This window comes from Kitasatospora sp. NPDC048407, from assembly GCF_043200475.1.
Lineage (GTDB): Bacteria > Actinomycetota > Actinomycetes > Streptomycetales > Streptomycetaceae > Kitasatospora.
In genome coordinates this window covers 1-43800 of the sequence record NZ_JBICXW010000038.1, presented here as the reverse complement: position 1 = coordinate 43800, position 43800 = coordinate 1, and the positions used below count along the sequence as shown (strand labels likewise).

Sequence of the window (43800 nt, the reverse complement as noted above, 5' to 3'; positions counted from 1 at the left end):
AGGGTGTGCCAGTGCAGGCTGTGCGGGTTGTGCAGGGGGAGGTCGTTCTTGAGGACGCCGCCGATCAGGTACTCGGCGAGTGTGGCGCCGTCGAGTTGTTCGCACAGGTCGCGGACCGGTTCGACCAGGGCCGGGCCGACGAGGGCGGGGGCGGCGACCCGGTCGAGGAGCCAGGCGCGGGCCGGGGGAAGGTCGAGGGTCTTGGCGAGCAGGTCGGTGTAGTGGTGCACGCGCACGCCGTGGTCGCGCAGCACCTGGGCGAAGGCGTCGTGCTCCTCCCGGGCGCGCTTGGCCCACAGGATGTCGTCGAACAGCAGCTCGTCGACGTTGCCCGGGGTCAGCCGGGCCAGCTCCAGGCCCGGTCGGTGCAGGATCACCTGGTGCAGGCGGCCGGCCTCGGAATCGACACGAAGGGTGGACATGAGGGTTCTCCCGGGGGTTCGGTGCGGGTGACGCGCGGTCAGGGCGCGGCGCAGGACGGTGGGCAGGCCGGGCGGCCGGGCGGTGAGGGCCGCCTACGGCAGCAACGGCGCCTCGGCAGGGCCGGTCTTGGCGGCCGGGCCGGGCAGGGCGGCGGGGTCGGCCTCGGCGGCGGTGCCTTGGGTCGGGTGCGGGCGCTTCACCCAGATGTAGGCGGGGATGCCGAGCAGGATGGTGAACAGGCCGTAGTAGACGGTCTGGTAGCCGCTGCCCTGGATCGACCAGTAGGAGAAGGCGAGGGCGAGCACCGTGATGGTGATGTCCTTGATCAGCCGCCGCCGGTCGAGCTGCTTGCGGTCGTGCTGCACCAGCCAGTAGAGCTGGGCGGCCGCCGAGATCAGGTACGGGATCACCGCGGTCAGCACGCTCAGCAGCACGATCTCGGTGAACACCTTGGTGAAGCGGGTGTAGCTGACCACGGTCAGGAGCGAGGCGAGCACGGTAGCCGAGATGATGCCGAAGGCCGGCACCTCGCCGCGCCCCTTGGTGCCGGCGAACACGGGCGGGAAGAGGCCGTCGCGGGCCGCCGCCATCGGCATCTCCGCGCAGATCATCGTCCAGCCGTTGAGCGCGCCGACCCCGGAGATGATCGCCGCGGCGGCGACCAGGTTGCCGGCCCAGTGGCCGCCCGCGATGTTGTTCATGGCGTCGGTGAACGGTGCGCTGGAGGAGGCGAGTTGGTCGTGCGGCACGGTGCCAAAGACGGCCAGGGTGCCGAGCAGGTAGATCGCGGCGCAGGCCAGCGTGCCGTATATCGTCGCCCTGGGCACGTTGCGCCGCGGGTCGCGCACCCGGCCGGCCGCCACCGAGGCGGTCTCCAGGCCGATGTAGCTGAACAGCGCGATCGCCCCGGCCGCCGAGATCGCGCCCAGCGCCGAACCGCCACTGGCGTTGAAGGCCCCGAAGTTGCCGGACTTCACGAACAGCAGCCCGGCGGTGGCCATGAACGCCAGCGGCAGGAACTTCAGCACCGTGGTGACCACCTGGAAGGCGCCGATGTTGCGCACCCCGGTCAGGTTGACGATCGCCGGCACCCACAGGCCGATCAGCGCGATCGCTGTCGACGTCCAGGTGTGGTGGCCCTTGTTGACGAACACCTCGACGTAGCCGACCCAGGCGACTGCGATCGCCGCATTGCCGGCCCAGGCGGTGATCCAGTAGGACCAGGCGGTCAGGAAGCCGGCGAACTCGCCGAACGCCTCCCGGGCGTAGACATACGGACCGCCACTGCCCGGCACCCGCTCGGTCAGCCGCCCGAAGGTGACGGCCAGCGCCAGCGCCCCGATGGTCACCAGCACGAACGCGACCAGCGCGATCGGCCCGTAGGGCGCGAGGGCCGACGGCAGGGCGAAGACCCCGGTCCCGATGATGCTACCGACCACCAGCGCAGTCGCCGCAGGCAGCCCGAAGGTCTTGTTCCCCTGCGCGGGTGGCTCGGCTGCTGGTCTTGCACGGTCGGGCGCGGACATGATCTGACTCCTTGGGCGATGGGCTGGGAGGACGGGACGGGACGCGGTGAGGGTTTGTCGTCCGCCGATAAAGATCTTCGATCGGCGAGGCGAAGCGACCCAGGGACCTACGGGCCCTGATCGTGCCGCCACCGGTCCCAGCCGCAACGGCCTGAGGGCCCCGGTTCCCGACCGGCAGCTGCTGTGACAGGTCTCGAACCGAAGGGCCGCCACCTGCTGGTTCGCCCGTGCCACACCCCGTCGAGGGCCTGTCCCACCTGCGCGCTCAGCCGGTCCGGGGCCCGTGGCCCTTGCTGCGGACCCGTCGGTCCCTGTCAGGCGGGTGCCGGGGGCGCGAGAGCAGCGGGGCGGTCGGCAACCACAGGACGCCGCTTCACCCCGGCACTTGAGAGGGAGGAGGCCGCGGACCACCCGGGCGTCCGCGAGATCGTGGCAGGCCTGGACGCGCGCCAACCGGACGATGCGGCCGGACTGACGTCATCACCCGCGCCCTCATCACCGCGGCCGCCGTCGCGCTCTCGTTCCACAACGCCCGACCCTGGCTGTTCCGCCTCGATGCAGCCAGCCGCGGCGCCACCTGCACGTCGTCTCCCAATACGCGCTGGGGACCGCCGATTCCGACAGCCGGGCAGTACCTCTCTCGGCCGCTGCCGCGGTATGCAACGTCCCGCAGCCGTCATCCAGCTGGGACGGAACCGGTCGTTCGACGGCTGCCCCGTCCCGAGGCCCCAACCTGGTCGCCGGCGTCCGCCTTGGCGGACAGCCCCGGGCCGCCTGCGGCAATCGGCAGGCGTCACCGCGTGGCGACTCACATCCCGGCTACGTCACCCCGAGGCGAGTGGGGCAGTCCCGTCATCTCAGACGATCTTCAGCTATGACAGGCCATCGGGGTAGATTGTTCTGTCCGCTGCGGGAGCGGGCACGGCACATGGAGATGACATGGCGGACAACGTGGCAGGTCAGACGAAGGCCCCGGTGAAGGTGTTCCTGTTGGATGACCACGAAGTGGTCCGCCGCGGCGTCCACGACCTGCTGGACGCCGAGCCCGATCTGACCGTGGTCGGCGAGGCCGGCACCGTCGCGCAGGCGCTGGCCCGGGTGCCGGCGCTCCGCCCCGATGTGGCGATCCTCGACATGCGGTTGCCGGACGGCAACGGGGTGACGGTCTGCCGGGAGCTGCGTTCCCAAATGCCTGAGCTGGCCTGCCTGATCCTGACGTCGTTCGATGACGAGGAGGGCCTGCTCGACTCGATCCTGGCCGGCGCCTCGGGCTATGTTCTGAAGCAGGTCAGCGGCACCGACCTGGTCTCCGCCGTGCGCACCGTCGCCTCCGGGCAGTCCATGCTGGACCCGGGCGCCGCCACCCGACTGATGGCCCGGCTGCGCGCCGACGCCGCCCCCGAGCCGTCCAACGTGCCCCAACTCACCGACCGCGAACGGGAGATCCTCGCGCTGATCGGCGAGGGCCTGACCAACCGGCAGATCGGCCAGCGCCTCTACCTCGCCGAGAAGACCGTGAAGAACCACATCTCCCGGCTACTGGCCAAGCTCGGCGTCGAGCGGCGCGTCCAGGCCGCCATCATTGCCACCCAGACCCTCGCCGGCCCCGGCCACCACCACAATGCGGGCCGCCCGGCCTAGTGAACCACGCCCGTGCGACGGCTGGCGGCGCGAGCTGGGCGACCTGGGCGACCGGCACATCGTCAGCGAGTGCCGGTCGCGTCAGGGACTTCCGGTCAGTTGTGACTGCCGCTGAGGGGGACGATCCATTCGAGAACGGTGCCGGCCGGCTGATTCGCGACGAGGGTGAAGGTGCCGCCCAGTTCCTCGGCACGCGAGCGCAGGTTGGCCAGTCCGCTGCGGCGCGTGACGGCCGGGTCGATGCCCTGGCCGTTGTCGCTCACTCGCAGGCACAGATCCGCGGCGGTGACTTCCACACTGACGTCGACAGCGGTGGCGTGGGCGTGCCGGGCCGCGTTGGAAAGGGCCTCGCCCAGCACGGCCAGCAGTTGGTCGGCGAACTCGGTGGACACGTCGGTGTCCAGGAGGCCGGTCATCCGCAGCGCCGGGGCGAAGCCGAGCGCCTCGGTGGCCCGCTCGATGGTTGCCACCAGTCGCGAGCGCAGACCCTTGCCGTCCCTGTCCTGCTTCTGCTCGCGCAGGGCGTAGATCATGGAGCGGATGACCCGGATGGTGTCGTCCAGGTCGTCTCTGACCCGCCGGACCCGCTTGTGCACCTGCGGCCGGTCGGCAAGCAGGCCCAGGGTGGACTCCAGTGTCAAGGCGCCGCCGAACAGCCGCTGGATGACGAGGTCGTGCATGTCGCGGGCAATACGGTCGCGATCCCCCTGTACCTCGCGTTCGGCACGGGCGGCGGCCAGCTCGGCCTGGGCGGCGAGCTGCGCGGTGATGTCCCGTGCCACGGTGGAGAAGCCGATCAACGTGCCGTCGGCGCCGGACATCGCCGAGACGGTGACGGCCACATCGACCTCGGTGCCGTCCGATCGGCGCCACCGGGTCTCGTGCGGCTCCGCGCGTCCACCGGCGCGGATCTCCGCCACTGCGGCGTGGAGAGCGTCCATCGCCCCAGCGGGCAGGAGTACGCCCGCCGACTGCCCGACGATCTGCTGCTCGGTATGGCCGAACAGGCGTTGAGCGCCCGGGTTCCAGGTCTGGACGAGGTGGGTGGGCGCAGGATCGACGCAGATCATGGCGTCGTTCGAAGATGTCACGATGGCCGCGAGCCGGGACGCCGCGCGCTGGGCCGCCTCGAGTTCGGTGTGCAGCGCGATCAGGCCCCGGTTGGTGTCGTCGAGCTCCTGGCGCAGGTCGGCGATCAGCTCCGCGCCGTCGGCGGGCTGGGGGTCGCGGAGCTCTCCGATGGCCAACTGTCCTCCGTCGTCTGTCATATGCCGGGAATCATCATCATGGCATGCCGCTGCGATCGCGGACTACGAGCACGGTGGCGTCGTCAGAGGGCCGTGCGTGGTCGCGGTGCACGACGGCGGCGATGATCGCCGGGTGGTGCTCCAGCAGGCGGGGGTGGTCTTCCAGGTTCCAGCCGGAGCGGATCCCGTCGGACGTCAGCACCAGGGTCGAGCCGGGTTCCCAGCGGCAGTGCTGGAGGTGTGTGCGCGGAACGGGGAGATGGGTACCGAGGGTGCCCGGGCGGTCCAGTAGATGGACCGAGCGGTGACCGTTGGTGATGATCCGTCCGGTGATGTTGCCGACCGCCGCGTAGCTGAGCTCGCCGTTCGCAGGGTCGATGACGCACGCGCCCAGGACACCGCCCCGGGTGGCGCGCATCGCCTGGTGGGCTCGCCGGATGAAGTCGTCGAGGGCGGTGACCGGGCCGTGCTCGAACGTGGTGATCGCGGCGCTGGCCGCCAAGGCAGCACCGGCGCCGTGGCCGAGGCCGTCGACGACCAGGGCGGTCAGCCGCTCGCCAGGCGTGACCGACCACGCGTCTCCGGACTCGCCGTCACCGCCCAGCGGGACATTGACTCCGCCGAAACGCCAATGCCCTGCCGTGCCTGAGGGGTTGGCGCCCAGCCGGGCGTAGACGACCGTGCCTCCCCGGGTGGAGTACCAGTCGAACTCGGCGGAGTTGCGCCGCACGACGCCCAACCCGGCGTTCAGACCGCCACGACGATTCGAGGACGGCACCAGGTCCACCGGGGGAGTGAGGGACGCCGCTGTCATTCCCGGGCCGCGGTCGACAGAGATGAGCTCGATCCCGTTCGCGGTCTTGCGGGCCAGCACGTATCCCCCGGGGTGGGCGTGCCTCACGAGGTTGGTGCCGAGCTCGGTTGCCACCAACTCGGCCACGCCCGTAGGAAGGCCGTGCTGGCCGACTGCCATCCGGGCGACCGCCCGGCGCAGGGCACCCACGTCCTCCTCCGCCTCGATTGCATGGAGGCGGTGTTCGTTCTCGCTCATTGCCGCACCCCTGTTACCGCTGCCACTTCACGATCACCACGGTCGTGCCCGAGTCGGCGTCCGATGTGAGGGTCAGGTCGTCCACCAGCCGTCGCGACCCCGGCAGGCCCAGGCCCAGGCTGCCCTTGGTGCTGAAGCCGTCGGTCATCGCCGCCTCGATGTCGGCGATGCCCGGACCGTCGTCGGCGAAGGTGACTCGCACTCCCCGGCGCCCCTGCTCGTACACCTGCTCGGCACGGATCCGGCCGCGGCCCCCGGTGGCGTAGTTGAGGATGTTACGAGCCAGCTCGCTTCCGGCCGTGATCAGTTTGGTCGCGTCGACCAGGCCCAGACCCACCGCCTCGGCCTCGGCACGCAGGACCTTGCGGACCCGGATCAGATCGGCCTCATGGGCGATCGCGAAGACGGCCGGCTCCGCGTCCGTCGTGGTGTTCCAGGTCACGGCCGGACCGCGCCGTTCTCGCCGCGGCGCAGCCGCTGCAGCAGTGCCAGGCCCTGCTCGGCGTTGAGCGCCGTGTCCAAATGGCCCATCGGGACACCCAGTTCCACCAGTGTGATGGCCACCGCGGGCTGAATTCCCACGATCGCGGCTTGGGCTCCCAGTAGCCGGATCATCGCCACGATTCGCGCCAGCACCCGTGCGATGAACGAATCGACCATGGTCAGCCGGCTCACATCGATCAACATCCCGGACGCACCGGTGCGCGCGACCTCCCGGGTGAGCTGCTCCTCGATCTGGACCACGGTCGTGTCGTCCAGGTCGCCCTGCAACGCCACCAGCAGCGTGTCACCGATCCGCATCACCGGTACGACGTCGTCGCTCACAGCGAACCCCCCATGGACAGCGCCCGGGTGGCGGTCTCGGCGGTCCCGGCCCGCTCGGCCAGCAGCGCCAGCGCCAGTTGCAACGCGTCCTGCAACGTGTTGCGCGACCGCAGGCGACCCATGTCGATGCCCAGGTGCACCATGGACTGCGCGGTCTCCGGCCGCACCCCGCTCAGAATGCTCACCGCCCCCATCAGCGCAGCCGCCTGGACGGTCTTCAGCAGATGCTGAGCCACCTGGGTGTCGATGGTGGGCACCCCGCTGATGTCCAGGATCGCCACCTCCGCCTGAGTCTGGGCGATCTTCTCCAGCAGGCCCTCGGTCAGCCGGGTGGCTCGCAGGGTGTCCAAGGTCCCGATGATCGGCAACGCGAGTACCTTGTCCCACACCTGGATCACCGGCGTGGACAGCTCCAGGATCTCGTCGCGTTGGCGCTGCAGCCGCTGCTCGGTCTCCCTGCGCTCGGTGACATCGCGGATCGCTGCGGCGACCAGCAGACCATCGGCCGTCTCGAGCGGGCTCAGGCTGATCTCGAGGGGGAACTCCGTGCCGTCCCTGCGCATTCCGGACAGCTGGAGTCCCGCGCCCATCGGCCGCAGCCGGGGGCCGGTGAGGAAGCCGTTGCGGTGGCCCACGTGGCGGTCGCGGTACCGCGGCGGTACCAGCACCTCTATCTCCCGGCCGACCAGTTCCCCGCGATCGAAGCCGAACAGCGTCTCGGTCTGCCGGTTGACCAGTACGATGCGCCCGTCCGGGCCGACGATCACCATGGCGTCCGGGGCCGACTCCAGCAGACCGTGGAACAGCGACTCGGCCCGCGCACTTTCAGTGACATCCCGCAGGGCCAGGACGAAGCCGGTCACCGCGCCCTCTTCGCCCAGAACCGGCGTCAGAGCGACCCTGGCCAGGAAACGCTCGCCCCCCTTGCGGATCCGCCAGCCTTCGAAACTCCACCGGCGCTCTTTTCGCGCCGCGGCCAGTTCCTGCTCCAGCAGTCCGGCGTCGCGGTCCTCCGCGGTGTGCAGCACCGACACCGACCGCCCCACCATCTCGGCGCCGGTGTAACCCGTCATCGACGCGGCAGCGCGGCTCCAGCGAACCACCTGCCCACTTGGGCTGATCTTGATCAAAGCCTGATCGGTGACCGCGTCCAGCATGGACTCGAGCTCACGCACAGTCGCCTGGGGCTCCTGCTCACCTATCGATGGCGTCGTCGTCATAGCCGGCCCCATCTCCCCTCTCATACGGCCCGGGTCGGGCATCCACGGGCGACGTTGCGGTTCCGTCCGCGCTGATGCTACCGGGCGGACCCAGCATGCCGACGACCGACCACCGCGTCCCTGCTCGGCAGTCGGCCGCTGCTCCAACGGGCACCGGGTCGCACCGGGTCACCGGGCCGTGAGGTGGCGGACGAGCAGCTCAACGCCCTCCGGGTCGAGGGTGGCGACCCGCCAGGCCGGCGATCAGGTCGGTGGCGGTGCGGGCCGTCTCCTGCCGGTGGCTGGGAGCTCGGCGGGGAGGGTCGACGTGCGACGGGCAGTCACCCCCGTTCCCCCGCCGGGGCGCTCTCACCGGTCCCCGGCCGGAACGGGCCATCGGTGGCGAAGGCGTGGGCGGCGAAGCGTTCGCCCATGCGGCGGTAGGCGGCGGCGGAGGGGTGCAGGCCGTCGGGGAGGTCGGCCGTCTCGGTGGGGCCGAGCAGGTCGCGGCCGTCGAGGTGGTGCAGGTGAGGGTCGTGTGCCTGACGGAGTGCGACGATCCTTGCCAGCTCGTCGCGGACCACCTGCAACGACAGTGCCCCGCAGGCCAGTTCGGCCGGGTCGCCCAGTGCGGTGACCTTTCCGTCGCGGCCCGTCGTGGTCGGGCCGGGGTGGGTCTCGAGTGCGGGGCAGCTGACCGGGGAGATCACCAGCAGCGGGGTGTCGGGGTGCCCGTCCCGGATGGTGTCGAGGAATCCGTGGACGGCCGGGCCGAACGTCCGTAGCCGGAAGGTGGCCAGGCCCACGATGTTGATGCCCGTTTTGATGCTGATCAGGTCGGCGGGCAGGTCGCGGATGGTCCGGGCGACGTAGGGGTCCAGCATGTCGTTGCCGGGCTGGCTGAGGTTGGTGACCTCCACGCCCCCGAGCGCCGCCGCCACCACGGGCCAGGTGCCGGTGGGGCCGTCGGCCTCGAGGCAGTGGCTGATGGAACTTCCGTGGTGCACCCACCGGCGACGACCGTCGGGCAGCGGCGCCAGGACCTCGCCGTCGGCCCGCAGCGCCACCAGTTCGGTGGGGGTCTGCTGCGGCAGCCAGAGTTCGACGTTCTTCATCCCGGCCGGCAGCCCGGCGAAGCGCGCCGTCCCAGGTTCTCCCGGGATCAGCCGCGGCGCTGCCCCAGGGGCCGCCATCCGCCACACGTTCCCCAACGGTGCTCGTCGGCGACCCAACAGCACACCGTCCACCGTCAGTTCGAGCATCCCGGTCGGCCGCGGGCGGGGGTCGCTGTCGAGCTGCCCGGTGGAGGTGAGGACCACGAACTCCAGCACCCGCGCATCGGTGCGGAACACCAGCCGCACCCCCGACGGCATCAGCGTGCCCCCGTAGACCGACGGGTCCTGGTACTGCTCCTTCGTCCAGGCCGGCAACCGTCGCGGCATCACCCCCGCCGCCGTCGCCTCCAGGTCCAGCGCGCCCCGTACCTCCACCGGCCCGCCCGCCAGCGGGTACTCCCGCATCGTCACTGCCACCCCTCCTCGCCTCGGCCCCGTCCGGCCGGGCGGGTGCCCGGCCGGAGCCATCTGGCCCCTCCCCGAACCTAGCGACCCGAGTTGGAGATTTCGTGCTGATGGGACGGGAGTACTGGTCCAATGATCGGGGCCCGCGGGGATGATCCCCGGTGCGACCCGCAGCGGCCGCCCCCGTCCGGCTGCTCCCCCGGGGCCCGGCCGAAGCGTGGGACCGCGGCCGTCGTCGAGCGCCGCACGTGCAGTGTGCTGCCCGGTACCCGCCGGCCCCTCGGTTCATCCGTGCGGCGGAACACCCGAAACCGGTGCTCCTGAAGCTCGTTGTCCTACGGATCCATCACCACCCGAACCGGGACAAACGGGAGAGCACCCTCATGAAGACCGCTTTCCGCGGCACCCTGCTGGCCTCCGCCCCACTGCTCGCCACGCTGCCGCTGATCGTCGACACCTCCGCCCGCGCCTACTCCGCCACACCCACCACCGATGCCACGTGCGTCCTCCGCGGCCACGGGGTCTTCACCGGCGCCGTCGATGCCGGCGGCACCAACCTTCCGGTCCCCGACACACTGGCGATGACGGGGACCGTGACCTGCGTGGATCCCGCCGGCGCGCCCGTGGCCTCCGGCACCTTCGAACGGACCGTCACCATGCCGGCCACGGAGTGCACCGGCGACGAGCACGGGGACACCTCCACCACGACCGTCCACTGGAGCGACAAGACCACCTCCACCTTCAAGTTCGACAAGACCGACGTCGTGAAGGTGAACGGCACCGCCTCACTGGTCGTCAGCGGCGAAGTCACCGGCGACAGCGCGGAGTTCGCGGGCGACACCCTCAAGGCGGTGGGCACCAGCTACGGCGCCGGCTGCGGCACCCCGGCCGGCGAAACCGCGCTCGACTCGACGCTCGTGCTCCGCCTCACCCACTGAACCGACTCCTGAACGACCCCTCGACGCCCGCACCACGAAGGACGACCCGACATGCTCCCGGCCCAACTCACCAGCCCCAAGGCCCGCGTCTACGCGATGCTCGACACCGACGGCGACGGAACCGCCTCCCGGCACGACTACTTCGTCCGCATCGAACGAGCCCGCCGGGCCACCGGCCGGACGCCGGACGACCCCCTGGTCCTCGCCGCCCTCGCGGCGGGCGAACGCGCCTGGGCCGCGATGGACGCCAACGGCGACGGCGTCATGACCTTCGCCGAGTACGACGCCTGGGTGGACGCGGACAAGTTCGACCACGTCTGCCGCCACGCCCTCGCCGCCCTGTTCGACCTCGCCGACGCGGACCAGGACGGCGCCCTGCGACGCTCCGAGTTCACGGCGCTCCGCGAGGCCCTCGGCAACCGGCCCGACCACGCCGACGCCGCCTTCGACGCCCTGGACACCGACGCGGACGGCCTGGTCGGCCGCGACGAGTACCTGGCCTCGATCCGCGCCTACGTCACCGGCGACGGCTCCCCCATGGGCGACTCCCTGTACTGACCGCCCTCCCCCGGCACGTTCGGCGCCGGCGGACGACCACGGAAGGCAGCCGCCGGAGCGCGGCGGGCTGGTCGACCCGGTCCGGGCGGAGGGATCAGCCCCACGGCGGTCGGCTGGTTCCTTCCGCCCACAGCGCCAGGGCCCGGCGGTCAACAGCGCGGATCCCGACCTGGGCACAGAACGCGGCGGCGGCCTTGGTGAAGGTGCTGGTCGTGACGACCAGTGCGAGGTCGCAGCGGTGGACATCACGGTAGGTGCCGTTGACCTTCTGCACGTCCTGGGAGCCGACAAGCGTCTTCGGCCCGTACCGCTTGGCCTGGATGAGGATTCGCTGCCCGGCCGGGGTGGTGGCCAGGACGTCGGCGGCAAGGTCGCCGGCGCCGCCGACGACGGTGACCTCGGTGCAGCCGTCGCGCCGGCACAGCACCGCCAGCGCGTGCTCGAACTCCTTCGGACCCATCGACAGGAACGCCCCGATGTGCCGCAGTTGCGCGACCTGCCCCTCGTGCTCCCGCCTCGACGCCGCCACCCGGCCGCGCACCACCACCACCGCGACGGCCAGGGCGACGGCGAGCAGGCAGAGCAGGAGCATCAGGTGGTGGAGGAGCCAGCCGAGCAGGAGCACGGCCAGAACGACCGCGGCGGTCGTCAGGGTGAACAGGACGATGCCGTGGTTGCGGGCCTGCGCGCGGCGGGCTGCACTGCGACGGCGGCGACGGGCGGGCCTGCGTGCCACGATGCTCCCCCTCCGGACCAGGCTGCTGGCGGTGATCGTAAGGGGGTGGCGGCTTCCTGCGGTCGGATTCAGGCCCAACCGGCCGGGAGTGCAGGTGGGTTGGCCGGATCGAGGCGGTCAGCGGCCGAACGGCCGGCGACGGAAGCCGCTCGGGCGACGGACCGTCAGTTCTGCTCGGCGCGTGAGAGCGCCGGGAGCAGGTGGACCATCCACGGCAGCGCGACGCCGAGGAACAGCACGCAGGAGGACTCGCCCAGCGCGGGGAACCAGCCCCAGCCGAACTCAGGGCCCTGCTGCTGATGCCAGGCATGGTGGTGCAGCACGACCGTCAGCACACCGACGGGGACCAGCAGCAGCCGCTGGCGGACGGCGAAAGCGGCGAGGGCCGGCAGGACCGCGGTCACGGCCCAGGCCTCCACGGGCCCGAATCCCGTGGCACGAAGGCCGGGGGCGAGCCCGGCGACGAGGCAGGCCCACACCGCCGCCGCTGCCGCGGTGGCGATGCCGGTTGCCAGCCAGGCCCAGATACCGCGGTGCGGCCGATCGGTGGGAGCGGTGGGAGCAGTGGGAGCGGTGGGAGCGGGGTAGGTGGTCACGGCCGGACCGTACCGGCCGCTGCCCCGTCACCGGCCGCGCCGCGCGCCCGGCTCGCCCGACCGAGCTACACGGCTTCGGAGTCGGGGACGACACACCGGTGCGGAGGACGCGGATCGTGGCTGGCCCGCCACGCTCCTGAACGCGGGTACGTCACCGGCCTGCACCGCAGCCGCGCACCCTCCGGAACGGGCTTGCGGGGCCGACGGGTTGGCGTGCGACCAGTACGGCCCCCGAGCCAGGTGACCTGCGGCGACCGGCCCGGGTTGACCCTCTCCTGGCGTCAGGGTTCAGCATGGGGGTGCGCGAGAGGAGACGGGTGTGACTGAGCGAGGCGCGAGCTATTCGGTGGGGCAGGTGGCGGGATTCGCGGGGATAACGGTGCGGACTTTGCACTATTACGACCGGGAAGGATTGCTCTCGCCGAGTGAGCGGAGTGCGGCAGGATATCGGCTGTACAACGACCGGGATTTGGCGCGGCTCCAGCAGATTCTGTTCTACCGGGAGCTCGACTTCCCGGTGGAGGAGATCCGCAGCATCCTGACCGACCCGCAAGCCACCGCGCTCGGCCCGCTGCGCGAACGGCACCGTCAACTCAATGAACAGATAGCCAAGTTGCAGCGAATGGTGGAAGTCGCCGAGCAGGCCATCGAGATGGAACGGACGGGCGTGCGGCTCTCGCCGGAGGAGCGGTTCGACATCTTCGGTGAGGTTCGCTGGGATCTGAGCTATGCGACGGACGCGCAGCTGAAGTGGGCGGACAGTGCGCGGCAGCGGGAGTCGATGGAGCGGGCGGCCCGGCACAGCAAGGAGGACTGGCGGCAGCTGATGGCCGAATCGGCCGCGTGGCGGCGGGAGTTGATCGTCGCGTTCGAGGACGGCCAGCCGGCCGGGGGTGAGCGGGCGATGGATCTCGCGGAGCAGCACCGGGCGCATGTGGAGCGGTGGTTCACGCCGTGTCCGCCGGAGTCGCACCGGATGATCGCGGACGACTACCTGACCGATCCGCGGGCGTTCGCGATGCTCGTCCCGCCGTCCGAGCAGCTGCCCGGGCTGGCGCAGTTCCTGCACGCCGCGATCGAGGCCAACGCCCGTCGCATCATTGAGGGTTGAAGCACAGATGCGCATTCTGATCACGGCGGCGGGTTCGCACGGCGACGTCGCACCGTACACGGGGCTCGGCGTCCGGCTGGCGGAGGCGGGGCACGAGGTCGCGCTGGCGACGCACGACAACTACCGGACGATGGTGGAGGGGTGCGGGCTGGAGTTCCGGCCGCTGCCGGGTGACCCCCAGGGCGGGCAGGGCCGGGGTGGGATGCTGCGCCGGGCGAAGGAGTTCGTCGGGGAGCTCGGGCGCGGGATCGCGGAGGTGGCGGAGCCGGGGGCGGACGTGCTGCTGCTGTCCACGTCGACGGCGCCGCTGGGGTGGCACGTGGCGGAGGCGCTGGGGGCGGCCAGTGCGGGCGTGTACCTCCAACCGGTGGAGCCCACGGGGGAGTTCGGGCCGGTGGTGGGCGGCACCAGGTCGCTCGGACGGTGGGGGAACCGGGCGGCGGGACGGGCCGCGCTGGGGGTGGTCGACCGGCTGCACCGGGACGCCGTGGCGGAGCTGCGGGCCCGGCTCGACCTGCCGCCGCTCTCCGGGGCGGCGATGCGCCGCAGGCTGGTCCGCGAGCAGTGGCCGGCGCTGCACGGGTTCAGCACCGCGCTGGTCCGCCGCCCGGCGGACTGGCGGCCGGGGTTGGAGGTGGTGGGCAACTGGTGGCCGGCCCCCACCGGTGAACTCCCTTCCGCAGTAGAGGAGTTCCTCGCGGCCGGCCCGGCCCCGGTGTTCATCGGATTCGGCAGCATGGGCGCGGGCCAGGGCGAGCGCCTGGGCCGCCTCGCGGTGGAGGCGCTGCGCACGGCGGGCCGGCGGGGCATCCTCCAGGCCGGCTGGGCGGGCCTGACGGCGGACGCGGACGACGTCCTCACGGTGGGCCGGCTCGACCACGCCGCGCTCTTCCCCCGGATGGCGGCCGTCGTCCACCACGCGGGCGCGGGCACCGCAGCGGCGACGCTCCGCGCCGGAGCACCCTCGGTCCCCGTCCCGGTGACGGCCGATCAGCCGTTCTGGGCCCGCCGGTTGACGGCGATCGGCGCCGCGGTGGCCCCGATCCCGTTCGCCGGTCTCACGGCGGACCGCCTCGCCGCCGCGATCCGCCTGGCGGTCACCGAACCCTCCCACCGGGAACACGCGGCAACGGCAGCCGACCGGATGGCGAAGGAGGACGGCGCGGCCCGCGCGGTCGACCTGGTCGCCCGACTGGCCCGAGCCGCCGCCTGAACGTGCCCCCGGTGACCCGGCAGAAGACACCGGGGGCGGGACGGAATCCGGCCCGGCAGGACGCCTCAATTCACCACCGCGGGACGGACGTTCACGGCGGGGCCGAGCGGGTCGTGCTCAGGCGTCGGAGTAGCTGAGGTCTCCGACCGACCAGGCGCTGATGTCGCCGATCGCGATGCGGTACATGCCGCCGGTGTGCGGGAGGCCGAAGTCGCCCTGGAGGATCCTCGCGCGGTGCAAGTGGAGGTGGGTGGGGCGGGCCGGCGGGGCTTCGGCGGGTGGGGCGAAGAGGGCGGCAAAGGGCTTCAGGTGGTCGGAGGCCTGGAGGACGTCGGCCACGCGTTCCCACCACAGGGCCACAGGGGCGAGCCTGCCGGTGATCACGGCGCCGGGGACGACCACCGTGAGGGACATCTGGTTGCTGTGCTCGGATTCGACCATCGCGGCGATCTCGACGAGCAGCCCATCGGGGTTCGACATGCTGTCCAGCGTAGGACACCCCCGAGCCCCCGGGCCGAACCGCCCGCCACCGCCACCGCCCCACAGCCCACCCCACGGCCCGCCGCACCGTCCGCGGCGAGCCCGTCGACAACCCCTCGACAGCAGGCATCGCACCAGGTCAAGGGCCGAACGTCCCTCCTCCGGGCGGCCGAACAGTCCATGATCAACTCATCTTCGCGGGTGGTTAACCTGACGTTCATGGAGTACACCAGCAGCGGCGCTCCGCGCACCGCCACCCCCACCCCCACCCCCATCGGCTCCTACGACGAGGACGCTTTCAGCCCGGAGTACGATCGCCTGCTCGCCCGCCACCACGCGATGCGATTGCGCCGCAGCATCCTCTCCCCGACCGGACAGTCATCCGGCCCGCGGCGGCCGGCGGTGCAGCTTCCGGAGCCCGGGGACCGGGACCTGATCGTGAGCCACCTGGCGCCGCTGCTGCCGTTCGACGCGTTGATCGAGGTGCTGTACGACGCGATGTTCGTCCGGCGGCCGTTCCTGCGGCGGCTGTTCCCGGAGTCGATGGAGTTCCAGCGCCAGCACCTGGGGCACATGTTCCAGCACCTGATCGACCACCTCGACCGTCCCGTCGAACTCGACGCCAGGCTGCGGGCGCTGGGCGCGGACCACCGCAAGCTCGGGGTGTGGCCGGCACACTACGAGGCGTTCGAGGAGTCGCTGATCACCGCGCTGCGGGTGCGCGGCGGGCGCGCCTGGACGGTGCAGGTCGAGGAGGCCTGGACGCGGATGCTGCGGTTCGCGGTGGCGGCGATGGTCGCGGGCGCGGAGGGCGCGGCCACCGAGCCGCCGTTCTGGCACGGCGAGGTGGTCGGGCACGAGCGGCGCCGCCCGGACCTGGCGGTGCTGCGGGTGCGCACCGGCGAGCCGTACCCGTACCGGGCGGGGCAGTACGCGGCGCTGGAGTCGCCGTTGCTGCCGCACAGTTGGCGGCCGTACTCGGTGGCGTGCGCGCCGCGCGAGGACCGGGTGCTGGAGTTCCACGTCCGCCGGACCTCGCCGGGCGGGCTGAGCGCGGCACTGGTGGAGGGCACGAATGTCGGCGACCAGGTCCGGGTGGGGCCGCCGCGCGGCTCGCTCTCGCTCGACTTCGACGGGGCGGACCTGCACGGCGACGTGCTGATGGTCGGCGGCGGGACGGGCCTGGCGCCGATGAAGGCGCTGGCGGAGGAGTTCGCGGCGGCACACCGGGCCCGCGGCCGCCGGGTGCGGCTGGTGGTCGCGGCGCGCGGCCGGGAGGAGCTGTACGACTGGCCGTCGCTGGTCGAACTCGCCGCCAACCGTTCCTGGTTGGAGCTGACGCCGGTGCTCGGCCCGGACCTGGAGGGACTGGCGGCCATGCTCCGCGGCCACCAGAGCGTGCCGGGGCTGGCGCTGCTCAGCGGCCCGCCGCGGATGGTCGCCGTGGCGCGTTCGCTGCTGCTGGACGCGGGTGTCCCGGACGAGCGGATCCGCTACGACGGGGTGACCCGCGCCGAGCACTGACGGCCCGGGGCGGCCGGAAGGCGGTCCAAAGGCGGCCCAAAGACGGCCCATTGGCGGCCCATTGGCGGGTCGGCCCGCCGTCAGGCCCCGGCGGACGGGGCCGTTCGGCCCTTCCCCCGCCGTTTCCGACTTGGGGACAGTGACACCCAGGTCAACAGGTCAGCGTTGTCTGTGTCCGGCCCGCATTCGGCGGGCCGGTCGGGTTGGGCGTGGGTGCCCGGAGAGGCCGAGCGATGGAAACCGACGAGGTCATGCTGGCTGTCCGACTCACCACCCAGGACCGGACGCTGCTACGGCGTCTGGCACACGGACACCGCGGCGACGTGTCCGAGGTGGTGTCGGACGCCCTGCTGGACGTACTGCCCTCCGTACTCACCGGCGGTACGCCCCAACTCGCCGACGAGCTGCGGCGGTTCGCGCCCTGCGCGGTGACGGTGTGGCTGCCGCCGGAGCTGGCCGAGCTGCTGCCCGCGCTGGCCGACCGGATGACGGAGCTGAGCGGCGTCCGCCCGCGCACCCCGTGCGAGGCGCTGGGCGCGGCGGTCCGGCTGTGGCTGCGTCAGGACCCGGCGCTGCTGATGGCCGGCCTGCGCACGCTGCACGGCGCGGACGCCCGCCACAGCCACCACCACCCCGTCGCGGCCTGACGGCCCGTCCACCCTCCTGCGGCGCACAGTCCGCACCCCTGCGCACCCAACGGGCGTCCCTGCGGCGCCCGTTCGCGTCCCCGCAGCACCACCCGGCGCCCCTCCCGCGTCCCCTCGACGCCCCGTCCGCGTCCCCTCAACGCCCCGTCCGCGCCCCCCTCGACGCCCCGTCCGCGTCCCCGCTGTGCCGATGGCGCCGCACATTCGCGCCCGCCCGGCCCCTGAGCTGGTGGTACCTGGTGGTACCTGGTGGTCCGTCAGTCCCTCCCGCCCCCGGGCCGTTCGGCTCGGAGGGGCCCGTGGACCGGGGACGTCGGGCCGCCAGGGGCGGGACCATCGGCCCTGGGGCCCGGACCCGCCCACGAACGAGCATGGAGCGCCGCCGCTCGGCGAAGGTGCTCCACTCCCCGGAAGCACCCCGCGGACCGGGTGGTCCGGCATTGCGCCGCCGCCCGGTCGCGGGCGTCGCGTCGTCCGTCTCCTGTCATGGCGGGTGACGGCCCGTCGGGCGGCGGCGCCACCAGGTTCGGCAAGGACGAAGGAGGGCGGCCGATGGCTGCCATCGAGGCGAGTCGAGGGACGGCTGAGTCCGCTCCACGACGCACACCGGGCAGCGCGATAGTGCGGATGCTCACCACAACCGATCACAAGACGATCGGCACGATGTATCTGGTCAGCGCATTCGCGTTCTTCCTGATCGGCGGCGTGCTGGCGTTGGTGATGCGGGCGGAGCTGGCCCGCCCGGGGACGCAGATCCTCTCCAACGAGCAGTTCAACCAGGCGTTCACCATGCATGGCTCGGTCATGCTGCTGCTGTTCGCGATGCCGCTGTTCACCGGTTTCGCGAACTGGATCATGCCGCTGCAGATCGGCGCGCCCGACGTGGCGTTCCCGCGGCTGAACATGCTGTCGTACTGGATGTTCATGTTCGGCTCGCTGATCGCGGCGGCCGGCTTCCTCACCCCGCAGGGCGCGGCCGACTTCGGCTGGTTCGCCTACGCGCCGCTGTCCGACGCCATCCACTCCCCCGGCGTCGGCGCCGACATGTGGATCATGGGTGTGGCGTTCAGCGGCTTCGGCAGCGTGCTCGGCGCGGTCAACTTCATCACCACGATCATCTGCATGCGCGCGCCCGGCATGACGATGTTCCGGATGTCGATCTTCGCCTGGAACGTGCTGCTGACCTCGCTGCTCGTGCTGATGGTCTTCCCGGTGCTGGCGGCCGCGCTGCTCGCCCTGGAGATGGACCGCAAGTTCGGGTCGCACGTCTTCGACCCGATGAACGGCGGGCCGATGCTGTGGCAGCACCTGTTCTGGTTCTTCGGCCACCCCGAGGTGTACATCCTGGCGCTGCCGTTCTTCGGCATCGTCTCGGAGATCGTCCCGGTGTTCAGCCGCAAGCCGATGTTCGGCTACTCGGGCCTGATCGCCGCCACCATCGCGATCGCCGGCCTGTCGGTGACGGTGTGGGCGCACCACATGTACGTCACCGGCCAGGTGCTGTTGCCGTTCTTCTCGTTCATGACCTTCCTGATCGCGGTCCCGACCGGTGTGAAGTTCTTCAACTGGGTCGGCACCATGTGGAAGGGCTCACTGTCCTTCGAGACACCGATGCTGTGGGCGACGGGCTTCCTCGTCACCTTCCTGTTCGGCGGCCTGACGGGCGTGCTGCTGGCCGCGCCGGTGCTGGACTTCCACGTCTCCGACTCGTACTTCGTGGTCGCGCACTTCCACTACACGCTGTTCGGCACCGTGGTGTACGCGATGTTCGCCGGCTTCCACTTCTGGTGGCCGAAGTTCACCGGCAAGATGCTGGACGAGCGCCTCGGCAAGATCACCTTCTGGACGCTCACCATCGGCTTCCACCTCACCTTCCTGGTCCAGCACTGGCTGGGCGCCCAGGGCATGCCCCGCCGCTACGCCGACTACCTGGCCGCGGACGGCTTCACCACGCTCAACATGATCTCCACCATCGGCTCGTTCCTGCTCGGCCTGTCGATCCTCCCGTTCATCTACAACGTGTGGAAGACCGCCAAGTACGGCGAGAAGGTCAACGTCGACGACCCGTGGGGCTGGGGCCGTTCGCTCGAGTGGGCGACCTCCTGCCCGCCGCCGCGGCACAACTTCAGCAAGCTGCCGAAGATCCGCTCGGAGTCCCCGGCGTTCGACCTGCACCACCCGGAGATCGCCGCGCTCGACTACATCGAGAACCACGGCAAGCCGGCTCCGCACCTCGCCGACGTCACCCCGGCCAAGCTCTCCCTCTCGGAGCGCGACCGCCGCAAGCTCGCCGCGTCCTCCTCCGAGGACTGACCGTTCCGACCGTTGCAACCCCCGCCGGCCCCCGCTCCCGGGCCGACGGACCCACGACCGCCGTCCCCGCCCCGCCGTATCTCCCGGCACGGGCGGGGCGGGGACGGCACCCCTCAGCTCTGGAGGACCCGCCATGGCCCACCCCGTCCTGGCCCTCGGCACCGCCGCACTCACCGCCGCCGGCAGCGCCTGGTACCTGCCCGCGCTGCTCGACCTCCGGGCCGGCGCGGACCGCCCGCGCGCCGCCCGCCTCGCCGCCACCGGCTGCCTGCTCTGGTGGTCCGGACTGGCCGCCGCCGCGATCCTGCTCACCACCCCGCTCAGCTGGCACGTCCCGCTCGGGGCGGCCCTCACCGGCGCCCTGTCGGGTGCGGCGCTGCGGGTCCTCGCCGCAGCCGAGAGGAGCGCCGACCGGCGCGAACAGGACCGCGCCTGGGGCAGCCTGCCGTACGACCTGCCGACCGTCCGCGGCGTGCGCCCCTCCGCCGCCACCGTCGGCTGGGTGACCGGCGGACTCGCGATCGCCGCCGCGACCGCCGCCGCGACCCTGCTGGCGGGACGCCCCGGCCCGGCCGGCTCCGCGGTGGTGACCGTCGCCGGGTCGGTCGGCCTGTGCCTGCTGATCCTGCTGGTCGCCCTGAACCGCACCCGCCCGCACTGAACCCCTTCTCCCCCCGGAGGAAGCACAGCCATGGACGTCGCCGAGTCGATCCCCCTGCACCCGGCCGGCCTGCCGGGCGAGGCGGCCGCCCTTGCCCGGGCCCGGGTCAACGCCGTCGCGCGGGACGCCTCCGCGCTGGTCGAAGCCGTCCGGATCCGCCTGGCCGGCGCGCCGGGACGGGTGCTCGCCCAGGTCAACGCCGAGGTCGACGGGCGCCGGGTCCGGGTCCAACTGGCCGCACGCACCATCGGCGACGCCGCCGACCGGCTCGCCGAGGAGCTGAGCCGGCGCATCCGCACCGTCTCCTCCAGCTGGCGGCCCCGGCCCTGGCCCTCCGAAAACGACCGCGGGATCGGCGTCCCGGCCACCGGCACCGAGCGCATCGTCCGGATCAAGTCGGCCCCGCTGGTGTGGTGTTCACCCGACGCGGCGGTCCGCACCCTGGACGCCATGGACTACGACATCCACCTCTTCACCGACCCGGCCACCGAGACCGACGCCGTCGTCCACCGCGTCGGCCCCACCGGCTACCGCCTGGCCCGCACCCTCCCCGCCGCACCCCCGGCCCACCCCGCCACCCCCCTCACCCTCAGCCCCCACCCCGCCCCACCCCTCACCGCCGCCCAGGCCGCCACCCGCCTCACCACCGCCGAACTCCCCTACCTCTTCTTCACCGACCCCACCACCCGCCGCGGCCGCCTCCTCTACCGCCGCCTCGACGGCCACCTGGCCCTGGTCGTCCCGGCCTGAGAACCCGGCCGAAACTCCGACTGTCGCCCACCAACTCCACGTCCAGTACTGCCCGGACTGGACGCTCTGACGGTCGGTCACTTCTCGCAGGAGCCGTCGCACGGCCGACTCTTCATCACCCGAATCGCGAACACCGACCCGTCCGGGTGGACGGAAACGGGACCGCCCCACTCCTTGTCCCGGCCGAGCCAGGGCCGGATCTTGTGGGTCTCGTGCACGGCGGCGCGATACTCCCCCACTCGCCCTTTCCTCAGCAGGTCGAACAGCTCCGCGTCCACACCGGAGTACGCCTCGACCCGGCGGCCGTTCAGCCGGAAGACGTGGTCGGTGCCGACGTACGGAACTCCGAGGAGCGTCTTCTCGATGCCCCGGCGGCCGACGCCGGCGGCGTGCTCGTAGCCGTCGAAGCGCTTGGCCCCCTGGTGGTCTGTCAGATACTGCGCGGTGCCGTCGCCCGAGTCGGTGAACGCCATCAGGCCGGCCGCCTCGGTCCGGCCGAGGGCCTCCTGGAACCAGCGGAAGTCCTTGGGCCCGAGGTGCCACGCGGGTGCGGCATCGTGGTCGCCCCCGACCGGTGGCCGGTCTCTGGCTTGTCCGTCCAGACTCACCGGCTGTTCTCCGTCCGGCAGGTGGAGCCGGCCGCCCCGGCCCGGGGCCTGGAGGGCGTGCACGGTCACCACGCCGGCGAGTGCTCCGCCAGCCCCCGCCCCGCACCCTTCTCCGACAGCGCGGTCACCGACGCCAGGGTGTGCAGGACATCCCACATGGCGACGGTCAGGTCCCCGGACTCCGCAGGGGCCAGTGGCGCGAGGAGCGGTTTACGGCGCAGCGGGTCCTCGTCCTTGTCCGCCCGTTTCTTGTCGTCGGCCGCAATGACCGCCGCCGCGGCTACAGCCAGTTGCGCTTCTTGAAGATCAGGTAGAGGCTCCCGCAGACCACACCCATCAGGCCGATCGCGAACGGGTAGCCGAAGGCCCAGTGGAGTTCGGGCATTTCGTCGAAGTTCATGCCGTAGACGGTGCCGATGAGGGTGGGGGCGAAGAGGATGGCGGCCCAGGAGGAGATCTTCTTGATCTCGTCGTTCTGGACGTGGCCGGCTTCGGCGAGTTGCTTCATTTCCTCGTTCTGGCGCTGGGAGACCAGGGTGGCGTTGACGGTGAGGATGTTCTGGAGCATCTGGCGGAAGCCGTCGACGCGTTCGGCGGCGTAGGTGGCGTGGTCGGCGACGTCGCGGAGGTAGCGCTGGAGTTCTTCGTCGGTGCCGTACTTCTGGAAGCCGGCTTCGAGGGCGCGCATGATTTCCAGGAGGGGGCCGGTGGCGCGCTGGAGTTCGATGACTTCGCGGGAGAGTTCGTAGATGCGGCGGGAGACGCGGGGGTCGCCGCCGAAGACTTCGGTCTCGATTTCGTCGATGTCGTGCTGGAGACCGGCGATGACGGGGGCGTAGCCGTCGACGACGGCGTCCAGGACGGCGTAGAGGACGGCTTCGGGGCCGAGGGCGAGCAGGTCGGGGTCGGCTTCGAGGCGGCCGCGGATCCTCGAGAGGTCGGGCGACTGGGAGTGCCGGACGGTGACCACGAAGTCGGGGCCGACGAAGAGGTGGATCTCGCCGAAGTCGACTTCTTCGACGTCGTCGAGGTAGCGGGCTGCGCGCAGCACGACGAAGAGGGTGTCGCCGTAGCGTTCCAGCTTGGGGCGCTGGTGGGCGACGATGGCGTCCTCGAGGGCCAGTTCGTGGAGGTCGAACTTCTCGGCGGCTTCGACGAGTTGGGCTTCGGCGGGGCGGTAGAGGCCGATCCAGGCCATGGTGCCGGGCTTGCCGGGGAGGTCGCGGTAGATCTCGGCGAGGCTCGCGGGGGACTCTATTCGGTGGCCGTCGCGGTAGACGGCGGCGTCGACCACGGAGCGTTCCGCGGTGGCGGGCTCGCGGTCGTCGGCGTTCTGGTCGGAGCGCGGGTCCATCGAGTGCTCGGGGGCCACGGAGTGGTCGGAGACGAGCCGGGGGCTGCGGCCGAACGGTCGCTTGCCTGCGCGCACGGCGCGCACACGCCAGTCGGACATGGCGGGGTACCTCCACGGGTCTGGGTCCGTCGCACCCCGCGCGGGGGGCGACGGCCGGCCCCGGTGGTCCGTCCGCGTGGCAGGGCCGGGGAACGCGGGGCGTTCAGCGGGCGGTGCGTGGACGGAGGGTCCGGGGGCCGGGAGCGGGTGAGAACTTCCCGGAGCGGGGCCGACTTCGACCCGGACTACTGCACTCCACGGCTCTCACCTCCTCACACTCCGGACGCACCCTGGCGTCGCGACCGCCGCCAGTCTAGCCCCGCGTTCCCCCGCCCCCCGGCCCCGGGGGACGTCGTGGGCTCCGCCGGGCATGCCGCGGCCCGGCCACGCGGGTGCGTGTCCGGGCCGTGCGGGTGGTGTGCGGCGTCAGGCGGTGAGGGCCTGGTGGAGGGCGTCGAGGCCGTCCGCGTAGATGCCGGTAAACAGGTCGACGACCTGCTGTTCGGTGGCGCCGACGGGGTTGAAGCGGCCGGACCACTGGACCTCGGCGAGGTCGTCCCGGCCGGGGACGGCGTGGACCCGGATGGTCGAGACGTAGCCGTCGACCGGGAACGGCGCCTGCAGGATGGCGTAGCTGTAGTGCCGCTCGGCCTCGTTGAAGCCGACGAGCCGTTCGACGATGACCTCGCCGTCGGGGTTGGTCAGGCGCCGGACCCGGCCGCCTTCGAGGGCGGTGCTCTCGGGGATGTAGGGCAGCCAGTCGGGGAGGGAGTCGAAGCCGCCGATCAGGTTCCAGACCTGCGTGGGGGTGGCGGGGACGGTGCGGCTGACGGAGGTGGAAGCCATGGTCGATCCTCCTGGATCGGGGAGAGACGGGAATCAGGCGCCCGCGGGCAGCGGGGCGGCGGCGCTGACCAGGCCTGCGGCCCGCAGGTCGCGCCAGAACGCGGCGGGGACGGTCTCGTTCAGCGCGGCGGTGTCCTCGGCGATCCGGCTGGGCCGGGTCGCGCCGGGGACGGCGGCGGCGGCCACCGGGTGGGCGAGGGAGAACTGGAGGGCGGCGGACTTGATGCCGACGCCGTGCTGCTCGGCGAGCGCCTTCAGCCGGGCGACCTTCGCGACGATCTCGGCGGGCGCCTGCTGGTACTCGAAGTGGGTGCCGCCGGCCAGGATGCCGGAGCTGTAGGGGCCGCCGACGACCATCTCGGCGCCGTGTTCCTGCGCCATCGGCAGCAGGCGCTGGAGGGCGTGCTCGTGGTCGAGCAGGGTGTAGCGGCCGGCGAGGAGGAAGCCGTCGGGCTGCGGCTCGTCGAGGGCGAGGGTGAGTTCGATCGGCTCGGTCTTGTTGACGCCGAGGCCCCAGGCCTTGATGACGCCCTCGTCGCGCAGCCGGGACAGCACGCGGAAGGCGCCGGTGCGGGCCTCTTCGAACTTGGCGAGCCAGGCGTCGCCGTGGAAGTCCTGGGCGATGTCGTGGACCCAGACGATGTCGAGGCGGTCGGTGCCGAGGCGCTTGAGGCTGCCCTCGATGGAGCGTTCGGTGGCGTCGGCGGTCCACTCGTGGACGATCCGGTTCGGGTTGCCGTGTTCGAACAGGCCGCCCTTCTCACCGAAGTCGGGGACGTCCGTCTCGTGCTCGTCGAGGATGACCCGGCCGACCTTGGTGGACAGCACGTAGGAGTCGCGCGGCTTGGTGGAGAGCACCTCGCCCAGGCGTTCCTCGGCGAGGCCGGCGCCGTAGAAGGGGGCGGTGTCGTAGTAGCGGATGCCCTGGTCCCAGGCGGCTTCGACGGTGGCGCGGGCCTGGTCGTCGGGGATCGCGCGGAACATGTTGCCGAGCGGGGCGGTGCCGAAGCCGAGCTTGCCGGGGAGGAGGTTCTTGAGGGTCACAGCGTTGCCTTTGCTAAGGGGTCGAAGGGCGGAACATTTGATGCAAACGCCCCTTACTTGCGTCCACAATAGTTGCAGACGCTGGCTAATCCAAAGTGGCGTCCACCACAGATCAACATCAACCCCGATGGATCACGCGTTGGCGTCGAGCAGCTCCCGGGTGCGCCGCACCACTGCCTGCCGCACCTCGTCCGGCGCCAGCACCCGCAGCGGTGTGGCAAGACCGAGCAGGTAGCCGGCCAGGCCGTCCGCGTCGGGGCCGCCGATCTCGGCGATGGTGGCGTCGGGGCCGTCGGGGCGGTGGGTGCCGACGGTCGGTGGGATCAGGCGCAGCGCCCGGTCGAGCGGCAGTGGGAGCCGGATCGTCACGTACAGCGGGTACGTCGCGCGTCCGAGCGAGTCGGCGACCAGCAGTGCCGGATCGGGCGGGTCGACGATCTCCACCGGGCGTCCGGTGGGCCGTATCCGGCCGACCCGGTCCGCGCGGAAGGTCCGCCACTCGGCGCGCGCCACGTCCCGGGCGACGAAGTACCACCGGCGCCCGGTGCTGACCAGCCGGTACGGGTCGACGTCCCGGACGGTGGCCTTCCCGTGCTGGTCGCGGTACGACAGCCGGCTTCGCTCGCCCCGCCGGCAGGCGGCGGCCAGCTCCAGCAACTGGCCCGGTGCGAGCGGCGGTTCACCGTTCCTGGGGGTGTGCACCAGCGCCGCGTCCAGCTCGCCCAGCCGTTCCGCGACCCGCGGCGGCAGGACCTGACGCAGCTTCAGCAGCGCCGACAGCGCGGCCTGGTCGCCACCGAGGACGCCGCTGAGCGCGGCCTCGCGCAGCCCGACGGCCACCGCGAGCGCCTCCTCCTCGTCGAGGATCAGCGGCGGCACCCGCGCCCCCGGGCGGAGCCGGTAGCCGCCCCACGGGCCCGCGTCGGACTCGACGCCGTAGCCGAGCTCCCGGAGCCGGGCGATGTCCCGTCGCACCGTGCGGTCGGTGACGGCCAGCCGCTCGGCCAGTTCGCCGCAGGTCCAGGACGGCCGGGTGGAGAGCAGGGAGACCAGGCGCAGCAGCCGGGCGGAGGTGGTGAGCACGCCCCGAAGTGTGCCGCACGACCAGGACCGAACCTGTCCTGGTCCGGTCGTAGCGTCTCCCCCATGAGCACTGGAAACACCTCCGCACCTGCAATCCGCTACGCCGCCGTCACCTTCGACTGCGCGGACCCGGCCGAACTGGCCCGCTTCTACGGCGACGCCCTCGGCCTGCCCGTCGTCTACTCCACCGACGACTTCGTCCTGCTCGGCCAGGAGGGCGCGGCCGGCCTCGGGTTCAACCGGGTGGCCGACCACCGCCCGCCGTCCTGGCCGGACGAGTCCGGGGCGAAGCAGGCCCACATCGAACTGGACGTCGCCGACCTGGACGCCGCCCAGGCCCGACTGGTCGAACTGGGCGCCGTCGTCCCCGAGTTCCAGCCGGACGAGCGCTGGCGGGTCCTGCTGGACCCGGCCGGCCACCCGTTCTGCGTCACCCGTCTGAGCTGATCGCCACGCCGCTCAGCCGAGCAGCGCGCCGAGCGGCCCGGCGATCAGGTGGTACTGGGCCAGGAAGGCCGTGAACGCGCAGCAGGCCAGCGCCGTCACCGTCATCGCGAGTCGGCCGGGCAGGCGCCACCAGTGGCGCAGCCAGCCGGCCACCGCGCCGGCGGTGACGGCGAGGGCGGCGAGCGGGAAGGCCGCGCCCCACCAGGTGGGGGCGAGGGCGAGCGGGGTGCCGAGCGGGACGGCCTCCATCATGGCGTTGCCGTCGGAGACCAGGGCGAGCAGCGCGGTGAGGAATCCGGCGGCGAGCAGCCCGGCGAGGGCGGCGGCGGCGCGGGCGGCCTGCGCGGGCCGCGGATGGGCGGGGCGCCGGCACAGTCGGCGACCGATCGCGGTGGCGGGGACGGCGACGGCGGCGCCCAGCAGCACGGTCAGGGCGACGCCGAGGACGGCCAGCCGCGGGCCGGGATCCTGCCGCCAGGTCAGTGCCTGGTAGGCGGTGGACGGGTTGTCGGACGCGGTCAACACCCCGTCGCGGAAGGCGATTTCGGCCTGCCCGTCGCGTTCCCGGTAGCGGTCGCCGCCGAGCGGCAGCCAGTGCTGTTCGGGGTGCCGGGGGTCGAGTGCGAGCCCTTCGGTGCGCAGGCCGCTGCCCTCGGCGGTGACGGTGACGGAGCCGAACAGTTCCTCGGTGCGCATCAGGCTGTCCCGGCTGACCCGGGCGGCCCGGTACGTCCCGGTGACCTTCCCGGCCTCCGCCGCACTCCCCGAACTACCGCTCCCCGAAGGTGACTTGGCGCCGGGGAGGGCGTCGACCACGGCCCGGATCAGCTCCTTGCCGTCCCAGTTGGCCGCGCCGTCCACGCCGTCGCCGTTGTACACCACGTAGATGCCGAGGCCCTGTTCGGGCAGCACCAGCAGGTTGCCGTGGAAGCCGGGCAGGTCGCCGTCCTTGAACCAGCCGGTGAAACCGTCGCGGGTCCAGCCCTCGTAGGCATAGCCCATGCCGGGCAGTACGGGATCCTGCCGGTAGTGGGTGGTCTGCATCAGCCGGCCGGCGGCGTCGGGGGCGAGTTGGGCGCGCAGCCAGCGGGCCATGTCGGCCGCGGTGGTGATCCCGCCCGGGCCGCTGGGCGTCCACGGGCCGTACTGGCCGCGGTCCTCCACCCAACCGTTCGCGCCGTCGGGCCGGTAGCCGCGGGCGGGTTGCAGCCCGTCGGGGTGCGGCTGGGCGAACGAGGTCCGGGTCATCCCGAGCGGGTCGAGGACCCGGGTGCGCAGCTGCTCGGCGAACGGGCGTCCACTGACCCGCTCGACCACCAGCCCGGCGAGCGCGGCGCCGTAGTTGTCGTACGCGATCACCGTCCCGGGCGGGCGGACCCGGGCCGGGCGGTGCGCGGCAAGACTGTCGGCGAGGCCGGAAATCCCTTGCGGCGTGGTGGAGTTGACGCCGACCAGATCGCTGTCGAAACCGGCGGTGTGGGTGAGCAGGTGGTCGGTGGTGACGGGGTGCCCGGGGAAGCTGTCGGGGATCCGGTTGCCGGCCGGGAGGTAGCGGTTGACGTCGGCGCCGGGGTCGAGCCGCCCGTCCACGATCAGCTGGGCACCGGCCTGGGCGGTGAACAGCTTGGCCAGCGACCCGAGATAGAACCCGGTCCGGTCCGGATCGACCGGCGTCCCGGCAGCGACATCGGCGACGCCGTAACCCCGGGTGAACACGCCCCCGTCCGCACTCACCACGGCCACGGCGGCCCCCGGTATCCGGTCCCGGCCCAACTGCTCGGCCACCGTCCGGTCGATCAGCCCGGCCAACGTGGCGGGGGCGACGGGAGCGGCGGCGTGCGCGGCGGTCGGCAGCAGGGCGGCGGCGAGGGCGAGACCGAGAACGGCGGCGGTTCGGCGATTGATCATGCCTCAACGATCGCGCCGGGCACGGGGGTCGGTGCAGTGCCTGACGCACCTCCCGGCATGCATTCTGCACATCCCCCACCTGCGGGACGCACCCTGCCCTGCGGCACGCACCCCGCCTTGCGGCACGCACCCTGCCCCCCACGACACTCCGGCGCGCGCCGCACCGTCCACCCGCAGACCGGGGCACGAGCCCGGCCTTCCGACAGTTCAGTACAAGCAGTACCGGACACAGAACTCGTGCGGCGGATCACCGCCGAACTCGCAGCACGGCGGCTCGTCCTCGCCGTTCCCGAACTCGTCGCGGCTGCGGAACTCGGTCACGATCCGGTCCCCCTCGATCCGCGACACCCCGACCTGCTTCGTGAAATCGACTCCCAGTACTTCGGCCTCAAGGGCCAGGCACCGCACGGAGTATCTCCTCGACGCCCCCGGGTGCTTCGCGAACACCTCGGCCACGTCCTTGAAGAACTCCGGGTCCCGCTCCGGCCCGCACTTCGCCTTGTGAGTCATGGCAACCTCCTGCCAGTCCGTGCTGCTGCGAGTTCAGAGCCCGCAGTAACAGACGCAGAACTCGTGCGGCGGATCGCCGGCCAACTCGCAGCACGGCGGTTCCTCTTCACCCTCGTGCGGGAACTCGTCGCGGCTGCGGAACTCGGTCACGATCCGGTCCCCCTCGACGCGCGACACCCCTACCTGCTTCGTGAAGTCCACCCCGAGCGCCTCGGTCACGGCGGCCAGGCACCGCACGGAGTATCTCCTCGACGCCCCCGGGTGCTTCGCGAACACCTCGGCCACGTCCCTGAAGAACTCCGGGTCCCGCTCCGGCCCGCACTGGGCCCTGTGAGTCATGGCAACCTCCTACGACTCCGTCCTCTCAACTCCAGCTTCTCCCCGGCGACACGACGGCGCGCGCCGCGCTCTCCACCCGCCGACCGGGGCACGCCCGGCCCACTGGCAGTTCAGACCTTGCAGTAGACAGCACAGGTCTGGTTCGGCGACTTTCCGATCCACTCGCAGCACCGGGGTTCGCCTCGCCGTCGTTCCCGAAGCCGTTCCCGAAGTCGTTCCCGAAGTCGTTCCCGAAGGCGTCGCGGCTGCGGAACTCAATCACGATCCGGTCGCCCTCGATGCGCGAGAGCCCGACCTGCTTCGTGAAGTCCACTTTCAGCACCTCGGCCTCGACGGCCAGGCACCGCACCGAATATCTCCGGGTGCTTCGCGAACACCGCGTCGAGCTCCCTGGAGAACTCCGGATCCCGCTCTGGCCCGCAACGAGCCTTGTGAGTCATGGCAACTTCCTACGAGTCCGTGCCTCCTCTCCAGCGTCTCGCGCCTGGCACATCGGCGCGCGCCGCGCCGTCCACCCGCCGACGGGCGCGCCACCCGGATGATCAACTCGGGCACAATGGCCGGGTGTTCGGGGGAACGAAGGACGAGGACGAGGGCCTGCCCGGCCCGGTGGTGCTGTCGCTGGTGCTGCTGGGCGCGATGTTCGGGATGGCCGCACCGGCCGCCGGCGGCTGGTGGCCGGCGCCCGCCGCGCTGCTGGCCCTGGCCGTGCAGGCGGTGCACTGCCTGCCGTGGACGACCCGGCTGCGCGGGGCGTGGACGCTGGCCGCCCAACTACTGCTCGCCCCCTGGTCGGGCGTCCCGGGATTCGCCGCCGCATCAGTACTCCTCCTGGTCCGCCGCCCGGTGCGCTGGGCGCTGTTCGCGCTGGTGGTGGCGGGCGCGGCGGCCCTCGCCGGGGACGGCGGCTACCGGGCGGCGAACGGCGCGAGCAACGCCCTCGCCCAGGGCCTGACGGTGTACGCGCTCACCCGGCTGTTCCACCTGTACGCCGAACTCCACGCCGCCCGCGACCAGTTGGCGGCCGCACAGGTCGCGTCGGAACGGCAACGCGCGGCCCAGGAACTGCACGCCGCGATCGGCGTCCCCCTGGCGGCCATCCTGCGACTCGCCGCCGACGGCGACGCCACGGCCGTCGCGGCCACCGCCCGCCGCGCCGCAGCGGGGGTCCGCGCGACACCCGAACCCCCGTACCCCGCCCCCGCGCCGGACGGCCCGATGCCCGCCCTGGTACTGCCCATCCTGGTCGCCGTCCACCTCGGCTACCTGGCGGTCGGCATCGCCTACCTCACCGACCTCGCCCTCACCCCCCTCCAACTCACCTCTGCCCTCGGCGCATTGACGCTCGTCACCGGCCTCCAGGTCCACCACTCACTCCCCCGCCCACCGGGGATCCACCCACCCGGCTACCTCTGGACGTGGGCCATCCAGTGCGCCCTCGCCGTCGCCGTGCTGTTCGGACCGGACGGCCCGCACCCGCAACTGCTCGCGTTCGCCGCCGCCTCCGCACTCGTCCTGCTGCCCCCCGCCGCCGGCTGGCCCGCGTTCGGCGCGGCGGTGCTCGCGGCCGGCACGGTCAGCGGGACGGCGGCCGTCGACGTCGTCACCATCGCACTCGTCTACTACGGCCTGACGCTGCTCACCACCCTGGTGCACCGCGTCCGCGAGGCCCGCCGGGCACTGGCCGAACTGGCCGTCGCCCGCGAACGCCGACGCATCGCCCGCGACGTCCACGACCTGCTCGGCTCCGGCCTGACCGCCATCGCCGTCACCGCCGAACTCGCCCTCCGCGAACCCGACGCCGACCACCTGCCACAGGCCGCCGCCCTCGCCGAACTCCGCGCGATCCCCGCCGACCACACCGAACTCGACCTCACCCGCGAACTCGCCTCCGCCCAGGCCCTGTTGACCGCCGCCGGAATCACCCTCCAACTCACCGGCACCCCCGACACCACCCCCACCGCCGCCCGCCCCCTCCTCGCCGCCGCCCTGCGCGAGGGCATCACCAATCTCCTCCGCCACAGCCGCGCCACCCACTGCACCCTCACCCTCACCCCCACCGGCCTCCGCCTCACCAACAACCACCCCCACCCCGGCCCCCACCCCCCGGGCAACGGCACCCCCAACCTCACCACCCGCGCCACCACCCACCACGCCACCTTCACCACCAGCCCGGACGCCCCGAACCACTGGACCCTGGCGGTCACCCTCTCGACGTGAGCGGGTGCGAAACCAGGGAGAGCACAACCGGGGGCGCGTGGGACTGCGCGACAAGCGCAAGCCCGTCCGTAGGGGCGCGAGCACGTGCAAGTCACTGTTCTGGGTCGCGATCTTGCGGTCTGGGTCTTCCGCTTCGCGCAGTTCCCCGCGCCCCTGTTTTCGCACCCTCACTCGTCAAAGCGCGGCCTCGCGTCAAAGCGCAGCCTCGCGTCAAAGCGCAGCCTCGACCGCCGCCGCCGCATGGATCCGGGTCGTCGGGAACACCGGCACCGGACTGTCCTCCGCCCTGACGAGCAGCTCGATCTCCGTACAGCCGAGGATGACCCCCTCCGCCCCGGCCGCCACCAGCTCCGCGATCACCTTCCGGTAGGCCTCGCGGGACTCCTCCCGGACCACCCCGACGCACAGCTCCTGGTAGATCACCCGGTGCACCAGCTCCCGCCCGGCCGCGTCCGGCACGATCACGTCCAGTCCGTGGCCGGCCAGGCGCTCGCGGTAGAAGTCCTGCTCCATGGTGAACGCGGTGCCGAGCAGTCCGACCCGCCGAACTCCCGCCGCCAGCACGGCTTCCGCGGTGGCGTCGCCGAGGTGCAGCAGCGGGATGCCGACTGCCCCGGCGACCTGTTCGGCGACCTTGTGCATGGTGTTGGTGCAGATCAGCAGCAGGTCCGCGCCGCCCGCCTCGACGGACCTCGCGGCGTCCGCGAGCATCTCGCCGGCCGCCTGCCACTGCCCGGTGGCCTGGAGTTGCTCGATCTCCGCGAAGTCCACGGAGTACAGCACGCACTTGGCGGAGTGCAGGCCGCCGAGCCGGTCCCGGGTGAACTCGTTGAGCAGCCGGTAGTACTGCGCCGTGGATTCCCAACTCATGCCGCCGAGCAGGCCGATCGTCTTCATCGCGCCACTGTGCCACACCCCACCGGCCCGCCGGCCCCACGCCCACGCCCGCGCACGCCCCCTCGCCGGAGCTCGCACCTCTGTGCGCCGGTGGGTCGGGCGGTGTGGAACGTTTTCGCCGGGAATGCCCCTGGATGAACCAATCGCACGACCCGGGAGAGTGTCCGGTGACCGAAGTGATCCCCCCGAACGGCAGCCTCACCACACCCGAACCCGCCGAGCCCGTCGTCGTCTTCGACGCCCCGTTCTCGGACAGTTCGCAGTGGGCGGCCGGCGCCTCGTCCGCGTACCCGCCCGACGGGCGCAACAGCGGCGACAACAAGCTGGACCACCTGGTGGCGGGCTTCGGGCCGGACGGCGACACGTTCACGGCGGTGCGCGAGAACCCGTTCAGCTGGCGGACGCCACTGGTCACCACGGAGAACACTCAGGGCGGCTTCGAACTCCGGCCGGAAGACGTACTGGAGGCGCAGTGCCTGCTGACGTCCACCCAGGGCGCGTGGCCGGCGATCTGGACGTGGGGACGGGACCTCGCCGCGGGCCGGTCCCAGCCGGGGCACGGCGAGGTGGACGTCCTGGAGTACCACCCGGACCACCCGCGGATGCTGGAGCTGAGCAACCACGTCAACCCGGGCAACCCCGCCTACCTGGACGGACTCGTCACCCCGGGCACCTGGTTCACCGTCAGCTGCCGTTTCGGCACGGGCTCGGTGGTCTGGTCGGTCGACGGCCGCGAGGTCCACGCGGACGGCCAGGGCGTCGGCACCGACTGGTGGGCCTGGATCATCGTCAACCTGTCCGTCTCGGCCGGCCAGTGGGGCCACCTCCGCCCCCGCCCCGAGGTCCGCCGGATCTCCTGGCAGGTCCGCGATCTGCGCGTCCTGCGCAACAGCCCGTCGCCAACAGCACCCTGACAGAACGCCGGCCTCCCGGTCGACCGAAACAACTCCCTTACCCCATCCGCCACTTGAGGCCGGACGACCGGCTACCCGGCGGGCAGCCAACCGGCCTCGCGGGCGATCCGGACGGCGTCCAGGCGGGTGCGGGCGTCGAGCTTGACCTGGGCGGCGGCCAGGTAGTTGCGGACGGTCCCGGCCGACAGGTGGAGGCGCTTGGCGATCTCCCGCGGCTCGCAGCCGTCCGCCGCCAGCGCGAGGGCCTGCGCCTCGCGCTCGGTGAGCGGGCTGGCGGGCGCGGTGAGGGCGCGGGCGGCGAGTTCGGGGTCGATCGCGGTGCCGCCGACCGCGACCGTCCGGATCGCTTCGGCAAGGCGTTCCGGCGGGGCGTCCTTCGGCATGAAACCCGTCGCCCCGGCGGCGAGCGCCGCCCGCAGCACCTCGGGCCGCCGGTGCGCGGTCAGGATCAACACCCGGCAGCCGGGCAGCCGTTCACGCAGCGCGCCCGCGTTCGTCAGACCGTCCGTCCCGGGCATGTCGACGTCCAGCACGGCGACGTCGGGCCGGTGGGCGAGGGCAGTGGCAACCACCTGATCACCGTGCCCGGTGTCGGCCACCACCTCGATGTCGCCGGCTTCGGAGAGCAACGCCCGCAGGGCGCCGCGCACCAGGTGCATGTCCTCGGCCAGCAGCACTCTCACCATGGCGCCCCGATCCCCCCGTCGACACAGAGCGCCCAGAATACCCACGCCGCACCTGACCCCCGGCCGGGCCGCCGGGCGGTCCGCAGCCGGGCGAGAACGGGAGGTCGGACCCCGATTCCCGGCCCCCGTCGCACGGCCGCCGGACCGGAATGATGAACTTGACGGATGAGCACCGACCTGAAAACCACCGAGCCACCGCTGCCGGGGACAGCCGTCGAGCGCCGCCCCGCCCCGGTCGTCCGGTGCCGTCGGTGCCACCGGCCGCTGCGCGCACCCGAATCCAGGTGGGAGAAACTCGGCAAGCACTGCGCGGACGCGCCCGAACGCACCCGGATCTACGTCATCGACCAGGACCGCCTTCCCGGCACCTGACAGCGCCGCAGCCCGGAAGCGTCAGCTCGTCACCGACCAGCACCGGCTTCCCAGCGCCTGACCGCGCCACAGCCGGAAAGCGTCAGCTCGTCACCGACCAGCACCGGCTTCCCAGCGCCTGACCGCGCCACAGCCGGAAAGCGTCAGCTCGTCACCGACCAGCACCGCCTTCCCGGCACCTGACCGCGCCACAGCCGGAAAGCACGTCGGCGAGCTCGCAGCCCGGAACCGTCGCCGGGTGCGCCGGCGGCCCGTCCCACTCCGCGCGGCGCTCGCGGTCCCGCACCGCGCCCTCGAACACCGCCGCACGCACCGCCCGCGCCAACCGCGCCCCCCAGTACGAGCGCGGGCCGCCGAACGGCTCGACGGGCGCACCGGCCACCGGCGTCCGGACGGCCACGCAGACCGCGTCCGACGGGGTGCCCGAGCAGTCGTAACCGGCCTCCAGCAGGGCCTGCACCTTCGCCTCGGTGGCCGTCGCCAGCAGGTTCACCAGCCCGGCGTCCGACACCGCGGCGGGGACCACCGCCAGCACGTTGATCGTCCCCGGCACGTAGGCAGCATCGGACGGGGTTGACGGTACGTCGGCTTCGGCAGCCGCCCACGTCGGCACCCCGATCCCGGTGGTGACCACGGCCGTCACGCCGCCGTCCTCCGCCCAGCTGCAGGCGTCCACCTCGGCGGCCGTCATCAGACCCACGCCGGGGCCCACCAAGCCTTGCGCGACGGCGAGTTCGGCCAGGTGCGCGTCCGGGTCGAGGCGTCCGTACCCGGCGCGGACCTGCGCGTTGAGGACCCAGTGACGCTCGCCCAGGCCGCCGCCGAGCACCCCGGAGCTGACCATCCGCCAACCCGGGCCGGCCCGCCACACCAGCAGGTGCCGGCAGCCCCCGTCCTCGATCCGCCCGGCCCGCTGCACCGTCACCGGCCGCCCGTCCACGCCCGCCACCTCCGCCACCCACTCGCCCCACCGGCCGTCCCGAGCGCCGGAACGTTCCGTCGTCGAACGGCCACCCAATCACACCGCCCCGCCGGCCCGGCACGGGGATTGGCCGCGACGCGACCGGATGCGGCAGAGTGTCCGCCATGACCGCGCAGCCCTCCACCCCTCTCTCCGTCACCCGCGTCCCGGCGGTCGGCGCCCGCCGCCGCCCGGTGCAGCAGCGCAGCCAGGAGCGGTACGGGCGGCTGCTGGACGCGTGCGCGGGCCTGCTGGACGAGGTCGGCTCGGCGGGGCTGACCACCAAAGAGGTCGCGCTGCGCGCCGAGGTGCCGATCGGCACCCTGTACCAGTTCTTCTCCGGCAAGGAGGGCCTGCTCGCCGCGCTCGCCGAACGCAACCTGGCGTCCTTCCTGGACGGCCTGGCCCGCCGGGTGGACGCCGCCGGCCGGCCGGGCATCGCGGAGTTCACCGACCTCGCGGTCGAGGAGTTCGTCGCGATGAAGCGCACCCTCCCCGGTTTCGGCCACCTCGACTTCGGTCTGGTCGACGCCGTCCCCGCCGAGATCGACGACCTGCACCTGCTGGACGCCGAACTCGACAACAACGCGGCCGTCGCCCTGCGCCTGCGCACCATCAGCGGCGAACTGTTCACCGCCCCCGGCTACGCCCTCGCCCTGCGGGTCGCCATGGAGTGCGCGGACGCCGTGCTCAAACTCGCCTTCCGCGCCGACCCGGACGGCGACCCGCAGCTGATCGCCGAGTGCAAGCGCCTGGTCCGCAGCTACCTCGCCACCCCGCCGACCGGCAGCTGAGCCCTCAAGCACCCCGCCGACCGGCAGCTGAAGCCACGGACACCGAGCGCCCCCGCCCTGTGACCGCGCCGCCGCACACCGTGGGCTGACCGGTTCCGCCATTGCACGGCCCGGAGCGCCGCCGCACAGTGGAACCAGGGGCTCGCCCCCGTCCCACCGGTCCGCCGAACCGCAGGAGCAGCGATGCAAGCCACAGTGGGAGACCACGTCCACATGTACAGCAGGTCGGTCGGCATGCACGACCGCAAGGGCGAGATCGTCGAGGTGCGCGGCACCGACGGCGAACCGCCGTACCTGGTCCGCTTCGAGGACGGGCACTCCGGCCTCGTCTACCCCGGCCCCGACTGCGTCGTCGAGCACCGACTCGCCGAGGAGCAGCGCTGATCCCGGGCCACGGCCCGGTGGGAGGAACGGTCCGCCTTGCCCCCACCCCTGCCGGGCCCACTGGCCCAGCTCGCCCCGCTGCTGGACGACTACGGCTATCTGGCGGTGGGCGTCCTGGTGTTCGTCGACAACTGTGTGATCCCGGTGCCCGGCCAGACCATCCTGGTGCTGGCCGCGGTCTACGCGGGCGCGGGGCAGCTGTCGCTGCCGGTGGTACTGACCGTCGCGGTGCTGGCCGCGTTCGCCGGTAACGGCCTGGCCTACCTGATCGGACGCACCGGCGGCCTGGCGTTCGTCCACCGCTGGGGGCGTTACGTGCGGCTCACGCCGGAGCGGATGGCCCGCGCCGAGGACTTCTTCCGCCGCCGCGGCATCCTGCTGGTCACCGGTGCCCGTTTCGTGGACGGGCTGCGCCAGACCAACGGACTGGTGGCCGGCACGACCGAGATGCCGTGGCGGCGCTTCCTGCCGGCCAACGCCGCGGGCGCGGCGCTGTGGGCGGGCGTCTGGACGGCCGTCGGCTACTTCGCGGGCAGCAACATCACCGTCCTGTACCGGCAGGCCGTCCGCTACCAGGTGCTGCTGCTGGTCTCCGTGCTCGCCGTGCTCGCTCTGCTCGTCACCCGCGCCTGGCTGCGCCACCGCCGCCGCCCGCCGCAGGACACCACCGGCCGGATTCCGCACCAGGACAACGGCGACGACGTCCCGGCCGACGGCAACGGGCACCGCTGACACACCGTCAGCAACTCGAACGCCGATCAGTCTGTCCCGGGCCGCAGGCTGTCCGCAATCATGGTGCACATGCAGGAGTTCGACGATTCGTACGTGGTCCGGTGGGGGTGGACGCGGCGCGCCGTGCTCGTTGTCGCCCTCCTCACTCCGGTCATCGCGCTGGGCTTCACGCCGTTCGCCGCAGACCTGGACCACATCGAGCTGGTGCTCGTCCCGGTACTGCTGTCGATCGTGGCAATCTGCTCCAGTCGCCGCAAGGTCTTCGAGCTGGACCGGTACGGCGTCACCTTCTTCCGGTTCGGTAAACGGTTCGAGTTCGTTCCCTGGTCCGAGGTGGTGGCCGTGGAGTGGGGGCCCAGACTGGGTACCGACATCCTGACCGTGTGCCGCCGCCCCCGGACGGCCGCCGCGCTCCCGCCGCTCGACCCCACCGGGTCGCCGATCGACGGCTACCTCGTCGACACCGTCGGGCAGGAGTTCCTCGACGACTTCCGGGGTCTCCGCCGACTCCAGGCCGCCACCGGCCTGACCGACTTCGACCCCGACCTGCTGACCGCCTCGCTGGTCATGCACGCGCCCAAGGTGCGGTTCTTCGGCACGCTCGCCCACCTCTGGCCGGACCGGCCCCAGGACGGCCCCACCGAGGACGGCCCGGCCCCGGGACTCAGCGGAACGTGATCACCTCGAAGGACGCGGCGAACGCGGTGCCGAAGCGGCTTCCGGCCGCGCGCCCCATCGACTCCAGGAACTCGGCGGCGTTGGCCATCTGCCCGCCCAGGCCCTCCAGGTAGGCGCGGTGCGCCTCCAGCGAGGCGACTCCGGCGGCGAACGTGTCGGTGGTGTCGACGGCGTGCAGCCCGTCCGGTGAGCCGGCCGCCCAGAGCTGGCGGACGCCGTTCCACGGCTGGTGGCCCGAGACCATGAGCTCGCGGAACACCCAGCGGTTCCCGGCGTCCCGCACCGCGTCCAGCGTGGCCCGGCCGACGGCGATGTGGTCGGCCTGGTTGGGGAACACGCCGCCGTAGGTGTCCCGGAAGTTGGTGGTGATCACGATGTCGGGGCGATGCCGGCGGATCGCCCGGGCCAGGTCGCGGCGCAGCGGCAGGCCGTACTCCACGATGCCGTCCGGATAACCGAGGAACTCGACGCTGTCGACGCCGACCACGGCCGCGGACTCGACCTGTTCGCGTTCCCGGATCGGCCGGCACTGCGCGGGTTCCAGGCCGTCGATGCCGGCCTCGCCGCTGGTGACCATCAGGTAACTGACGCGCTTGCCCTGGCCGGTCCAGCGGGCGACGGCGGCGGCCGCGCCGTACTCCATGTCGTCGGGGTGGGCGACGATCGCGAGTGCGCTCTCCCAGTCCTCGTCCAGCGGGAGGTACGGGGGCTGCTCGGCGGGGGTGCTCATGGTGGCGCCTCTCCTGGTGTTCGGACTCGGCTCAGTTCGCGGTGCGGATCGAGTAGTTGAAGTCGGCGTGGCCGTAGTGCCGCATCAGGCGCATCCAGAACGGCATCAGCATCTCCATGCCCCGGGCGGCGTCGATCCCGCCGAGGTCGAGGACCCGCTCGGCGGGCCAGCCGAACTCGCCGAGCAGCGCCGTGACCTGCGCCTTGGCGTCGGCATCCTGGCCGGCCACGAACAGCTGGTGCTCGCCGGGAATCCGGCCGGGGTCCACCATCACGGCCACGTTCACGGTGTTGAGCGCCTTCACCACCCGCGTACCGGGCAGGGCCCGCTGCAGCTGCTCGCCCACGCTGTCGTCGTTGACCGGGTCGAGCGTCATCTCCCCGGTCGGCGAGAACACCAGCGGGTTCGAGACGTCCAGCAGGGTCTTCCCGGCGAGGTTGTCCGCACCGGCGAGTTCGACGGCGGCGAGCGCGACGGTGCCGCCGGTGGCGTTGATGACGAGTTCGCCGAACTCGGCGGCCTCCGCGAACGTCCCGGCCCGGCCGCGCGGTCCGTTGCGCTCCGCCCAGTCGGTGGCGGCCGCGTTGCCCTTGGTGCGGGAGCCGAGGACGACGTCGTGGCCGAGTGCGGCCAGCTTGCTGCCGAGCGTCTGCCCGACCGTGCCCGTTCCGATGATTCCGATCTGCATTGCTACTCCGTCCCCGTCCGTCCCCATCCGTCCCCGCCCGTCCCACCGGCCCACCCGGGCCGATCCCGGAAGGCCGGCCACGAAAGGCCGAACGCACCCTACCCGAGCGCACCTTGACGCATGGTCAGGTATTCACACCTGACCGCCCCCGCACACCGACCCCTCACACCACCATGCGACCCCCGCCGCCCGCACGCCACCCGCACCGCTCGCACCCGGCTCGGAGCCAGGTGCGCCGCCTCGCACGCAAACCTGCACGCCGAAGGGCTGGAAAGCGCTTACCAATTGGGTGCCCGACCCGTTGACGTCCCAACGGGAAAGCGCTTACCGTCGGCACCCGGAAAGCGCTTTCCCGCTCCTCCCCCCGCGCCCACTCCCCCTCCCGGAGGCGTCGTGTCCCTGCCTGCCCTGTCCCGCCGCACCCTGCTCCAGGCCGGCACCGCCGGCGCCCTCGCCCTGGCCGTCACCGGCACCACCCCCGCCGCCGCCGCGACCGCCGACCCCTACGAGACACTCCGCCTGCGCTGGCTCGCCCTGCTCACCGGCACCGGCTTCGACCCGGCAGCCGAGCCCTTCGGCTCCGCGCTGCGGGCACTCGGCGACCGGGCCCGGGCGCAGCAGCAGGCGATGGCGCCCACGGCGGGATCGCTCTGGCCGGACCTGCCACTGGGCTCGGTCTCGGCGAACATCACCGGCAGTTTCGTCCGGCTGCGCACCATGGCGCTGGCCTGGGCGCAGCCCGGCACCGGTCTGACGGGCGACGCGGCGCTGGCGGCTGCGGTCGCGGCGGGCCTGGACCAGCTGTGCGCCTCGGCGTACACCGCGACGGCGACGGCGTACGACAACTGGTGGGACTGGCAGATCGGTTCGCCGCAGGCCCTGCTCGACACCTGCGTCCTGCTCTCCCCGCAGCTGACGTCCGCCCAGCTCACCGCCTACTGCACCGCCGTCGACCGCGCCGTCCCGGACTCCAAGGTGGCCGCCTACACGGGAACGAGCACCGGCGCGAACCGGGTGGACCTCTGCCGCGTGCTGGCCCTGCGCGGAATCGTCGGGCGCGGCGCGGCGAAGCTGGCGACGGCGTCGGCGGCGCTGTCGCCGGTGTTCCCGTACGTGCTGACGGGCGACGGCCTGTACCCGGACGGTTCGTTCGTCCAGCACACCTGGGTGCCGTACACGGGCTCGTACGGCGAGGTGCTGCTGAGCGGGCTCAGCCGGCTGTTCGCGCTGCTGGCGGGTTCCTCGTGGGAGGTGACGGACCCGCAGCGGCAGAACGTGTTCGACGCGGTGGATTCGGCGTACGCGCCGTTCCTGTTCAACGGTCTGGTGATGGACTCGGTGGTGGGCCGGGCGAGCAGCCGCGGCCTGCAGGCGTCGGATCTGCTGCACCTCCAGCAGGACGACCACGGCCGCGGCCACACCATCATCGGCCACATCCTGCGGCTGGCGGATTCGGGTGCGGCGCCGGCCGCGCAGTCGGCGCGCTGGCGGGCGGCGGTGAAGGGCTGGATCGGCCGGGACTACTACCGCCCGTACCTGTCGGACGCGGCCGTCGACGTCCCCGAACTGGCCCGCGCGCAGGCCCTGTTGGCGGACGGCGCGGTGTCGGCGTCGGCGGAGCCGGCGGGTGCGCGGGTGTTCGCGATGGACCGTGCGGTGGTGCGCCGTCCGGCCTGGACGGTGTCGCTGTCGATGTGTTCGGCGCGCACCACGTTCTACGAGACGGGCAACGGCGAGAACGTCCGCGGCTGGCACACCAACAGCGGCCTGCTGGCCTGGTGGAACGCGACCACGGGCAACGGCCAGTACGCGGACGCCTTCTGGCCGACCGTCGACCCGTACCGCCTGCCCGGAACGACCGTCTCCACCAAGAAGCTGGCGGACGCGGCGGGCGGCGCGTGGGGCGCGGCCCGGCCGGACGCCGTCTGGGCGGGCGGCGCGAGCGACGGCACGTACGCGGCGGTCGGGCAGGCGGTGCGCGGGTTGTCGTCCACCCTCTCGGGCTGGAAGTCCTGGTTCCTGCTGGACGATTCGGTGGTCTGCCTGGGCGCGGGCCTGACCTGCACCGACGGCGTTCCGGTGGAGACGGTGGTGGAGAACCGCAACCTGGGTCCGTCCGGCACCCACGCCCTCACGGTGGACGGCACGGCGCAGCCGGTCACGCTCGGCTGGTCACAGCAGTTCACCGCCGCGAAGTCGATGGCGATCGCGGGCTTCGGCGGCTACGTCTTCCCGGGCGGCGCGACGGTGCGTGCCAAGCGCGAGGCGCGGACGGGCAGTTGGCGCGACGTCAACTCCGGTGGCACCACGGAGGCGTTGACCCGCCGCTACCTGACCCTCTGGTTCGACCACGGCACCGACCCGTCCGACGCCGGGTACGCCTACCTGCTGCTGCCGGGCGCGGACGCGGCGGCGACGGCCGCCCGGGCGGCGTCCCCCACCGTGAACGTGCTGTCCAACTCCCCCTCCGTACAGGCCATTTCCGACTCTGCCTCCGGTGTCACCGCCGCCAACTTCTTCACCGCGGGCAGCGCCGGTCCGATCACCGTCTCGGCGCCGTGCTCGGTGCTGGTCCGCGAGTCGGGCGGCACCCTGAACATCTCGGTGGCCGACCCCTCCCGCACCATCGCCACGGTGCAGGTGACGGTGACCCGCCCGGGCTACGTCTCGGCAGACCCGGCAACCGGCGTCACGGTGCTGGCCACCGGCTCCTCGGTGCAACTGCTGGCGGAACTCGGCGGCACCCAGGGCGCGAGCCGCACCGTGACCCTGCGCACCTCTGGCACGGCGGCGGGCGCGAACGCGGCGCTGCTGGCCCCGGTGCGGGACACGTACGTGCGGGACGGCTCGTACGCCGACACCAACTACGGGACGGCGAACATCCTGACGGTGAAGAACACCAACACCTCGGGCTCCGGCTTCTCCCGGCGGGCGCTACTCGCCTTCGACACCTCGCAGTTGACGGGGACGGTGCAGCGCGCGGTGCTCTGGGTGCGCGGCGCGGTCGCGGACTCCGGCGGCACGGAGACCGACCTCCAGGCCTTCGCCACCGCCCCCGGCGCCTGGCAGGAGACAGCAGCCACCTGGAACCGCTGCCCCGCCCCCGGCGCGGCGCTCGGCACGGGCCGGATCTCCACCGCCGCCGACTGGGTGGCCCTGGACGTCACCTCCGCCGTCACCGCCGACCCGGCACTCACCCTGACGGTCGGCCAGCCGGCGGGCCGGGTGGGCCTGGCGGTGAACCTCAACAGTCGGGAGAACGCCGCGTACCCGCCGGTCCTCCAGGTCATAACCACGGGCTGACCCCGTACCAGTGTTGACGCCCAACTCCGCGCCCCACACGCGGAGTTGCGGCACGAACAAGTGGCCGCACCGTCCCCTGATCCGGTGAATTCAGGGATGCTTTGTTGTCGACCGATCCCGCCGCTCCTACCGTCGATTGCATGGCAATTCGTTGGCGTTCCGTCACCCGCATCGCCGCCATAACGGCGACCGCCACCGGCGTCCTCACCCTCGCGGCAGCCCCGGCCAGCGCGTTCTCCCAGTCCTTCGGCAGCGGTTCCTACCACGCCAGTACGGACTTCGTCCCCGCCAAGAGCACCATCAGGATCGGCGGAAAGGGCTGCTCCGGCGGCGCGGCCCGCAGCTTCTACGTGCAACTCGTCCGGACCCACAACAGCACCAAGGTGTTCTCCAGCTACAGCTACGGCGCCGACGGCCGGAACCACACCGACCCGCGCGGTATCCGCGTCAACACCGGCACGTCCTACTACCTGCGGTGGTTCGGCAAGGACAACGGCGGCCACGACGCGTCCGCCCCCTGCGCGTCCGCGTACACCGCGTAACCCCACCGCCCAACCTCCTGCGGCCGGCCCCGGCCCCCTCGACACCGGGGCCGGCCCCCTTCTGCCTGCCTCAACTGCCCGGAGGAACCCGTGACTTCGAGGCGCGGCCTACTCGCCCTGTCCTGCCTGACGGCACTCCTGACCGCCTGCGCCCCGACCCGCCCCACCGACCCACCCACCGTCGACATCTCCACCTCCGCGGCCCCCGTCGCGCTGATCGGCGAGGGCACCCAGGACGGCGTCCCGTGGCGGGTCGACCTGGTGTCCGTCGCGGGCGAACTCTGCACCCAGGCCACCGTCGACGGCCACCCCGCCGGCAGCGGCTGCGAACCCCCCGTCTCCCGAACGGCCCCCCTCAACATCGCCCTGGACGCCTTCGACCCCCGCGTCCTCCTCATCTACGGAGCCGCTGACCCCACCGTCGCCCACCTCACCGCCAACCCCCCACAACCCGTCCCCCTCACCCACCCCCACAACGGCCGCACCTTCTTCGCCTACGCCGTCACCCCCGGCGCCGCCGTCGACCTGGCCGCCTTCGACGCCGACGGCCAACAGGTCTGGTCGGCCGCCGACAAGATCCACGACTTCGAGACCCCCTGACGTCCCCTGTGCCCTGCGGGCGGCTGAACACAGAAAAGCCCCTGTCCGGTTTCCCGGACAGGGGCTTTTCTGAATGATTGTTCGGCGGCGTCCTACTCTCCCACAGGGTCCCCCCTGCAGTACCATCGGCGCTGTGAGGCTTAGCTTCCGGGTTCGGAATGT

The 43800-nt window shown here is 72.4% G+C and carries 46 protein-coding genes and 1 rRNA gene; 21 read left to right on the top strand and 26 right to left on the bottom strand.

From position 1 onward, the window contains the following. On the bottom strand, nt 1-422 hold a 422-nt coding region (locus ACGFWJ_RS35460), incomplete at its 3' end, for an arginine deiminase family protein (RefSeq protein ID WP_392956822.1). 93 nt (nt 423-515) lie between these two features. Beyond that, on the bottom strand, nt 516-1862 hold the full coding sequence (locus tag ACGFWJ_RS35455) for an APC family permease (protein WP_392956825.1): 1347 nt from the start codon (nt 1860-1862) through the stop codon (nt 516-518). A 1026-nt stretch (nt 1863-2888) separates the two neighbouring features. Here ACGFWJ_RS35455 and ACGFWJ_RS35450 point away from each other — a divergent pair. Next, entirely contained in the window at nt 2889-3590 is a 702-nt protein-coding gene (locus tag ACGFWJ_RS35450) for a response regulator (RefSeq protein ID WP_392956820.1), read from the top strand. 95 nt (nt 3591-3685) lie between these two features. Here ACGFWJ_RS35450 and ACGFWJ_RS35445 read toward each other — a convergent pair whose 3' ends face one another. The 6 genes from ACGFWJ_RS35445 to ACGFWJ_RS35420 all read right to left on the bottom strand — a co-directional run bounded on the left by ACGFWJ_RS35445 (nt 3686) and on the right by ACGFWJ_RS35420 (nt 9432). Continuing rightward, nucleotides 3686-4858, bottom strand: a complete 1173-nt coding sequence (locus ACGFWJ_RS35445; protein ID WP_392956818.1) for a PAS domain S-box protein — start codon at nt 4856-4858, stop codon at nt 3686-3688. A gap of 16 nt (nt 4859-4874) precedes the next feature. Beyond that, the gene (locus tag ACGFWJ_RS35440; protein ID WP_392956817.1) at nt 4875-5888 is read right to left on the bottom strand and encodes a SpoIIE family protein phosphatase; all 1014 of its coding nucleotides are present in this window, start codon (nt 5886-5888) and stop codon (nt 4875-4877) included. A 13-nt stretch (nt 5889-5901) separates the two neighbouring features. Further along, on the bottom strand, nt 5902-6330 hold the full coding sequence (locus ACGFWJ_RS35435; RefSeq protein ID WP_387649044.1) for an anti-sigma regulatory factor: 429 nt from the start codon (nt 6328-6330) through the stop codon (nt 5902-5904). Then, nucleotides 6327-6689, bottom strand: a complete 363-nt coding sequence (locus ACGFWJ_RS35430; protein WP_392956824.1) for an STAS domain-containing protein — start codon at nt 6687-6689, stop codon at nt 6327-6329. Before ACGFWJ_RS35430 ends, ACGFWJ_RS35435 begins: the two co-directional genes overlap by 4 nt. Before the next feature lie 20 nt (nt 6690-6709). Then, entirely contained in the window at nt 6710-7888 is a 1179-nt protein-coding gene (locus ACGFWJ_RS35425) for a PAS domain S-box protein (protein WP_392956816.1), read from the bottom strand. 365 nt (nt 7889-8253) lie between these two features. Beyond that, nucleotides 8254-9432 carry a GDSL-type esterase/lipase family protein gene (locus ACGFWJ_RS35420; protein WP_392956823.1) on the bottom strand — a complete coding sequence of 393 codons (1179 nt, stop codon included), beginning with the start codon at nt 9430-9432 and terminating at the stop codon, nt 8254-8256. Nucleotides 9433-9815: 383 nt separating this feature from the next. Here ACGFWJ_RS35420 and ACGFWJ_RS35415 point away from each other — a divergent pair, with 383 nt between their 5' ends. Continuing rightward, nucleotides 9816-10370, top strand: a complete 555-nt coding sequence (locus tag ACGFWJ_RS35415) for a hypothetical protein (RefSeq protein ID WP_392956814.1) — start codon at nt 9816-9818, stop codon at nt 10368-10370. 51 nt (nt 10371-10421) lie between these two features. Continuing rightward, a complete protein-coding gene (locus ACGFWJ_RS35410; protein WP_392956813.1) occupies nt 10422-10928 on the top strand; it encodes an EF-hand domain-containing protein in 507 nt (168 codons plus the stop codon). A gap of 94 nt (nt 10929-11022) precedes the next feature. Here the strand turns inward: ACGFWJ_RS35410 and ACGFWJ_RS35405 are convergent, their stop codons facing one another. Continuing rightward, nucleotides 11023-11664 (bottom strand): restriction endonuclease, encoded by a 642-nt coding sequence (locus tag ACGFWJ_RS35405; RefSeq protein ID WP_392956812.1) that lies wholly within the window; start codon nt 11662-11664, stop codon nt 11023-11025. 164 nt (nt 11665-11828) lie between these two features. Further along, a complete protein-coding gene (locus ACGFWJ_RS35400) occupies nt 11829-12260 on the bottom strand; it encodes a hypothetical protein (protein WP_392956810.1) in 432 nt (143 codons plus the stop codon). 319 nt (nt 12261-12579) lie between these two features. Between ACGFWJ_RS35400 and ACGFWJ_RS35395 the strand changes: the two genes are divergently transcribed. Beyond that, nucleotides 12580-13371, top strand: coding sequence for a MerR family transcriptional regulator (locus tag ACGFWJ_RS35395; RefSeq protein WP_392956808.1), 792 nt, complete (start codon nt 12580-12582; stop codon nt 13369-13371). A gap of 7 nt (nt 13372-13378) precedes the next feature. Beyond that, on the top strand, nt 13379-14584 hold the full coding sequence (locus ACGFWJ_RS35390; protein WP_392956806.1) for a glycosyltransferase: 1206 nt from the start codon (nt 13379-13381) through the stop codon (nt 14582-14584). A 117-nt stretch (nt 14585-14701) separates the two neighbouring features. Here ACGFWJ_RS35390 and ACGFWJ_RS35385 read toward each other — a convergent pair whose 3' ends face one another. Then, nucleotides 14702-15064: a hypothetical protein gene (locus tag ACGFWJ_RS35385; protein ID WP_387649027.1), complete on the bottom strand. Its 363-nt coding sequence runs from the start codon at nt 15062-15064 to the stop codon at nt 14702-14704. A gap of 219 nt (nt 15065-15283) precedes the next feature. Here ACGFWJ_RS35385 and ACGFWJ_RS35380 point away from each other — a divergent pair, with 219 nt between their 5' ends. The 5 genes from ACGFWJ_RS35380 to ACGFWJ_RS35360 all read left to right on the top strand — a co-directional run bounded on the left by ACGFWJ_RS35380 (nt 15284) and on the right by ACGFWJ_RS35360 (nt 20959). Then, nucleotides 15284-16588, top strand: coding sequence for a globin domain-containing protein (locus tag ACGFWJ_RS35380; RefSeq protein ID WP_392956805.1), 1305 nt, complete (start codon nt 15284-15286; stop codon nt 16586-16588). 233 nt (nt 16589-16821) lie between these two features. Beyond that, nucleotides 16822-17235, top strand: a complete 414-nt coding sequence (locus ACGFWJ_RS35375) for a hypothetical protein (RefSeq protein WP_392956803.1) — start codon at nt 16822-16824, stop codon at nt 17233-17235. Between the two features lie 552 nt (nt 17236-17787). Continuing rightward, a complete protein-coding gene (gene ctaD, locus ACGFWJ_RS35370; protein ID WP_392956802.1) occupies nt 17788-19548 on the top strand; it encodes a cytochrome c oxidase subunit I in 1761 nt (586 codons plus the stop codon). Between the two features lie 133 nt (nt 19549-19681). After that, entirely contained in the window at nt 19682-20209 is a 528-nt protein-coding gene (locus tag ACGFWJ_RS35365; RefSeq protein ID WP_387649016.1) for a hypothetical protein, read from the top strand. A gap of 30 nt (nt 20210-20239) precedes the next feature. Next, the gene (locus ACGFWJ_RS35360) at nt 20240-20959 is read left to right on the top strand and encodes a sigma 54 modulation/S30EA ribosomal C-terminal domain-containing protein (protein ID WP_392956800.1); all 720 of its coding nucleotides are present in this window, start codon (nt 20240-20242) and stop codon (nt 20957-20959) included. Nucleotides 20960-21036: 77 nt separating this feature from the next. Here the strand turns inward: ACGFWJ_RS35360 and ACGFWJ_RS35355 are convergent, their stop codons facing one another. From ACGFWJ_RS35355 to ACGFWJ_RS35335, 5 genes are all read right to left on the bottom strand, one after another. Then, a complete protein-coding gene (locus tag ACGFWJ_RS35355; protein WP_392956798.1) occupies nt 21037-21639 on the bottom strand; it encodes a hypothetical protein in 603 nt (200 codons plus the stop codon). A gap of 208 nt (nt 21640-21847) precedes the next feature. Further along, nucleotides 21848-23020, bottom strand: coding sequence for a magnesium and cobalt transport protein CorA (locus ACGFWJ_RS35350; RefSeq protein ID WP_392956796.1), 1173 nt, complete (start codon nt 23018-23020; stop codon nt 21848-21850). Between the two features lie 366 nt (nt 23021-23386). After that, complete coding sequence (locus ACGFWJ_RS35345; RefSeq protein ID WP_392956794.1) at nt 23387-23806, bottom strand: SRPBCC family protein; 420 nt, start codon at nt 23804-23806, stop codon at nt 23387-23389. Nucleotides 23807-23839: 33 nt separating this feature from the next. Continuing rightward, complete coding sequence (locus ACGFWJ_RS35340) at nt 23840-24850, bottom strand: aldo/keto reductase (protein ID WP_392956792.1); 1011 nt, start codon at nt 24848-24850, stop codon at nt 23840-23842. Between the two features lie 132 nt (nt 24851-24982). Further along, nucleotides 24983-25933: a helix-turn-helix transcriptional regulator gene (locus tag ACGFWJ_RS35335; protein ID WP_392956791.1), complete on the bottom strand. Its 951-nt coding sequence runs from the start codon at nt 25931-25933 to the stop codon at nt 24983-24985. 63 nt (nt 25934-25996) lie between these two features. Between ACGFWJ_RS35335 and ACGFWJ_RS35330 the strand changes: the two genes are divergently transcribed. After that, entirely contained in the window at nt 25997-26380 is a 384-nt protein-coding gene (locus ACGFWJ_RS35330) for a VOC family protein (RefSeq protein WP_387867340.1), read from the top strand. A gap of 12 nt (nt 26381-26392) precedes the next feature. Here the strand turns inward: ACGFWJ_RS35330 and ACGFWJ_RS35325 are convergent, their stop codons facing one another. From ACGFWJ_RS35325 to ACGFWJ_RS35310, 4 genes are all read right to left on the bottom strand, one after another. Next, complete coding sequence (locus ACGFWJ_RS35325) at nt 26393-28288, bottom strand: serine hydrolase domain-containing protein (protein WP_392956789.1); 1896 nt, start codon at nt 28286-28288, stop codon at nt 26393-26395. A 207-nt stretch (nt 28289-28495) separates the two neighbouring features. After that, nucleotides 28496-28798, bottom strand: coding sequence for a hypothetical protein (locus ACGFWJ_RS35320; protein WP_387867344.1), 303 nt, complete (start codon nt 28796-28798; stop codon nt 28496-28498). 33 nt (nt 28799-28831) lie between these two features. After that, nucleotides 28832-29137 carry a hypothetical protein gene (locus tag ACGFWJ_RS35315; protein ID WP_392956787.1) on the bottom strand — a complete coding sequence of 102 codons (306 nt, stop codon included), beginning with the start codon at nt 29135-29137 and terminating at the stop codon, nt 28832-28834. A gap of 25 nt (nt 29138-29162) precedes the next feature. After that, nucleotides 29163-29450, bottom strand: a complete 288-nt coding sequence (locus ACGFWJ_RS35310) for a hypothetical protein (RefSeq protein ID WP_392956785.1) — start codon at nt 29448-29450, stop codon at nt 29163-29165. A 251-nt stretch (nt 29451-29701) separates the two neighbouring features. Here ACGFWJ_RS35310 and ACGFWJ_RS35305 point away from each other — a divergent pair, with 251 nt between their 5' ends. Beyond that, nucleotides 29702-31357 (top strand): sensor histidine kinase, encoded by a 1656-nt coding sequence (locus ACGFWJ_RS35305; RefSeq protein WP_392956783.1) that lies wholly within the window; start codon nt 29702-29704, stop codon nt 31355-31357. 210 nt (nt 31358-31567) lie between these two features. Here ACGFWJ_RS35305 and ACGFWJ_RS35300 read toward each other — a convergent pair whose 3' ends face one another. Further along, the gene (locus ACGFWJ_RS35300; protein WP_392956782.1) at nt 31568-32254 is read right to left on the bottom strand and encodes an aspartate/glutamate racemase family protein; all 687 of its coding nucleotides are present in this window, start codon (nt 32252-32254) and stop codon (nt 31568-31570) included. Between the two features lie 167 nt (nt 32255-32421). Between ACGFWJ_RS35300 and ACGFWJ_RS35295 the strand changes: the two genes are divergently transcribed. Next, nucleotides 32422-33168, top strand: a complete 747-nt coding sequence (locus tag ACGFWJ_RS35295) for a beta-glucanase (protein ID WP_392956780.1) — start codon at nt 32422-32424, stop codon at nt 33166-33168. Nucleotides 33169-33239: 71 nt separating this feature from the next. Here the strand turns inward: ACGFWJ_RS35295 and ACGFWJ_RS35290 are convergent, their stop codons facing one another. Next, nucleotides 33240-33854 carry a response regulator gene (locus tag ACGFWJ_RS35290; RefSeq protein ID WP_392956778.1) on the bottom strand — a complete coding sequence of 205 codons (615 nt, stop codon included), beginning with the start codon at nt 33852-33854 and terminating at the stop codon, nt 33240-33242. 165 nt (nt 33855-34019) lie between these two features. On the opposite strand from ACGFWJ_RS35290, the gene ACGFWJ_RS35285 reads away from it, so the two are divergent. Beyond that, entirely contained in the window at nt 34020-34226 is a 207-nt protein-coding gene (locus ACGFWJ_RS35285) for a DUF6011 domain-containing protein (RefSeq protein WP_387648972.1), read from the top strand. 151 nt (nt 34227-34377) lie between these two features. Here ACGFWJ_RS35285 and ACGFWJ_RS35280 read toward each other — a convergent pair whose 3' ends face one another. After that, nucleotides 34378-35184 carry an adenosylcobinamide amidohydrolase gene (locus ACGFWJ_RS35280; protein ID WP_392956776.1) on the bottom strand — a complete coding sequence of 269 codons (807 nt, stop codon included), beginning with the start codon at nt 35182-35184 and terminating at the stop codon, nt 34378-34380. A gap of 128 nt (nt 35185-35312) precedes the next feature. Here ACGFWJ_RS35280 and ACGFWJ_RS35275 point away from each other — a divergent pair, with 128 nt between their 5' ends. From ACGFWJ_RS35275 to ACGFWJ_RS35260, 4 genes are all read left to right on the top strand, one after another. Beyond that, nucleotides 35313-35981 (top strand): TetR family transcriptional regulator, encoded by a 669-nt coding sequence (locus ACGFWJ_RS35275; RefSeq protein WP_392956775.1) that lies wholly within the window; start codon nt 35313-35315, stop codon nt 35979-35981. A gap of 183 nt (nt 35982-36164) precedes the next feature. Beyond that, nucleotides 36165-36365 (top strand): DUF1918 domain-containing protein, encoded by a 201-nt coding sequence (locus ACGFWJ_RS35270; protein WP_387648964.1) that lies wholly within the window; start codon nt 36165-36167, stop codon nt 36363-36365. A 36-nt stretch (nt 36366-36401) separates the two neighbouring features. Then, nucleotides 36402-37097: a DedA family protein gene (locus tag ACGFWJ_RS35265; protein ID WP_392956773.1), complete on the top strand. Its 696-nt coding sequence runs from the start codon at nt 36402-36404 to the stop codon at nt 37095-37097. Nucleotides 37098-37166: 69 nt separating this feature from the next. Next, nucleotides 37167-37775 (top strand): hypothetical protein, encoded by a 609-nt coding sequence (locus tag ACGFWJ_RS35260; protein ID WP_392956771.1) that lies wholly within the window; start codon nt 37167-37169, stop codon nt 37773-37775. Here the strand turns inward: ACGFWJ_RS35260 and ACGFWJ_RS35255 are convergent. Together ACGFWJ_RS35255 and ACGFWJ_RS35250 are read right to left on the bottom strand one after the other, a co-directional pair. Then, nucleotides 37762-38505, bottom strand: coding sequence for a PIG-L deacetylase family protein (locus ACGFWJ_RS35255; RefSeq protein WP_392956769.1), 744 nt, complete (start codon nt 38503-38505; stop codon nt 37762-37764). The genes ACGFWJ_RS35260 and ACGFWJ_RS35255 overlap by 14 nt on opposite strands. A 31-nt stretch (nt 38506-38536) precedes the next feature. Next, complete coding sequence (locus tag ACGFWJ_RS35250) at nt 38537-39193, bottom strand: NADPH-dependent F420 reductase (protein WP_392956767.1); 657 nt, start codon at nt 39191-39193, stop codon at nt 38537-38539. Nucleotides 39194-39586: 393 nt separating this feature from the next. Here ACGFWJ_RS35250 and ACGFWJ_RS35245 point away from each other — a divergent pair, with 393 nt between their 5' ends. From ACGFWJ_RS35245 to ACGFWJ_RS35235, 3 genes are all read left to right on the top strand, one after another. After that, nucleotides 39587-42496 carry a polysaccharide lyase family 8 super-sandwich domain-containing protein gene (locus ACGFWJ_RS35245; RefSeq protein WP_392956765.1) on the top strand — a complete coding sequence of 970 codons (2910 nt, stop codon included), beginning with the start codon at nt 39587-39589 and terminating at the stop codon, nt 42494-42496. Between the two features lie 140 nt (nt 42497-42636). Next, on the top strand, nt 42637-43038 hold the full coding sequence (locus ACGFWJ_RS35240) for a hypothetical protein (RefSeq protein WP_392956764.1): 402 nt from the start codon (nt 42637-42639) through the stop codon (nt 43036-43038). A gap of 90 nt (nt 43039-43128) precedes the next feature. Beyond that, on the top strand, nt 43129-43638 hold the full coding sequence (locus tag ACGFWJ_RS35235; protein WP_392956762.1) for a hypothetical protein: 510 nt from the start codon (nt 43129-43131) through the stop codon (nt 43636-43638). Nucleotides 43639-43717: 79 nt separating this feature from the next. Here ACGFWJ_RS35235 and rrf read toward each other — a convergent pair. Then, nucleotides 43718-43800 (bottom strand): 5S ribosomal RNA (gene rrf, locus ACGFWJ_RS35230); the annotation flags it as partial.

What these genes read in the sequence shown, in the direction of transcription:
- ACGFWJ_RS35380 (WP_392956805.1), top strand. Translation starts at nt 15,284, where the DNA reads ATGGAGTACACCAGCAGCGGCGCTCCGCGCACCGCCACCCCCACCCCC.
- ACGFWJ_RS35450 (WP_392956820.1), top strand. Translation starts at nt 2,889, where the DNA reads ATGGCGGACAACGTGGCAGGTCAGACGAAGGCCCCGGTGAAGGTGTTC.
- ctaD (WP_392956802.1), top strand. Translation starts at nt 17,788, where the DNA reads ATGGCTGCCATCGAGGCGAGTCGAGGGACGGCTGAGTCCGCTCCACGA.
- ACGFWJ_RS35440 (WP_392956817.1), bottom strand. Translation starts at nt 5,888, where the DNA reads ATGAGCGAGAACGAACACCGCCTCCATGCAATCGAGGCGGAGGAGGAC.
- ACGFWJ_RS35315 (WP_392956787.1), bottom strand. Translation starts at nt 29,137, where the DNA reads ATGACTCACAGGGCCCAGTGCGGGCCGGAGCGGGACCCGGAGTTCTTC.
- ACGFWJ_RS35275 (WP_392956775.1), top strand. Translation starts at nt 35,313, where the DNA reads ATGACCGCGCAGCCCTCCACCCCTCTCTCCGTCACCCGCGTCCCGGCG.
- ACGFWJ_RS35285 (WP_387648972.1), top strand. Translation starts at nt 34,020, where the DNA reads ATGAGCACCGACCTGAAAACCACCGAGCCACCGCTGCCGGGGACAGCC.
- ACGFWJ_RS35410 (WP_392956813.1), top strand. Translation starts at nt 10,422, where the DNA reads ATGCTCCCGGCCCAACTCACCAGCCCCAAGGCCCGCGTCTACGCGATG.
- ACGFWJ_RS35325 (WP_392956789.1), bottom strand. Translation starts at nt 28,288, where the DNA reads ATGATCAATCGCCGAACCGCCGCCGTTCTCGGTCTCGCCCTCGCCGCC.
- ACGFWJ_RS35415 (WP_392956814.1), top strand. Translation starts at nt 9,816, where the DNA reads ATGAAGACCGCTTTCCGCGGCACCCTGCTGGCCTCCGCCCCACTGCTC.
- ACGFWJ_RS35375 (WP_392956803.1), top strand. Translation starts at nt 16,822, where the DNA reads ATGGAAACCGACGAGGTCATGCTGGCTGTCCGACTCACCACCCAGGAC.
- ACGFWJ_RS35270 (WP_387648964.1), top strand. Translation starts at nt 36,165, where the DNA reads ATGCAAGCCACAGTGGGAGACCACGTCCACATGTACAGCAGGTCGGTC.
- ACGFWJ_RS35430 (WP_392956824.1), bottom strand. Translation starts at nt 6,689, where the DNA reads ATGCGGATCGGTGACACGCTGCTGGTGGCGTTGCAGGGCGACCTGGAC.
- ACGFWJ_RS35350 (WP_392956796.1), bottom strand. Translation starts at nt 23,020, where the DNA reads ATGTCCGACTGGCGTGTGCGCGCCGTGCGCGCAGGCAAGCGACCGTTC.
- ACGFWJ_RS35300 (WP_392956782.1), bottom strand. Translation starts at nt 32,254, where the DNA reads ATGAAGACGATCGGCCTGCTCGGCGGCATGAGTTGGGAATCCACGGCG.
- ACGFWJ_RS35365 (WP_387649016.1), top strand. Translation starts at nt 19,682, where the DNA reads ATGGCCCACCCCGTCCTGGCCCTCGGCACCGCCGCACTCACCGCCGCC.
- ACGFWJ_RS35255 (WP_392956769.1), bottom strand. Translation starts at nt 38,505, where the DNA reads ATGAGCACCCCCGCCGAGCAGCCCCCGTACCTCCCGCTGGACGAGGAC.
- ACGFWJ_RS35260 (WP_392956771.1), top strand. Translation starts at nt 37,167, where the DNA reads ATGCAGGAGTTCGACGATTCGTACGTGGTCCGGTGGGGGTGGACGCGG.
- ACGFWJ_RS35290 (WP_392956778.1), bottom strand. Translation starts at nt 33,854, where the DNA reads ATGGTGAGAGTGCTGCTGGCCGAGGACATGCACCTGGTGCGCGGCGCC.
- ACGFWJ_RS35250 (WP_392956767.1), bottom strand. Translation starts at nt 39,193, where the DNA reads ATGCAGATCGGAATCATCGGAACGGGCACGGTCGGGCAGACGCTCGGC.
- ACGFWJ_RS35330 (WP_387867340.1), top strand. Translation starts at nt 25,997, where the DNA reads ATGAGCACTGGAAACACCTCCGCACCTGCAATCCGCTACGCCGCCGTC.
- ACGFWJ_RS35240 (WP_392956764.1), top strand. Translation starts at nt 42,637, where the DNA reads ATGGCAATTCGTTGGCGTTCCGTCACCCGCATCGCCGCCATAACGGCG.
- ACGFWJ_RS35385 (WP_387649027.1), bottom strand. Translation starts at nt 15,064, where the DNA reads ATGTCGAACCCCGATGGGCTGCTCGTCGAGATCGCCGCGATGGTCGAA.
- ACGFWJ_RS35320 (WP_387867344.1), bottom strand. Translation starts at nt 28,798, where the DNA reads ATGACTCACAAGGCGAAGTGCGGGCCGGAGCGGGACCCGGAGTTCTTC.
- ACGFWJ_RS35420 (WP_392956823.1), bottom strand. Translation starts at nt 9,432, where the DNA reads ATGCGGGAGTACCCGCTGGCGGGCGGGCCGGTGGAGGTACGGGGCGCG.
- ACGFWJ_RS35360 (WP_392956800.1), top strand. Translation starts at nt 20,240, where the DNA reads ATGGACGTCGCCGAGTCGATCCCCCTGCACCCGGCCGGCCTGCCGGGC.
- ACGFWJ_RS35445 (WP_392956818.1), bottom strand. Translation starts at nt 4,858, where the DNA reads ATGACAGACGACGGAGGACAGTTGGCCATCGGAGAGCTCCGCGACCCC.
- ACGFWJ_RS35390 (WP_392956806.1), top strand. Translation starts at nt 13,379, where the DNA reads ATGCGCATTCTGATCACGGCGGCGGGTTCGCACGGCGACGTCGCACCG.
- ACGFWJ_RS35345 (WP_392956794.1), bottom strand. Translation starts at nt 23,806, where the DNA reads ATGGCTTCCACCTCCGTCAGCCGCACCGTCCCCGCCACCCCCACGCAG.